Origin of the sequence: Mucilaginibacter angelicae (assembly GCF_042434235.1) — a bacterium.
Taxonomy (GTDB): domain Bacteria; phylum Bacteroidota; class Bacteroidia; order Sphingobacteriales; family Sphingobacteriaceae; genus Mucilaginibacter; species Mucilaginibacter angelicae.
In genome coordinates this window covers 57,672-115,342 of record NZ_JBHLTS010000073.1, presented here as the reverse complement: position 1 = coordinate 115,342, position 57,671 = coordinate 57,672, and the positions used below count along the sequence as shown (strand labels likewise).

Sequence of the window (57,671 nt, the reverse complement as noted above, 5' to 3'; positions counted from 1 at the left end):
TTAATATGAGTTGCAGCTTTATTACTCAGGTTTGCTTTATTTCAAATGGCAAACCTAACTTACCTTACCATTTCGTCCAATTGCCAAATACAATACAGAACCCAGGCAAGGCATCAGTATCACAACAATTGCCCAGATTATTTTATTCGATGGATCTTTAAACGTTGAACGGATTATATCAATAAGGCAATAAATAACTAAAACCGGGTATAACAATACCAGCACCAGTTCGGGCAAACCAATGTTAAGGAAGAGCAGTTTATTCATGATAAAGGTTTTGCACCAAGATATAAAGATTTGATATATCAAGTGTCGTTTTTTTGGATAGATAATAGATTTATTGCCATCTTTAGCCATAAAACGTCCTAAACTTTATGGCATTTAGCTTTACACCTTCTTTCCACAAAGAGATTGATCTTGATGGATTAGATCAAAAACATTATCTTGTTACAGCACTTGAAACTGCCCGGCATCTTCAATGGAATATCATCTACACCGGCAAAAACGGTTTCATAGCTATGACAGGCGGAGGCTTCTTTTCTCAGATGCAGGAATTTCGCATCATTATAAATCAAACAAGTATATTGCTTAGCAGTAAAAACGCAGACGGCAGGCTCGGCGACTGGCTAAAATTAAACGAAGAAAACGTAGATACTTTTATTGAAGCATTCAGCAAAGTCAAAACTTCAATAACAGATGAACAACTGGAAGAAAAGCTGGCTGAACTTGCACCTATACTTGAATCGGCAGAAGATGATCTTTTAAATGCCCCGCTACCATCCACTAAACAAAACCTGTTAAGCTTCATCGGCTTTTTTATTCCTCAAAAAGGATATTTCATAACACCCCTGATCATTTACATCAACTTAGCCATATTCATTATTATGGTGATCTGCGGCGTATCCTTTTTTGAGCCTTCATCAAAGGACCTCTTAATTTGGGGGGCAGATTATGGGCCTTTAACCTTAAACCACGAATGGTGGCGGCTAATCAGCAGTACATTTCTTCATAATGGCATTTTTCACCTTGCCATGAACATGTACGCCTTAATATACATCGGCATTTTGCTTGAACCGGTGCTTGGTAAGCTAAAGTTTGCTGTGGCGTACTTCCTTAGCGGGTTAGTAGCCAGCCTCGCCAGCGTATCATACCACGGCTATACAGTTAGCGTGGGCGCTTCGGGCGCTATATTTGGTATGTACGGGGTATTCCTGTCCCTGCTTACAACCAATGTAATTGATAAATCGGTACGTAAGCAACTTTTAGTAAGTATAGCGCTATTTGTAGGGTTTAACCTATTATCCGGAACCAGTTCGGGCATCGATAATGCAGCACATATAGGCGGTTTAATCAGCGGATTCGTAATCGGTTATCTTTATTACCCAAGCCTTACACAGCCAGATAAAAAGGGAACAGAATTGGTAGCTACCATGCTGATTGCCTTTTTTACATTAGGCGGATGCCTTATTGCTTATCGCATGATCCCTAATACGGTTGGTATTTACGAAGCGAAGATGAAAGATTTCGCTATAAAAGAGTCGATGGCCTTAGAAGTGATGAGCATGCCCAAAGATACCACTAAAGAGATTTTACTTTCTGAGTTTAAAGATCGGGGATTATATTATTGGAACGAGAACATCCGCCTGCTCAATGCTGTCGACTCGCTTCCGCTTCCAGATGTATATAAGGAGCGGGACGCTACTTTAAAACGGTATTGCGAATTGCGGATACAAAGCTATAATCTTTATTATAAGCAGATTGAAGGGAAACAATCCGTTTCACAAAACACTATTGATTCACTTAATAAAGAAATAGCCTCAATTATTGACGGCCTGAATCAGCGTTCAAAGTAAAACACCAAATCAGCTAAAATCTCTAACTTTCAATCACTAAACAACCTATTTCACACTCTTACGCTGTACAATAAAATACCCGGCAACAAATACAACAAAGGCAATCACCAGGCTCACAGATACATCTTTAGTAAAAATATCTATCTGCAACCGATTAGAAGGGTCACTCTGATTATGCTTTATCATGGAACTTATAGCCTCCATGGGGTGAGCATATGGAAACAGGTAACTATACTCCCAGCCTTTTGAGGCAGCCACCACACCTGCTATAGTACATATAAAACCGATCCCCATCGGCTTCAAAAAATCGGCCCAAAATAAGCTGAGCAAAAACTGGATAGAAAGGATGCCTAATGATGATAGAAAGAGTTTAAAATAGATCTGCGCCAGCTCGCTCTCCATGTGGAAATTATCAAACCGCAGTTCGGGCTTTACTATGCTCAGCAAATTGCCAAAACCTATAGTGAACAGCACAAAGAGTGCTAAACATAAAAACACAAGGAATACGGCATAAAAATATTTTGCCGCATAAACCGACCACCGCGGTATAGGCAGGTTAAACAGCGTTTTCCAGGTATCGGCGCGGTGTTCGATACTATTTACCGAGTAAGCAATAAAAATGATATACATCGGCAATATCAGCGAGCCCATAATGGCCAGAATTGCACCTGCAAATTGCAGCCAGAGTACCATTGGCGGCAAGGAAACCAATCGCTCGCTTTTCACATAAAACCCGGTGAACAACAATACACCAATAAGCAAGGGCAATATAATGGAAGCCCAAAAGCCAAGCGTTTTACGGCTTTTGTAAAACTCCGAACGGAATGACAGTATAAATCCTTTCATGGCTTAGGCGCTTTGGGTTATATCTAAAAATAGTTTCTCCAGGTCTTTTTGTTGTTTACTTATGCTGTAAACCGTTTGCCCGTTTTTATTAAGCAGCGCATTGATCTCGCCCATTTGCTGTTTGGAGGTGTAGGGTACCAGTAAATGGTTATCGGTTACATCGGTAACATTAACATGGTTACGGGTTAACAGGTTGGCAGCGTCAACAGTATTTTCGGCTTCAACGCGTACCAGCGGTTTGCTGATGGCCTGCAGATCGGCTATACTACCCTGAAAAAGCATCGCGCCGTTGTTAATAATACCAACGTGTGTTGCCATCCGTTCAATTTCGGCCAGTAAGTGGCTTGATATAAAAACAGTTTTTCCGTGTTTGGAAACCAGTTTTTTCAACAGCTCACGGATCTCGATAATACCGTTGGGGTCGAGACCATTGGTAGGCTCATCTAAAATTAAAAGTTTAGGATCGGCCAGCAGGGCAAGCGCAATGCCAAGGCGTTGTTTCATCCCTAACGAATATTGCCCGGCTTTTTTATTGGCAGCATTGCTTAGCTGCACCAAATCAAGCATGTCTTCAACACGTTGAGCAGGCACCTGTAACAATAAGGCCCTGTTCAGTAAATTTTCCCTTCCGGTTAAATGCTGGTATAAAGCAGGCTGCTCAATAAGCGAGCCTATTTGTGAAAGTATGCTGATGCGGTTTGTTTTGATATCCTGCTCAAAAATGTTGATGTTGCCTGCATCGGGTTTAAGCAGGTTAAGCAGGAGTTTGATGGTAGTGGTTTTCCCGGCGCCGTTTGGGCCGAGAAAACCATATATACTTCCTTCCGGAACTTGCAGCGCCAGCGATTTAACCACCTGCTGCTTACCAAAGGTGAAGGAAAGGCCTTCGGTACTGATTACCATATATTATTTTTTGCTATTGAGCAAACGGTTTTAACCATTACAAAACCTTTGTGAAACAATGAGGTAGCATGTACTGCTGTGCGGCCAATTATTGCTGTTTCCTTTTTTTGCTCGAACTGGTAGCTTACGCCCAGGATAAGGGCAAACATTACCGGGATCAATAACATGATAAAAGGATTTGAATTTTTGATAAGCGTTTTCATTGTGAGTGATTTTATACAACAAAGGAATATCAAAAAAATAACCTGCTAAAATCATTTAGACCAACACACCTTGTTTATAGATGAACGGTTTTCTGAGCCTTTTAAACAGTTCATCGATAATAAAAGCCAGTTCATCGAAAAAACAGGCAGCTACATATAAATAACAGGCCAATATCATTATCAAAATATTAAATTAGGTGCCACACCCGTAAATAAAAAGGGGATTTAAAAACAGCGAATGGAGGCTACATTACCATTACCGAAATCCAGAACCGGCATTAAAACCGCCTGGATAATTTTTTGGCACCTGTTTTTTTGGACGGGTATTATATCCTTTTTTGTTTTTTTGGCAAGGCTAAACGATGCACAGCTCAGTACCAAAGAGTTACTGGTGATCTTTTTGCTTTACCCTACCATTAACATCAGTCTGTTTTACCTTAACTACCTGGTTTATATCCCTAATTTTCTTAACAAAAAACACTACTGGAAATACGCCACAGTTGTGCTGGTAAGCATAATAGTATACGGCATAGGCAAATACGGGGTAGGGCTTATATTTAAGGATATTGTATTAGTGCATCAAAAAGGCCATGTAACCAGCTTCGCCACTTATTTTTACAGCAGCATTTTTACCAGTCTCATATTTGTGTTTTTGAGTACCGCGTTAAAATTCAGTACCGATTGGTTCCTGAACGAACGCATTCAGCGAGACCTGGAAAACCAGCGCCTCATCGCAGAGCTGGCTTTTCTTAAGTCGCAGATCAACCCGCATTTTTTGTTTAACTCGTTAAACAGTATCTATTCGCTGGCTTATCAGCGTTCTGAAACTACGCCCGAAGCCATTTTAAAACTTTCGGAAATTATGCGTTACATGTTGTATGAGTGTAACGATAATAAAGTAGATCTGGATAAAGAGCTCCAGTACCTCCAAAACTATATCGACCTGCAAAAGATCCGCTTCGGCAGCAAGGCCTTTATTGATTTTAAGGTAGATGGTAACATCACCGATCAAAAAATAGAACCATTACTGCTGATTGCTTTTATTGAAAACGCTTTTAAGCATGGTGTTGCCAATGATATCAACTCGCCTATAAAACTGCTTATTAATGTAGCCGATGGTAAGCTGCATTTCTACATTCAAAACAAAAAACATAACAATAACCGTGATTCGGTTGGGGGCATTGGGTTGATCAACGTACAGCGGCGGCTCGACCTGCTTTACCCCAACAGGTATTCTTTAAACATTAGAGACGAAGAATATACCTACACCTGCGAATTATCAATAGATTTATAGTTATAAACCATTATAACCATGACCTATCTGAAAAAATTGCTCCCCGCCCTGTTTTTAGCAGTATTGGCCATTCCGGTATCTGCACAAACTGATCCTAAAGCAACCGAAGTCTGGGACCCCGAACCGGAGTTGGTTTTACCTGGTGCCGGCAACAAGCCCCCGTCTGATGCTATTATTTTGTTTGATGGCAAAAACCTGGATAAATGGACAGATCAAAAAGGCAACAAACCGGGCTGGACAGTAAAAGATGGCATTGTAACCGTTAAGCCTGGCAGCGGCTCCATCATCACCAAACAAAACTTTGCCGATTGCCAGCTGCATATTGAATGGCGTACCCCGGCCATTGTTAAAGGTGAAGGCCAGGAACGCGGCAACAGCGGCGTAATTATGCAAAGCCATTATGAACTGCAGATCCTCGACAGCTATAAAAACCGAACCTACTCAAACGGGCAGGCCGGTTCCATTTACAAACAATATGTGCCGCAGGTGAACGCTTCGCTTAAACCGGGCGAGTGGCAAAAGTATGATATCATTTATACCGCCCCGCGCTTTAATATTGACAGTTCGGTTAAAACACCGGCCTATATAACAGTGTTGCATAACGGCGTGCTGGTGCAAAACCATGTAGCTATAAAAGGTACAGTTGCACATGTTGGTCAGCCTAAATATCAAAAACATGCCTTCGCATTGCCCTTGCTGCTGCAGGAGCATGAGTTTCCGGTATCGTTCCGCAATATCTGGATCAGGGAGCTTGGCGTGCAAAAACTACTGAACGGTAAGGATAAAAAAGGCTGGTACACTTACCTGGATAGTTTGGGCAAGGATAACGATGTGCATAATAACTTCGCCATTGAAAACGGCATGGTGCATGTAATGGGTAAATATTTTGGCTATCTGGCCACCCAAAAATCATACGATAACTATTACCTTAAAGTAGTATTTAAATGGGGCACCAAACAATACCACCCGCGCGAAAAAGGGGCACGCGACGCAGGCATTTTATACCATTTTGGCGAAAGTGATAAGGATATTGTGTGGCCGCGATCAATAGAATGCCAGATCCAGGAGGGCGATTGCGGCGATATCTGGTGCGTACAGCATACCAGCGTTGTTACGCCCAACAAATCGGCCATTGAATGGGACCAGCAGCGTGTTTACCGCACTGCCAATTTTGAAAACCCGCGCGGCGAATGGAACACCATTGAAATTATTTGCAATGGCAACCAGATTGAGCATTATGTTAACGGACATTTGGTAAACTGGGGAGTAGCCTCATTATGGCATGGCCGTATCCTGTTACAATCGGAAGGGGCCGAGATCTGGTATAAATCGGTTGAATTGACACCGTTATAACAAAACAGCACATTAAAAAATTTAAGATAACCATTATTACATTATTTTTACGCTATGATCAGATGTTTGGTAGTTGACGATGAGCCTTTGGCGCTGCACATTTTGGAAGACTATATATCCAAGATGCCTTTTTTGCAATTGGTTAAAGCTACAACCAACCCCATCGAGGCGCTCACCATGGTACAAGCTGCCGAGGCCGACCTGGTATTTTTAGATGTGCAGATGCCCGAGCTTACTGGTATCCAGTTCCTGAAAATTGCCAATGGCAAAGCCAAGGTTATTTTAACTACAGCCTATCCGCAGTATGCGCTTGAAGGCTATGAACTTGATGTGGTCGATTACCTGCTGAAACCTATCGCGTTTGATCGTTTTTTTAAATCGGTACAAAAGGCACAAGGCATTATTCAACCGGTAGTAGCCAAACCGCAGGTAGTGGTACAGGCCGAACCTGTGCAGCAGGATGATTTTTCGACCGATTTTATCTTTGTAAAAACCGAGCATAAAATTCAAAAGGTTTACCTGCATGATATATTATTTATTGAGGGGCTGAAGGACTACATCAGCATTTTCACCTCTGCCGAACGCATCATTACCCTGCAGGGTATGAAAAAAATGGAAGATGCCCTGCCCGAAAAACACTTTGTGCGGGTGCATAAATCATACATTGTTGCCCTCAATAAAATAGACAGCATCGAAAGAAGCCGCATCCAGATAGGCGACAAGATCATCCCCGTAGGCGATACCTATCGCGATGAGTTCTTCAGGATGATTGAGAATAAGAATATTTAGGGGTTAACGTTCATTTGCAAATAATACCAACACCTATAAAAATATGTCATTGCGAGGAGCGTGGCAATCTCGTAGCCTATGCATGTCCGCCCCCGCATAGCTACGAGATTGCCACGTCGCTCCAACGCTTTTGCCACTTCCGCTCCTCGCAATGACATGTTTTATTTATTCTGCAAATAATCCCCCTTTACAACTTACCTATTTCTTGTGGTCGGTGTTATCACCATGGGCTAAATGCCGTTGAAGACTTACGAAGTTTTTGAAACTTCGTAAGTCTGGTGCTACAACTTGTCATGGATAGGCACGAAGCAATAACGGGATGGTATAAAACAAGAAAAGGCGATGTTTTTGACATCGCCCTTTCTTGTTTTGGCATTTTAATCCAACGCGTCAACCGTATCCTTCTCTCCTATCTGCTGACGCCACATGGCGTAGTACAAACCTTTTTGGGCAATCAGATCGGCGTGTTTGCCGGCCTCGATAATGCGGCCTTTCTCCAGCACATAAATGCTATCGGCATGCATGATTGTCGATAGCCTGTGGGCGATGAGGATGGTGATATGATTTTCCTTTTCAGACACATTACGGATGGTTTCGGTAATTTCCTCTTCGGTGATGGAATCAAGCGATGATGTGGCTTCGTCAAATACCAGGATATCGGGCCGACGTAATAAAGCACGGGCTATAGAAAGTCGTTGCTTTTCGCCACCTGATACTTTTACGCCGCCTTCTCCAATTACGGTGCTTAAACCTTTATCGGCACGGGCCAGCAGGGTTTGACAGGCCGCACGCTGCAGCACATCCATACATTCCTCATCAGTGGCACCCGGACGTACAAACTGCAGGTTTTCGCGGATAGTGCCCGAAAACAGTTGCGTATCCTGGGTTACAAAACCTATCTTTTCCCGTAGCTGATCAAGATCGATCTCTTTGCTCAATATATTATTGTATAAAATATCACCCTGCAAAGGCTGATACAAACCAACAAGCAATTTCACTAACGTAGTTTTACCCGAGCCCGACGGCCCAACAAACGCAATCGTCTCGCCCGAATTGGTTTCAAAGCTGATGTGATTAAGCGCGTTACGGTTTGCAGTTAAGTGTTTAAAGGTAACATCATTAAACGTTAAGGTATTCACCTTTTCAAGTAATACCGGCTTTTCGGGCTTTTTATCAATCGGGATGCTCAGGATATTCTTGAAGTTACCAAGGGAAACTTCGGCCTCGCGCCATGAAAGGATCACGTTACCCAGCTCCTGTAAAGGATTAAATAAAAAGAACGAATAGAATAAAAAGCTGAAGTACTGGCCGGGGGAGATAGTCCCTTTAAAGATAAGCATCAGTAATACAACCACCATTACACTCCTTACAAAGTTTACGGTGGTGCCCTGTACAAAGCTCATGCTGCGTACATACTTAACCTTTTTCAGCTCCAGGTCGAGGATCTTATAAGTCGTATTATTTAACCTTTCAATTTCCTGCTTGGCCAAACCCAAACTTTTTACCAGTTCGATATTCCTCAACGACTCCGTAGTTGAACCTGCCAGCGCGGTTGTTTCTGATACTATCTTCTTCTGAATAGTTTTTATTTTCCGGCTCATTGCCATACTCACAAAAGTGATGATTGGTATAGCAGCAAAATAAACCAGGGTAACCTGATAGCTCACACTTACCGAGTAAACGATAACAAATACCATCCCGATAAGTGAAACAAAAAGGATTCCGATAAAGGAAGTGATAAACTTTTCGCAGTCCAGGCGTACCTTTTGCAATATGCCCAAAGTTTCGCCGCTCCGCTGATCTTCAAATACCTGGTAAGGCAACTCAAGCGAGTGCTTTAAACCATCGGCATACATTTCGGCACCTACCTTTTGGGTAATGATGTTGGTAAAATAATCCTGAAAGTTTTTTGCTATCCGCGATACCATGGCAACACCAATGGCCGCACCAACCAGCATCAGTACTTTATTAAGGTACTCATTGTAATGCAGCGTACCGCGTTGTTCAATAACACGGTCAACAATACGGCCGGTTATCCAGGGGTCCAACAGCGAAAAACCTATATTCATTGCCGCCAGGAACAGTGCAAATACTACAATCCAGCGGTGCTTTTTTAAGTAAGAGATTAATACATTCATGTTTCAACAGCAAACATAAAAAAAGGGAATGGCTAAGTAGCTCATTCCCTTTTAATTTGACATAAGGTTAATATTAAACCGTCATGATATCTTTTTCTTTAGCTTCAGAAAGCTGATCGACTTTAACGATGTAGGCATCGGTAAGTTTTTGCACTTCAGCTTCGCCTACTTTTATTTCATCTTCAGAAACACCTTCTGATTTTAATTTTTTGATCTTTTCGTTGGCATCTTTACGGATGTTACGGATAGCTATTTTACCGGTTTCGGCTTCGCCTTTGGCTTTTTTAACCAGGTCGCGACGGCGTTCTTCGGTAAGTGGCGGTACATTGATACGGATAATGATACCGTCGTTTTGTGGGTTAAGACCTAAATTTGCTTCCTTGATGGCTTTTTCAATAGCGCCCAGTAATGATTTTTCCCATGGCTGAACAACGATAGTACGGGCATCAGGAGTGTTTACACTACCAATCTGGCTAAGTGGTGTAGGTGTACCGTAGTAATCAACCTTAACATCATCCAATAATGATGGACTTGCTTTGCCTGCACGTATTTTATTTAATTCGCTGTCAGCATGCTCAATGGCTTTATCCATATTAGCCTTTGCATCGTTTACTTGTTTTTTAATGAGTTCGCTCATCGGTTTTTAAATTTTCAACAAAAGTAATAAAATCTATCATTTTACAGCTTGGGTATTTAGGTACAATTCAAAAGCGTTTAACAATAAATAACATTATTTAACATTTATATATTATTAAAGGATGGGTATATTAGTATTAAATATCATCGCCATGAAAAAAACCTTATTTTTTGCTATGCTGATAGCCTGCGCCGGTCAGCTTAAAGCGCAAAGCCTCAATAAAGCCCCGGGCAATAATAATACTGTCGATAAACTTTTCAACCTTAAGCCATTAAAGGCTGATACCAATCTTTCAAAGTTAACTCCTGTACTTCCGCAAAATGGATTTTTAAACAATAACAACACGTTGCTAAATACCAGCCAGCTTTATGCGGGCGAAACGGTTTACGGCCGCATGCCTGTTGTGAAAACCTACTCCAACGATAATATGCCTGTTGTGAAAACAGATGAACCAGGGATGAAATATCACATGCTGATTAAAAGGATAGATGTTGTTAATCCGGATGTTGTTGAGGTTAAGAAAGATAAGGTTACTCCGTAGCCAGTTCATCAGGCAATAGGGTTTCGGCTCCTTTTGCTTTTATCCTTTTCTCAACTACCTGCTCAAAACTTTTTTCGTAATCGGGATGGTTTGTGCCCATCAGCCTGTCCCAGATGTTAAAATACAAGCCATAATTACATTTTACCAGGCGGTGGTGCATATTATGATGGGTTGAGGTGTTATGCCATTTAAACAATTGGTGCCTGGCAAACCCTTTTGGAAAAAGTTCATAACCCAAATGCCCGGTCACGTTTAACAGTAGCGAATACAGCGAAAATATAGTTAATGCCGTACCATGATACGGAATGGTAAAAGCGATAAGCGGTACAATACCAATCTCCACCACAGCCTCCAGTGGGTGAAAGGCATAAGCAGCAAATGGCGTTGGATTGGTGGATAAATGATGCGTTTTATGCATCAGCTTAAACAAGGTTTTCCAATGCATGGCACGATGCGTCCAGTAAAAGTAAGTATCGTGCATCAGGATCATCAGCCCAATACTGAAAAAGTAATAAGCATACCCTTTATCACTGATGTTTGGATAAATCCTTGTCAGGCCTTTTTTACTGGCGTAGATAACCAGCATGATCACAGCGCCAAATATCAGTATGGTGATGAACGAATAAACAATTTCGCGAATGATGTGCTTGTTTTCGGGATAGCGTTGCTGAATTTTCGCTTGCCAGTAAGCCCTTTTTCGCCATACATAAAAAAAGAAGTAAAATGCGCCGGCAAATACCAGGTAACGCCCGGCTATCGAAAGTAAAACCCGGGAGGTTTCTATTATTTTATCGATGGGGATTTGAAGTGGCATTGGTTATCTAACGCTAATTATCGATTTACTAATATAGCAATCCTTTTTTGCGTAGAAGGCCTTTTTTAGCGCAAGTCTTGTGTCAAGGAATAAGCGTGGCTGACTTGTACTTTCTTAAAGCGTCACAAGTCAGCTACCCATCAGGCAGCCACACAAGACTTGCGCCAGTTGGAGGTAAACCATTCGTGAGGGCTTAGCATGTGGGTTCCCGAAATAAATTCGGGATGACGGCGGTTCTTTTAAAAATCCTTATTCAAAACTTTTTCCAGCTCCGCAAAGCTGATGTTCATTTTAACCCTGCCTTGTTTGGCATAAGAGATCTCGCCGGTTTCTTCGGATACAATAATGGCGGTAGCCTCGTTAGCCTCTGTTACACCAATACCCGCCCTGTGACGCAAGCCGAACTGTGCCGGCAGGTCTGTTTTTTCGGTAAGCGGTAAAATACAGCTGGCCGATTTAATTTTATTCTCCGAAATCACCACCGCACCATCATGCAGCGGACTGGTTTTTTGAAAAATACTTTCCAATAAACGTTTTGAAATTTTAGCCTCTACCACTTCGCAACTGTTTTGGTAAAACTGCTCATCGTAATATTTAGCAAAAACAATAAGCGCACCGGTACGCGTTTGCTTCAGGCTTTTGCAGGCATCAATTATAGGCTTAATGCGGGCATAATTATTTTTCTCAACTTCTGATTTCCCGAAGAAATACTGCCACCAGGCTTTATTGCGTTGTAACGATGCGTTTTTACCAACCAGTAATAAAAACCGCCTTACCTCCTGCTGAAAAACCACAATAATAGCAATGATCCCCACATCAACAAACTTGCCCAGTATAATAGTAAGCAGCTTCATATCCAAAGCCTTCACCACAAAATTGAGGGCAAAGATCACTGCGAAACCGATAAAGATATTAGCTGCAATGGTGCCCCTGATGAGGTTATACAGCTGGTAAATGATCAATGCCACCAGCAATACATCAAGGATAGAGAAGAAACCTATTTTGGGGAAAAGAGATTGTAAGGACTGCATTTACGAAGTTAATAAGTTTACCCGAACATAAACGCCGGAAGGGTGGTAAATATGATAGGCCTGCCCGATCCAACGGTCATTTTACATACCTGTGTTTATATTTCAGGGAATGTATGGCCCGCCCGGTACACCCCAGCCCCATTGCGGCATAGGCGTATCCGGAGTTTCTGTTGTACTATCGGTTTGAGAATTTAACACCGCTATGCGTGTGCCCCATTCCAGGTAAGCCATAAAAGCCGAACGGAATTCAGGGTCATCGGGCAGTGACAGCTCATCGGCTGTTTGCAGCAGCAATTCAATCCAGCGCTTGCGGTGTGCTTCGGTTAAATGTTTTTGCAAATGCTTATTGATCATCGCATAATGGCTGCCTTCAGTTTCGCTATAGGTTTTGGGGCCGCCAAAAACTTCGCTCACAAAATGAGCCACGTGCATCCGGTGTTGGGGCGACATATGTTTAAATACAGGCTCCAGCAGTTCATCGGCCAAAACCTTATCATAAAATTTATTGAAAAGCTGTTCAAAAGCAGGTGTGCCGCCCGCCCATTCAAACAGTGTTGGGATTGTTGCTGTCATAATTGTAAAAACCGGTTATGATAAAGATAGGCAGCTTATCTTTAAAAAGCCAGTGATTTAAATACAGCAATAAAATGGAATTATTTGTTCCGCTCGGTAGTGAACCTCACTAATTGCTCCAGGCCGCGGTGCGAATCGCTATCCGGGAAAGTATTCAGGATCTCAAAAGCCTCATCCTGGTACTTTTTCATTTGGGTTTCGGCATATTGCAAACCACCGGTTTCCTGCACAAAACGAATGATCTCGGCAATTTTCTTCGGATCTTCATTATGGTTTTTCACCAGGTTGATCACCCGCTTTTTTTCTGCACTACTGCAATTGGCCAGCGCGTAAATAAGCGGCAGGGTAACTTTTTTCTCTTTGATATCGATACCCAGCGGTTTGCCCACATCATCGGTACCGAAATCAAACATATCATCCTTAATCTGAAACGCAATGCCGATCTTTTCGCCAAAGAGGCGCATTTTTTCAACCACCTCATCGCTGGCCCCTGCCGATGCTGCCCCGCAGGCACAGCATGATGCTATAAGCGAAGCTGTTTTCTGCCTGATCACATCGTAATAAACAGGTTCGCCAATATCCATGCGGCGCACTTTTTCAATCTGCATCAGTTCGCCCTCACTCATTTGCTTAACGGCGTCAGATACGATGCGCAGCAACTGGAAATCGTTATTATCGATAGAAAGCAGCAAGCCTTTTGAAAGCAGGTAATCGCCCACCAAAACGGCTATCTTGTTTTTCCACAAAGCGTTGATAGAGAAAAAACCCCGACGCTGATAAGAGTTATCAACCACATCATCATGTACAAGCGATGCCGTATGCAACAGCTCAACCAGTGCCGCCCCGCGGTGCGTAGCTTCATTGATGCCCCCGCAAATGCTGGCCGAAAAGAACACGAACATAGGGCGGATCTGCTTGCCTTTACGCTTTACAATATAATGCGTGATACGGTCAAGCAGCGGAACAGAACTTTTCATCGAAGTTCTGAATTTCTCCTCAAACGCATCAATATCGGCAGCAATAGGTTTTTTAATGTCGTTGATGCTCAGCATTGCAACCAAAACAGTATTTTATGTTAACCACCGCCATGTGACAGTGCGGAGCAAACATAAGCTAAAATTATGTATCTGCATTATAGCCCAATATTTTTTACTTAAATTAAACCAAAGGGTACAATAACCGTCATACTTATGTGAGTGCAATTTTTATAAGTAGAGTTAAGTTTTTGTGAAAGCGGAGCCTGTTGAAACAGGCTTCGCTTTTTTATTGATAGTAAGGGCAAATATTTTACCTTTGCACTCCACATTTACACGGAGAGGTGTCTGAGTGGTCGAAAGAGCACGCCTGGAAAGTGTGTATACTCCAAAAGGGTATCGAGGGTTCGAATCCCTCCCTCTCCGCGGAAAAAAACCGAACCTAAAGTTCGGTTTTTTTATGCTTTTTATATTTATTTAAATAATTGATTTTCAAATATTTAAATAAATACATTAGGGTTCGGGGGTTCGAATCCATCATATCTCAATAGAGGACAAAAGGACACTGTAAAAACCCATTAATAGCCTTTAAATTAGGCATTTGCACTGTTTAATTATAAATAGAACTCTCAAATCTTTCAAAACCACTCAAAATTTTTGTGGCAGAATCGTGGCACTTTTTGAGTTGAAAAAAAGTGCCACAAAACAAAAACTATTGATGAATGGAGATAATCATTTGACTGCTATAAGAAAATATCATAAAGCGACTTAGGCATTAGGCTGGTGTTCATGCCAACCTGATAGGTAGGAACTCATTCTTCCTTAAGTTTTTTCTCCATATAGGCTGTTCCCTCTACCGGACTTTTGAAGTAAGGCTGTATTTCGTAAAAACCCAGGGAATAGTACAGTTCCTTTGCTTTAAGCAACGTAGGTATTACATCTAATCTGATTTTTTCATACCCAAGAATTCGGGCTTTTTCTGATGCCTTTTGAACTAAGGTTACCCCAATCTTATAGCCTCTATATGAATCCTTAACATAAAGTCTTTTCAATTCGGCAATTTCCGACCCTGATTTCCTTAAACCGACGCAGCCTACAGCCTTGTCTTCTTCATTCAGCGCAAGGATAAATGCTCCTTCAGGTTCAACATATTTTTGTTCCATAGTTGAAAATTCTGAAGGCAAATTCATATAAGCAAGATCAATGTGTAAGGTTTCAAGATACTCCACAATAAGATCCTTGCTTATTTTAAAATCATCCCTACTCTCTGCTATTCGATATGTAATCAATTTTTCCATTTTCTGCAAACATGCATCCTGTTGAATGTTTGTATGTCAACTTTCGAGATTGTTTAGCAGTTTAGCTGCCTGGCATATTTATACCCCTGCCAAATTCATAGGTAAGAAAGGATTTACCATTTGGCAATATATTTTCTTCCGAACCAATCAATTCAAACCCAAACATTGATGCCGAGATTTGTAAATTATCTTTGTCCACGATTTTAAAAATCTCCTTAACAGATTTAATTGATTCAACTCCTGTTTGACTAACAGATTGGTTTCCATTGTTAGATTGTATTGTTATGATCAACCTCGTGAATTCATCGGTGTTATTAGCAATGAATTCAAGCCCTCTTTGAATATCAATATATTCGAAGATTAAAGCAGCCCAAACAAAGTCCGCTTTTAGAAAGGATTCCTTTGCACCCGAAATATCTGCATTTGCCAGCACCAGCTGCTTGATTCTTTCTCCAAACCTTTTTTTAGTTTCATCGAGATAGGATTGGTTCACGTCTATACCATAAACAATTTTCGTCTTGTTTACATCAATATGCTCCAATCCGTTCCCACCACTTATACCCAAAAACAATGGACTTTCAGGATTATGTTTTAGTAGATATTTTTTGGTTAGATCATTCAATAACTGTGCTTGGGCTACATTTTCATGTTGCATATGCTGTTCATAATCTTCTAATGGAATTCTGTTCCAGGCATTTGCTTTATTCATAATTATAGATTTTCTAATTTTGTCAACATGTTGTACTATACGTAATCCTGTCTGATTGGGCTGAATACATCAACAACTTCGCCTGCTTCTATGATTTCAATAGAATGCTCTACATCGGCAAGAATGGAATAAGTATCACCTTCTGACAACAAATATTCTTCTCCGCCAAATTTCAATTTGTATTTGCCCGAAATAACATATCCACTTTGTTCGTTCGGATGTTTATGGAACGGAACAAAATCGGTTGCTTTATACAGCATTTTTGCCACCATTGTATCCTTACCAGTAGAAAGCACTACGAAATCAACTCCTAAAAATTGCCTTGAAACTGCGTTTTCTTTTTTAACTACGTTTTTCATATTCATTATTATCTAAGTACAAAATTAGTTATCAAAGCAGAATGGATACAGGTACAGAGAATACAATATTTTAGGATACAGATTTTATAAGTAACCCTGCCTGATTGGGCTGAATACATCAGCAATGTCGCCTATCTGATACAGATTTGTTTTCTGTAAATTTGCAGGACACAGAAAGTTATTTTAAAATGGCAAAGGAAGTCTTATATCTGAAAATTGCAAAAATAATGGAAGAACAGATTTTATCCAAAACTTTAAGAATCGGAGATAAGCTACCATCAATCCGTTCAATACAGAAGATTTACAATGTAAGTTTGAATACTGCAAAGCAGGCTTTCTTGAAATTAGAAAGTAAATCCCTGATAGAATCACGTCCCCGAACAGGTTATTACGTTAGTAACACTTCCCAAAGAAAGCTTGCCCTTCCATCCATCAGTAAACCCAGATTATCAGAAAAGGAAAACACTCCCGAGGATTTGACCCATAAAGTATTTGATGCATTGCGTAATAAAGACATCAGGCAGTTTTCTTTAGGTGTTCCCGATGGAAGCCTGTTACCAATTGCCAAACTAAATAAGGGTATTATAAAAGCAATGCAACACCTCGATGGAAGCGGTACAGCATTCGAGCCTGCGCAGGGCAGCATCAACCTTAGAAGAAATATTGCCAAGTGGTCTTTGGAATTAGAAGGCAAATTAACAGAAGATGATATTGTAACCACCTTGGGTACCATGAATGCTATTTATTACTGCCTAAATGCTGCAACAAAGCCTGGAGATACCATAGCAACCGAAAGCCCCGTGTATTTTGGGATATTACAGTTGGCAAAATCTATGAGGCTAAATGTAATTGAACTGCCAACACATCCAGTTACAGGAGTAGATATAGATGCTTTAAAAAAGAATATACACAAAATAAATGCTGTTTGCCTCATCACTAACTTTAGCAATCCTTTGGGAAGCCTGATGCCGGATGAAAGTAAAAAGCTATTGATAGAAATGCTGACTTTCTATAACATCCCATTGATTGAAGATGATTTGTTTGGTAACCTGTTTTTAGTGAAACCAGCCCCAAACCCTGCAAGGTATTTGACGAAGCCGGAATAGTAATGTGGTGTGGTGGAGTCTCTAAAACATTAGCACCAGGCTACAGAGTTGGCTGGATTGCTCCCGGAAAATTCAAGGATAAAATTGTTTGGCAAAAATTGGTGCAAACGGTATCTATGCCTCCCATGTTTCAGGAGGTTATAGCCGACTTTATGGAACATGGCAGATACGACCACCATTTAAGGGGATTGCGACACATATTACATACGAATTGCCTAAAATATCAACGTGCTATCGAGGATTATTTCCCGGAAAACACAAAGATATCGCAACCACAAGGTGGTTTTTTCCTATGGCTGGAATTGGATGAAAGGATTGATACAACTGAATTATATGATATTGCTATTAAACAAAAAATAAGCTTTGCTCCAGGAAGATTGTTTACCCAGCACAACCAGTTCAATAATTGTATGCGATTAAATTTCGCATTGCAATGGGATGATAAATTGGAGGCTGATTTAAAGCGATTAGGCCGAATTGTTAAGCAAGTTTTGTAAATCTGTACCCATAAAAATCTCACAACAGTATCTCTTCTCTACTTAACCTTTGTAAGAAAGTTTGAACTATTACAAGTAAGCAAATGAGTATAATTCAATGCTAATTTTAGAATGGGTAATAATAAAGTTTTATTATTATTGTATAATTAATCATTCGGATTATTGTGTTCTTTAACATCAAGAAGCTTCGTGCAGGAGCTTTTTTTAAGATATTGTGACTGAAGAATGTCGTCTTTATGTGTCGTGGCAAAATCGTGGCACTACTTAAAAAATGCCTCGAAAACCGCGTTTCCACGGCTTAAACGAACATCGTTCGATTCCCTCCCTCTCCGCCGAATGCCCTGACGAAAGTCGGGGCATTTTCTTTTTTAAGCGCAGACGCTCAAAAACGCTGTGCGGACAAGTGAAAGATGCGTTGTCCGCGCAACGGGCCTCCTCCTCTCAAAACGGATTAATTAAATGCAAAACAAAATATTAATTTAGTGGCCGTTGTAGAATAATTATGGAATATTACGAACAAAATCTTCAGAACTGGATCAGTATTCAACAATCTATATTTCCTTTAGGTATACCGGCGCACTGCGAGTGGGTCGATTTAAATGAGATGATACGAGTTTTAAATAAAATCGGGTCGATCAACAACATCAATCATATGTTCTACCCCACTGGTGGCGGTTTGGATTTAGAATCTGCGAAGCTATCCGAAGAAAAAGGATGTATAGAATTATATACCGGCACTGCGGATATTTTAAAGCCCGCGGTGCTATCTTTTGAAGGTTTTAAGGATCCAATTTGGAATTATTTCAGAATTGATACAGCTGAATTAAAATCAAGTGGCGTATATGGTGAATCAAGTGATTATTCAAATGAAGAGCTTACTGAGATTAGCCCATTAAAATATGTTTCCCGTAGCTATTGGGATGAGAGTGAATATGAAGGAAAGAACCTTCCCAAATCAGCCAGACTTGTTACCCGGCACTTAAAAGGTTCATTTGTGATATTTTCTAAAGGATCCTTTTACAACCGAAAGTCCAGCACCTATGATGCCAGGCATAATAAGATGACAGCAAAAGAATTCAGGAATTATATCGAGAAGGTAAGCAATCATGGCTGGTAAGATCGGAAGAAATATACCCTCCTATATTTATAGGTCATTATTAGCAAGGTCAGGTAATAAGTGCGCATTTCCGGGTTGCACACACGCGGTCGTAAATGCGGATAACAAATTCCAGGTACAATTATGTCATATTGAATCCGTAGCTCATGAGGAACAGCGTTATAATCCCAATCTCACAGAGGACCAGGTTAATTCCTATGATAATCTAATGTACATGTGCCTGAAACATCACATCGAGACGAATGATGAAACCATATTCACAGTTGCAAAGATGAGGGCAATGAAATATGATCACGAGGCAAATTATGTGGAGAATCCATATAATATTAATATGTCACACTTGGTCAGGTTACAACATGATTCTGAACAGTACTGGTCGAAAATAGAGGAGATCGCAAACGACCCGAAGTCAACAATAGCCAAGGTTAAAGTAAATACTTCTGCTGATTATGAGGAACTAAGTAACGACATTGGTGATACTGTCGAGCATTTACAAGAATTATTAAACCTTGTAGGTGAGGAATGTAAAAAACAAAATTGGAAGCTTTTCAATGTAGATCTCCCGGAAAATATCAGTAAGATCAGCGTTCTGACAAAATACATGCAGATCAAATATTTGGAAGCTTATGTTTTGGCCACGCCGCAGGACATGGCGGCCAAATCCAAACTTGATAAGATGAGGGAAACGTTATTAAAGTTGGATAGAAATTGATTTAGAAACTCCACAAAGATTTTGCTATTAGCAATCTCCCCTTCAAACTTCCTATATTCCGTCAGAAGACCTAATGTTCATACAAGTCAACAAGCCTTATAAAGTGAAATAATCAACCTTTCTGGAATTTTTTAAAAATAGCATAAATGAATATTGCTCTATGTCATTTAATTTTAAGATTTCTTTAATAACATCCAAAATTCCTTCTAAGGTTCTAATACATTCCCTTTCACCCCCGCAAGACGAAATTTCATCAGAATTATTATAAGGCTGCCGAAATTGAGCAGCCTTAATTATTTTAATTCCAACAGGTTATGTTCAAACTCCGGATATATCCAAGGTGTTCTGATCTTTTGGTTCGTGGTTTGAGCTAAGGTGGGCATACATCGTCAAAAAATCGCTTTTTTCTATCGTAGAGCAAGTTTTTCGTCTTACAAAGCCGGATTAGATTCTATGCCGGCCCCGGTTACACCATAGCTGAAAAGTAATCTACATTACATAAATATTGCCTTCTGTTAAATGTGATGTAGGTCACACAGCTACCTGAATTTTCCTGCCGTACTTTGTTGTATAATTTTTAACCAAATAAAAACAAACAACATGAAACGTACAGCAAATGCTCATTGGAATGGTAACCTTAAAGATGGTAATGGAGAAATATCTTCGCAAAGCACCACTCTTAATCAAACACCCTATTCGTTTAAAACACGATTCGATTCTGGAATCGGGACCAATCCCGAAGAATTGATAGCCGCGGCACATGCAGGCTGTTTTACCATGTCAGTAAGTGCAGCACTTCAGCGTTTAGGTTTTATAGCCAACGACCTGTACACCGAAGCCATTCTCGATGTAAGTATGACTGATCTTAAGATCACCAGCATTCATTTGGATTTGAAAGCATCATTGATCGCCGGTGTATCTGCCGGGGCTTTTCAGGAAATTGCAGAAGAATCTAAAGCCAATTGTATTGTATCCAAAGCGTTGAATGTGCCTATTACTTTAAATGTTTCCTATCAATAATGGTGGGTGTTAATACCTCCCGGTCATTTTTATTGCGGGCGATAGTATCACGCATGAATAGGAGTTGTTTGGGAGGGATAGTATACGCACAAGAAATAATTTACCAGTCGGTTGCAATTGCTGCTGACTGGTAAAAAATGACGGGGCAGAAATGAGATAGCGTGTTAAATTAAAACGCTATAAAAACATTAATTCTTAAATATGAAAACAGAACCGGCCATGACACTTAGAAATGCTGCTGATGGAGAACTGGGGTTCGGGATAATGCATTTTGAAGATGATAAACATTTTAACGAGGTGCAACGAGTACCCTATTTTTCTGTTATCCTGATAGCGGAAGGAGAAGGTCAATTAAAAGCAGACTTCACCGCTTATCAAATTTCTAAAGGGGCAATATTGTTCTTTTCCCCATTTCAGCCGTTTATTATCGATGGCACAACGTTAAAGGGAGTGCTGATTAATTTTCATCCCGATTTCTTCTGCATTTTCAGGCACCGAAATGAGGTTGCGTGCGATGGTATACTTTTTAACAATCCTAATGATCCTCCTTTTTTTAATATACCTGAAAATGAAAGTTCTTCGATTTACAGCATCATAGAGCATATAACAGCTGAAATATCATTTGGTGGTCTTGCTCAACATGACCTTCTGATCGCATATCTTAAAATATTATTGATCAGATCTATTAGAATAAAGTTTCTAAAATACACAACATCCCTTCCGCTTGATCAGCATCCAACCGAAGCCGTCCTTTTGCGTCAACTTAACAGAATGATAGAGTTACATTTCAAGACCATACATAGTGTAGGTGAATATGCAGACCTATTGAATATTCCAATAAAAACACTTGGCAGAATTGTTAAAAATCACTTCCAAAGAACCCTGACCGAAATAATAGCTGAAAGGATCATTATGGAAGCCAAAAGAGAGCTTAACTTCACTTCTAAGACTTTAAAAGAAATTGCTTATGACCTGGGTTTTAACGATGAATATCATTTCAGCCGATACTTCAAAAATAAGATAAAGATTTCTCCCCAATCATTCAGGAATTCGTTAAGGAATAGGCATGATGGCTCACCGGCATCAGGCGCGGTACAAAATGCCTGAATAGCAACTAATCCCTCATTTTTTTTCTACTAATTTTTATCGGCGGCATGTAACAACTGTATCCTTTTATTAGGGCGCTATCCCAGGAAAATCATCCATCATTTTGGGAAGTTTAGCCATTATAGCGGCCCTTTTTTAAGAATACTTTCGTTTATTATTAATTTATAGTGAAATAAAAAAATGAAAATCGTATCTATTAAAAACAGCTCGTTAAATAAGTATTTAATCGCAGCATTCATCATTTTCAGCAGTTTGTTTATACGCGTTAATCCGGTAATGGCGCAAACTCATCCAATAAAAAACATTGTGATTGTACATGGCGCATTTGGGGATGGCTCCGGATGGAAAGGTGTTTACACTATTCTTAAAAACAAAGGGTATCATGTTACCATTGTTCAAAATCCACTGACCTCATTAGATGATGATGTTGAAGCAACCAAACGGATACTTGATCAACAGGATGGACCGGTAGTACTGGTTGGTCATTCATGGGCGGGTGTAGTAATTACCCAGGCAGGGGTAGATCCTAAAGTTGCTTCATTAGTTTATGTAGCTGCTTTTGAGCCAGACAAAGGTGAAACCGCAAATCAATGGTCAGTTACTCAACCAAAAGCACCTTCAATGCGTGTTACAGCAGATCCAAAAGGAGTCGTTTTCTTTGACAGGGAAACCTTTCATGCGGGGTATTGCGCCGATCTTCCTAAAGCTTTAGCAGATTTTATGAACGCTTCACAGCAACCTATCGTTGGAGCATGTTTTGGTACCCCTGTAACTGAAGCAGCCTGGAAAGATAAACCAAGCTATGGGATAGTGGCTACAGAAGATAATGCTATCAATCCTAACATAGAGCGCAATATGTACAAACGTGCGCATACCAAAATCACGGAGATCAAAGGCAGCCATGCGGTTTTTATTTCCAAGCCTGAGGCAGTGGCCGAGGTGATCATTAAAGCGGCTCAAAAAAGGTAAGAAAATTAATGCCCCTAATCAAAAGCCCGATCCCCCTTTCAACGGGTTTCGGGCATCGATTGTATCAGGCAATTAATGATAAAGCTACAATAGCGGTATTGACTGTTCACAATATTTATCTGGTTTTATCCTCCCTGCCAAATCACTACCTACTTCAGGATAATCTCAAATAAACAACAGCAAACATTTATTTGGTTTTTAACTAACAGGATTTTATGAAACGATTTTTTTTAACTGTTTTCGGAGCTTTATTATTTGCTGCTGCTGCCAATGGGCAATCAGTTGGTGGTGGTCATGATTTTGCCCCATTGCCAAAACCCAAAGCAGGTGAAGCCGTGGCTACTTTTGGGGGTGGCTGTTTTTGGAGTATGAGCGAGGCTATGGTTGAGCTAAAGGGTGTAAATAAGGTAATATCGGGTTATGCGGGCGGAACAACTAAGAATCCAACGTATGACCAGGTGGCTACGCTTACTACCGGGCACGCTGAGTGTTCACAAATTTATTATGATCCAAAAGTAATCAGTTTTAATACTTTGGCCAATGCATTCTTTTTTGCTCATGACCCCACCGAGCTTAACCGTCAGGGGCCTGATGTAGGTACCGATTATCGTTCGATTGCTTTTTACCGAACCCCGGAAGAGAAAAATATTTTATTGGGTTTAATAAAAAAGATTAATCAATCAAAGCACTATCCGGCAGCAATAGTCACTCAGGTTGTTCCATTTACTGCATTTTATCCTGCTGAAAATTATCATCAGGGCTATTACAGGCTCAATGGCGATAAGCGTTACATCGTGCAGGTTTCAAAGCCCAAAGTGATGAAATTTAGAAAAGTAATGAACTCGGAATTAAAACCGGAATTTAAAAAACAATAAAATGCCTGCCGTAAAATGGCGGTCGCTCAATAGAGCTCATTTAAAATCACTAATAATGAAAACAACAAATAGAATACTTAAAATTGTGGTAATACTTATTGCATTTACCTTCAACTCTTACACTTCATTTTCAAGAAATGTTACTGGTCACGCTGCGGTAAATAAAGCTGCGGAGCCGGCATTGCCACCCAATGGCTTTTCCAACCAATATGCAATTGTAAACGGTGTAAAATTACATTACGTGATCGGCGGACATGGAACACCACTTATGCTGGTACACGGATTTCCTCAAAATTGGTATATGTGGAATAGGTTACTTCCGGAACTGTCTAAACATTTCACTGTAATTGCTCCGGATTTACGGGGTGTTGGAGAGTCTGGTAAACCAAAAGGCTGTTATGATAAAAAAACTATGGCTGTCGACCTGCATGAACTTGCAAAAAAGCTTGGCTATAAGAAAATTGATATAGCCGGACATGATATAGGTATGATGGTTGCTTATGCATACGCGGCCCAATTTCCAAATGAAGTAAATAAACTCGCTTTACTGGATGCGCTGATACCCGGTTTGGAGCCTGTTTGGAGCCAGGTTAAAGCTCAGGCCTGGTGGTTCGGATTTTTTACTCAGCCACATTCAGCAGAAGTTGCAGAGGGAAGAATGAATTTAATTTTGGAGGATTTTTTTCCGGCAGTAAGTTTTGTAAAGAACTCATTTACGCCTCAGGAAAAAGCTGAATTTACCCGGGCGTATTCGGTAAAAGGCGCAGCGACAGCTTCGTTTCTTTGGTTTGTATTTGAGCAAGACATTAAAGACAATCAGGAATTTCGTAAAAATAAGTTGGCGATGCCTGTATTGGCAATGGGATCAGACCATTTTGCGCCCTTTTTGGGGGCACATGTCCGTTTGGTTGCTTCCAATGTAAAAGACTGTATAATTAAAGGTTCAGGGCATTGGATTCTTCAGGAACAAACTGCGCAGGTGCAAAAAAACCTGTTGGATTTTTTCATGGGAAAGTAGTCAAAAGATAATTATAATTGCTGAGGCGCAGACTCCGTTTATGCTTTAGCTTAAGCCTCAAATCTTTCGACTTGAGGCTTTTTACTTGCTTTAGTAGCCTCCGGAGGAATCTAACCCTTATTAAATGGTTTAAAAGCTTAATTGTACTATTAAGTAGCTCGAATTCTGTGCAGTCAGGAGGGCAAAATATTACCCATCATTTCTCCTTATAAATTTCTCCAATAATCCTTAAAATTTCCTGTAGGTGTTCTAATGGAGTCCCTTAATCCCCCGCCAGAAGAGCAAAAAATGCCCAGTCTTTCGGCTGGCATTTTTTTCATTAGCTCCTTCTAAGCTTCCTAAGAAATGTATCCCAGGATTCTAATTTAATTGGCAGAGAAAGGCTCGATTCAAGATCAAATCGTTCCTACTCTCTTTCAAATCATCTATTGTTCACCCTCTAATAATTATGTTATGAATATTAACATCTTTATTTTTATCAACGCGATTTGTTGTATCCGGGCCAATAAAAGAGTTATATAGAAACTCTCCTGAAATAGCCCGTTCTTTTACAGAATGGATATTTTTTCTAAATTCATCCATATTTCTATGGATATATCCAAATCTATCTCTTATCTGTCCGATTCATATTCTTTTTCATGAATGCTTTATCAATGATATGGTTCGAGTTCTATTGGGATCCAATGATGGAATCTCTGACAAAACATTTACTACAGGACAATCGCCTTATTAAATATTAAAACTTATCTTCAACCAAAATATAAACAATCATATGTTAAAAAAAATACTCCTTTCAGCAATTTTAATAACCGGCACGTACGTTGTATGGGCCCAGAAAGTAGATTATAAATCAGGAACCATTACCGTAGATGGCAAAGATGTGGCCAAAGTAATACGAATAAAAGACAAAGGTAATTTCGGGCTGACCGCCTCTTATGAGCTGGATAACCTGGCCGGTACCAAGCTTGTAATAGCCACTATCGCTACCGATTTTGTGCCGTCACGCAATGATGGTGATGGTTTTTATTACCGCTTTACTTTTCTGCCAACAGGTCAGGTAGCCATATTTGGCTTAAGTAAATTGGGACCGGAAAAGAATTTTGCCAAACTGCTGGGCGAAGGTGGTGTAGTTGTAAACGACCAGCTTGATGTCGCTAAAGTCAATGAACTGATCGCGCTAAAAAGTAAAAATCCAAGAGCACAGATAGAGTATAAATTGGTAAACCGTAATTACTCGATGCCTGTAATGATCAAGGAAAACCAGATAGCACAGGGTCTTGACCAGATTGGCGTATTCAAAGATGTAACGCCTAATGGTGCAGATCAGGATGCCTACGAGTTTAGCCTGCCAAGTGGACTGCTAATAGCTAAAACCACTTTTAAAGGCGGTAAAGACGGTGTTAAGAACTGCATCATAACCACCAATAAAGATGGGCTCACCCGTATGGTCGATATTTCTGAAGGTGGCACTTATGGGGAATCAATTGTACGTTCCGAAGGTGTTGACCGCCACCAGGAAACTATTAAGAAGATTGCCAAATGGTTGGTAAAGAATGAATATTTATAAAAAGAGATAGTAATAACTATCATTGATTGGCGTGCCTGTTTAGCTTTTATTAGATATCTGCCACCAAAGCTCTTGATTTTTAAGCCGGCAAAACAATCAAAAAAGTAAAGGCTGATTACGCTCATTAACTCCGTTAAGGAGATGTTCGGTCACAAGCACCTCCTTAAAAGACCGATAATTATCGGTCTTTTTGCTTTTATTCAATCTGCTTTGGGCCATTCTTAAAGTTAATGAAGCCCCTCCACCTCCCCACATTCATCAACACCACCGCAAACAAAATAAGCACAACCCCCACCCATTGCAACAACCCTACAGATTCCTTCAGCAGTGCGCTTGCCATAATTATCGAAACCGGTATTTCTATGGATGCAATAATGGCCCCCAGCCCCATACCTGTCAGGGGCATACCTCTTGTAAAAAGCAAAGGCGGGATTATTGTTCCGAACAAGGAAAGCAGGAGGCCCCAGCGCAAAAATATTCCGTATGAAAATTTCACATTCAGTGATGAATGAAAAACAAGAACAATAATAAGCAAGCCCCCCATGATCATATATAAACTTCTTTTTAGCGGGGGAAAATCAAGCTCAATATTGTTTGATGAATACATACTTGCGGTGTATGAAAGGGCTGCCATCATTCCCCAGCCAAACCCCGTCCAGTTTATATTGCCCGATTGCTTAAGCATATCCGTAGCCAGTACTGTTCCGCCCAGGATGATAAAGACAGATATAATCTTACGCAGGCCCGGTAGCTTTTTATGTAGCACCATCTCCAGGATCACGCTGATCCACACCGTCTGCATTAACAATACAATGCCAACACTTACCGGGATATACTGAACTGCCTGGTAAAAGAAAATACTGGTTAAGCCCAAAGAAATACCCGCAATTATCAGCCTCAATATACCTTTAATCCCAGATGGTTTTATTGCCGGTGCCGGCTCCCGTTTACGGAACAGGGTTAAAATAAATAACCCGATAAAGCCCAAACCGAATTGCGAAATTGTTACTTCTGCCAAACTGAAGCCTTCATGATAGGCCATTTTTACAAAAGTTGCCAGCATGCCATAACTGCAGGCCCCCAGCGCTATAAAAACGCTTCCTTTCAATACGCTGTTTTTCATGTTACACCAGTTCCCGGTCTATCAGGTCTTTCAGTTCCTGGTGCGATGTTGCTACAGTTGCTTTCAATTGCTCAGGCGCGTAGGATACCCCATTTACGGTAACCACATGAATATTGCTCACCCCTATAATATTAAATACCGTTTTTAAATAGGTGCTCTGGAAGTTAAGATGTTCGTTATGATCTCCCTTTTCATATCCCTGTGCCCCCCGCGAAAGCAAAAGGAATACTGTTTTATTTTTAAGCAGCCCTATATACGGATTGTTCATATCATCCTTATTAAACTCAAATGTTTTATTAACCCTTACAACCTGATCAATATAGGCTTTGAGCGCACTGGGGATAGACCAGTTGTACATTGGCGAAGCAAGTACAATAACATCGGCTTCCAGTAATTCTGAAATATAAACGTCACTTATTTTTAAAGCTTCCGTTTCTGCTTCCGATCTTGCTGCTTCAGGTTTAAAAGCGGCAGCTATCCAGTTTTCATTAACATGTGGCACGTCCTCGCCTCCTAATTCACGATACCTGATCACCGGGTTGGCCTGGATACTTTTCCAGTGATCAACAAATACTTCGGCAAGTTTTCTGCTGTGAGATCTAACTCCCCTTGCGCTTGAATTAATAACCAATACTTTTTTCATTCTATTAATTTTATTCAAAAGTACCGCGACACTGGATTATATTTGTATACCAGTTTACATAAAAACTACAGCCCAGATGTTGCCTTACAAATCATTGATCCAGGTTGATCGGAACGCCTCCGTATCCTTACATATCCAGGTGTGCAATATGTTTATATCATTAATCACCAATGGTACGCTACAGCCTGCTGATATATTGCCCGGCTCCCGGGTACTTGCACAATTGATCGGCATTAACAGGAATACGGTAAAACTGGCTTATGAAGAATTGGTTAGCCAGGGCTGGGCCGAGTCAATTGAGCGTAAAGGTGTTTTTGTGCTTGCTAAATTACCTGTACTTACCAGGCCTGTTGTTCCTGAAATGGGTAAAAGCAAGAGCCAACAGGAAGCCTTCACCTGGACCAATAAATTTGAAAATGCATGGATCACCAAAGAGCCCGAAAAAATGATGCTCGCTATTGATGGAGGTTTTCCGGATGTCCGCCTCGCTCCGATAGACCTGCTGATGCGGGAATACCGGAGCCTTTCCAGGAGGTTACACGGCAAAACCTTTCTCAAATACGGAAGTTCCAAAGGATCAGAAAACCTGCGTGCCGCTATTTGCAGCTATCTTTCCCATACCAGGGGATTAACTGTTCCTGTCGAAAATATTATCATTACAAAGGGCAGCCAGATGGGGATCTATTTAGCGGCCCAGCTACTGCTCAATCCCGCGGATAACATAGCCGTAGGGCTTTCAAATTATGTTTTGGCAGATGATACTTTCAGATATGCCGGTGCTAACTTGGTACGGATCCCCGTTGATGGCAATGGAATGGACGTTGACCAGCTCGAAGCAGTTTTACAGCATACCAACATCAAAGCCGTATACATCATCCCGCATCATCACTACCCCACAACGGTAACCATGAGCACGGAGAGGAGGTTAAAACTGCTAAAACTTGCAAAGGAACATCGTTTTGCCATTATAGAAGATGATTACGACTTTGATTTTCATTACAATAACAAGCCCTATCTGCCACTGGCCAGTATCGACCATAATCAAAACGTAATTTATATAGGCTCCGTTACCAAAACATTTGCCCCTGCACTACGCATTGGTTTTATGACAGGGCCAACAGCATTTGTTGATGCCGCTGCTGCGTTAAGGGAACTGATAGATAAACAGGGTGATACCGTACTGGAAGAGGCTTTTGCCGTACTGTTTAACACTGGTGAAATGGACAGGTATTTTCGGAAGTCGTTAAAAATTTACAGGCAGCGCAGAAACCTGCTTTGCCAGATCTTGCAATCGAATTTTAGTGAGCATGTAACATTCAACATCCCTGAAGGTGGACTTGCCGTGTGGACAAATTTTGATGAACGCATTAATTTAATCAAAATGACCGAAGATGCCGCGAAAAAGCGGCTTCAAATTGATGACGGCAGCTTTTATAAAAACGAATCTTTTGCTGTCAACGGAATCAGACTGGGCTTTGCCTCACTTGATGAAAGTGAGATGGTTGAGGCGCTCAGCATCCTTAAAAAGGTATTGCATTAGTATCCCTGGGCTACCCTTTATTTGAAAGCTGGTATAATTAACACCAGTACCATAGCCCTAATTTTGTGTCAAATAATTAAGAAAATGGAAACACGAATTAAAATTGACAAGGTATCTCCTGCCGGATACAAAGCTATTCTTGGCCTGGAAGCATTTATTGAAAGTACATCCCTCACAAAAAAACATAAAGACCTGATCAAGATCAGGGCCTCACAAATAAACGGATGCGCTTTTTGCATTGATATGCACACAAAAGATGCCCGCAAAGCAGGCGAAACTGAGCAGCGCATTTACGCTCTTAACGCATGGCGCGATACACCGTTTTTTTCGGAAGAAGAACGGGCGATACTGACGCTGACCGAAGAAGTTACCTTGATCAGCAATCATGTAAAGGATGAGACCTATCAACAGGCTGCTAAAGTACTGGAAGAGACCTACCTGGCACAGGTGATCTTAGCAATTATCACCATCAATGCATGGAACAGGATCGGTATTACAACCAATCTGATACCGGCATAATGTTGATATAGTAAATTGATTAAAAAAGAGATTGCCTCAAAAAGGTGGTCTCTTTTTATTGAGTTGAGTATTATTTATGCTCGTCAACGGATATTACCTTTTAACTTTTTCTATCTGAAATTTTATTTGCAGGCCCATCACAAATTCAACAGCAGGCTCAATAACCGAGGGGTTAATTATTTTATCAAAACCAGAATAATTGATCTTATCGTAATAATATGTTGTACTGTTTTTCAGGTCTTTTTTTATAAGCCGGTCGTATTCTGAATAGATTTTACTACTGTTTTGAGCGGTATAGCTTTTGTAAAGTTGATTTGGATAGTAACTATAAAAATCTTCGCCATAAATTTGTGAGCCGTATAATAACCGGGCGTTAGTCGCGGCAATGTATAAACCTTTTTTTTCATTTATTACATCTGTTGCCAGCTTAAATAATTGATTTTGAACTTTATTCACGTCGTCTACGATATAATCTACTTTTACAAGATCATAGATCTGATACTCCGACGCAGTTATTAATAAATTATCAAGGTCTTTAATATCTTTGATCCTGATAATAACATTTTTTCCTATTTCAAACCCTTTCAGGTATTGATCTGCTGCATTGCCTTTAACATGATAGTCGAAAAGTTTATTTTGCGTGGTCATATCCACATAGATATCTTTTTGTGCAATATTTAGTTTTGACAAAGCATTTGTAAAACCATCTATCCGTTTATTAATCCTTTTATTGCTTTCCTGTATGGTTGCAGCCGAATCCGTTACCCCCAAATTTACTACATAACTATCAGCAGTTACATTCATTAATACATTGGCTTCAATAATAAAAGTTGAATCGGTGAGATAGTTTTTTTGTATTGATGAACGCATCCTGGTGGGCAAATTATCCCCGAAAACCATGTTACCGCTATGTTGCGCCATAAGGACGGTAGTACAGATGAGAAGCAAAATGCTTAATAAAAACTTTTTCATGTGACTTGATTTAGATTTCCGGATTAGCGCTGGTATACTAATTGTGCATCTTGGACAAAATGCCTTTGCAATAGTTTAAATGCGCAATCATCATTTTGTTATTTCAGCTATAACATCCCAAGGATCGTAGATTTCTTTTCGAGTGACTATTCGTGCTTTATGAGCTACCAGCTTTTTACCTGCATATTTCTTATATGTAATTCTATACGTGTGCTTTTTCTCATTTAAAAAAATACTATTAACTCGTTTTTCATAAAGCTGGATACCATGATCAATAAATTTGATCTCCTGATACTCAAACTGGCCATCGCCCGCTCCCTTTGTGTAGCATTGAACCGTTCTGCTTTTTTCGTCAAGCTCAACATTTATTCCCATTACAGATTGCCACCGTACAAATTTTTTATTATCGCGATTAAAAAGGTAAATTTCTTCCACATTACCTAATGAACCGCTGCAAAGTTTACATTCTTCCCTTATATCTTTATATCCATCAAAATTCACATCGTCGAAATCTATATGGCTATATTTTACTTTGTTGATATCAGACAGATTGATTGTCGGATTTAAATCTTCTTGTTCAATAGGGAAATCTAAAACTACCACATTCCGTTTTAAATCAACAAGTTTCTTATCCAGTACCAATACCATTTCTTTTGGATTCGCTGAATTAATATCTTCTTTAACTGTATATTGATACTGAAGACGCAGACCATTAAGATCAAATGGCAGGCTCTGTACTTTAAATGTTTTTCCCTGAGATTGAGCAACAGACGTTGAGAGTCCGGCATTCAAAGCATTATTAAGAGACTGAAAATGAGAGCTTAAAATAATACAAACAATTGCGATGAGGTTCATATCTTCTAAAAATACTAATAAATAGTATTAAAAGATAACACTATGATGATAAGCTCAGCAAGCACGATCTTAACTCAGATTATTTATAATTATAAAGCTTAATCCGCTGTATCCCATATTCACCCACAGGGATCCGCAAATGTCTCCCCTGGTGGTCTTCATCGCCGTTTAAACGGCGTCCGGCCTGCCATTTTCCATTAACAAATACTCCTTCGTCTACCTGTAAAATACCTGCGCGTGCTCCATCTTTAACAGGTTTAAAGCTAATCACCAAACCTGTTCCACCTACATAAAACTCATCTTTAGTCAGGGCGATGATAATACAACCGGTTAGCGGCCAGTTTGCATCCTTAGCTTTTGGCGACCAGCCCAATGTTAAATCGTGCGAAACTGTCAGGATATAATCCCCCATTTGCAAGCGTACCGTATCTGCATCCTTACTTAACAATACGCCCTCCATAGTTCCCTTACGTTTTGCCTTACTGATCTCCCCTGATAACTGCTGAATAATATTATACGATTGGGCAAGTGGTTCACCAGCCGTTTGGTTAGCTGTCTCGATAGAAAAAGGTGAAAAGCCGAGGGCTTTGTAATGACCGATGGCATAAAAAGCTTTAGCATCTACGCCATCCTCAAAACGGTGCTCCGGAATAAACAGTGCATTATCAGGCCGGGTGTAACGATCATTCCAGTACTTAAAGTTAGGGTTATAAAAATCGGGCGACAGCAGATCAATATCCGGCGCGGCGGCTTTCCAGATGTCAATTAAATGTGGCAACGGCCCCGCGGAAGGATATTGCCCCGGCTTTTTCCCCGGAGCGTTAAGGGCCGCATTCACATACATCGGGAGTGGGTAAACAGCCTTACCTGCTTTAGCCACAGCGTTGGCATATCCGGCAAAATACCAGGCCATAAACAACTCGTCGGCAGCCAAACTTTTACCAAAAACAGCTTCCCAGTTACCTGAAGTTTTATTCCCTCCCTCCTGCCATATTTTTTGCATCTCAGGTACAAGCCTGTCTTTGTGCAAATTTAAATAAGAAATCAGCCTTGCAGGGACTGGTTGATTGAAAGCCTCATCTGCCAGTGTCGAATGATCGCGGGCATCCGGCAACATACCAATCTCGTTTTCAACCTGTACCATTACCACGGTGTGCAGTTTGCTATCTGTTTCCTTAACATGTCGCATTAAAGAGCTGAATGCTTTAATGTCGGCCAATAAAGCATCCTTGGAGAACGGCGTAATGATCTCTTCAGGCCCACCCGCATTATTCGCCACGCGCGGAAAACGTTTCTGATTAGTTTTAACCCAGCCCGGAGCATAACAGCTCATGCTGTTTTTCCAGGTGCCAAACCAAAGCAACACCAGTTTCATGTGATATTGCCGGGCACTTTTTACCAGGTCATCAATTAGTGTAAAATTAAACCTGCCCTCCTGTGGTTCAAGTAACTCCCAATAAACCGGCGCTATCACCGTGTTCAGATGCATTTTTTGCAATTTGGGCCAAATCGGGTTCATGTATGCCCTGCTTGAGGCACTTGAATTTCCGAGTTCGCCACCTGTCATTAAATACGGTGCTCCATCTACCAACAGTTCGGCATTGCTGCCGTAATATTGTATATGAGGTATTGCTTGTAATGCACTTTGTGCCTTAAGCTTAAAAGTCATCAAACAGCAAAAAACAAATATCAATATGCACGGCTTCATTTTATTTTGATTACGCTGATATAAGAAGAAACCTCATCCGTTACTTATGCGCATATGCCCATGCCAAAGCTTTAAGCATAGTAACCGGCTTGCCCGATAAATGGGTAACATCGTCAATAATGATATGCTTAAAAACAAAGTTTTCATAATGCCGGTTGTCCAATAACGCTGCCAGTTGTTTGTTAGGTTCAACCTGGCCCGGTGTTTCCAATCCGCCCACTTCCATAAAAACATTTACAGGCAGGTTTTTATGTTTGGCAGCATATTGCTTTTCAGTTTCAAATACCGCTCCGTTACCATAGCCTAATGCCGGGCTGCCTATCAGGATATTTTTAAACAGTGTTGGCTTTTCAAACAAGGTGTAAGTTGCAAACAAGCCACCCATCGAATATCCATACAGCGTACGGTTTGCGGGATCGGCTTTTAAACCTGCATCTATTGATGGGATCAATTCCTTTTCAATAAAATCAAGGAATACCGGCGCACCACCGCTTTCGGCCGTATTTGGGACTGCAACCGGTGTAAAATCCCGGTTGCGTTTGTTACCGGGTGTACCAATGAGGCCACCATCGCCAATAGCCACCAATATGGGTTCGGGGATATGATATTCGGCCATTAAGAGTCCTAAATATTCAAGCGATGGTGAAAAGTCGTTATCGCCATCAACCACGTATAATACCGGGAACTTCCGTTTGGCAGTATCATAACCAGCCGGGTAATGAATATAAATATCATAATCATTACCCGCCAGTTTAGAATGCATTTGCCGGTGCTCGGAGTTGGGGATAGTAACCGGCTTAGTCTGCTGGGCAAAACCACGCACACCCGGCAAATTAAGCAACAGCACTACAAGGGTTAAAACTTTAAGGATTTTCATATCGGTGAGATTTACAAAAACGGATCGATCAGTTTTATAGAACCATCGGCATTATGCTGCAATTCGGTCACCTTCACATTGCGCAGGTGCGTTTTGCCCGATAGCTGGGTATCATGGTAAAATATGTACCATTTGCCTTTTATCTCAATGATGGAGTGGTGGGTTGTCCAGCCCTGTACAGGTTTCATAAACACGCCTTTATAAGTGAATGGCCCCAGCGGGCTGTTGCCTATCGCATAGCAAAGCAAATGGGTATCACCTGTTGAATAGGTGAAGTAATATTTACCGTTGTACTTATGCATCCATGAACCCTCAAAAAAGCGACGATCATGATCTTTCGTCAATAGGGGTTTGCCCAGGCTGTCCAAAATAACAGCATCTTTTACCGCACCATCAAAAGTTTTCATATCCGGTTTTAACAGGGCTACCTTACAGCTTATAGCCGGGGCATCTTCCTGTTTTGAGTCTGTTTTTGAACCATCAGCCTCATATTTTCCGGTGATCCAACGCTGAAGCTGACCGCCCCAGATCCCGCCGAAATACATATAGGTTTTGCCATCGGTATCTGTAAATACTGCAGGGTCGATACTATAGCTTCCTGCAATTGGCTCAGGACCGGCTTTGAACGGGCCTGCCGGACTGGCAGAAGTTGCTACGCCGATATGGAACACATCTTTTTTATCCTTTACCGGGAAGTACAGGTAATAAGTGCCATTTTTATAAGCCGCATCGGGCGCCCAAAGCTGCCGGCCTGCCCATGGAATGTCTTTAATATCGAGCGCCACGCCGTTATCCGTAACCTTACCGCCAATGCTATCCATCGACAGGATGTGATAATCTTTCATGGCAAAATGGTCGCCGTTATCATTTTCGGGGATGCCTGCATTGATATCATGCGAGGGATAGATATAAATTTTCCCGTTAAATACATGGGCCGACGGATCAGCCGTGTAAATGGAACTGATGAGCGGTTGGGAAAGGAATTTTACTTTTTTGCCGGTATCAGTTTTTGTGCCGTCGGCTGCATCAGCTGTTTTTTTAGTTGATGTGTTGCATGCACTCAAAATGCAGAACGGTACAAAAAGCGTGAGGACTAATTTTGCTGTGGTAAATGGCTTGCTCATTGGCGTTTGGTTTATGTTGATGATTAATTGGTCATATTTTATTGCCCCATGCCCTGCTTATAGTAAAAGTCCATGTTTTATAATAACTGAGCGGGTACTGAAGGCTTTTGATACGCAGTCCCAATAGGCATTTTGAAAACGGCTGAAAGCACTATTAAGCCATTGCAATCGATTGCAATATATAAACTTTTGTTATATTTAACAAAAGGAGGTAATCATTCAATTATTATTTGAGGCCAGGAAAGAGCAACCGCAATCAGAATTTATTTACCGGCTCTTCTACAGTCACTTATCAAACAGGGCCCGCTTAATACCCATCTCCAATCCGCGCAACTCGGCCAGGCCTTTAAGCCTGCCGGTTACAGAATAACCGGGATAGGTATCATAATTAAAATCGTCAAGTAGTTTATGTCCATGATCGGGCCTCATGGGGATAGCAATATCGCTCCTGCCTGCATTTTTGCGGGCTGACTGTTCATTGATAATTGCTTTCATTACCTCATACATATCAACACTGCCGGTTAAATGATCGGCTTCGTAAAAGCTGCCATCCTGTTGCCTTGCGACATTGCGCAGGTGCAAAAAATGGATCTTATTGCCCAGCTTTGTTATCATTTGAGGGATATCATTTTTACCCGATGCCCCTAATGACCCCGTACAAAGCGTTATGCCATTGGCTATGGAAGGGTAGCTATTAATAAGATCCTCAAGATCCTGCAAGGTTGATGCAGCACGGGGCAGCCCCAGGATCGGAAACGGAGGATCATCCGGGTGGATACACATTTTTATGCCTAATTTTTCGGCATAGGGAATTATCGCACTCAAAAAATAAAAGAGGTTTTGCTTTAAAGTATCCTTGTCTATTGCGTTGTATTTATGAAGATGTTCCTTGAATTCGGCAATGGTAAAAACCTCGTCCGTGCCAGGCAGGCCGGCCAATATGGTGTTGGTTAACAGCTTTTTGCCATCCTCATTCAGTCCGTCATAATACTGTTTGGCTGCAGTTTGCTGTTCTGCGGTGAATTCGGTAAAGGCATTTTCCCGCTCTAAAATATAAAGATCAAAAGCTGCCAAAGCCGGTGCACTATACAATAATGCCGAAGCGCCGTTAGCCAGGCGATAATCGAGGTGCGTACGGGTCCAATCCAGCACGGGCATAAAATTATAGCACACGGTAAAGATCCCCTCCTGTGCCAAGTTTTGCAGGGTTTGGATATAGTTATCAATATAACGGTCGCGCTCGCCGCTGCCTGTTTTAATACTTTCATGAATATTTACACTCTCCACAACCGCCCAGTTAAAGCCGGCATTTTCAATCATTGCCTTCCGCTGCCTGATCTCCTGCAGGCTCCAGATATCACCACAGGAAATGTGATGAAGCGCGGTAACTATCCCATTTGCCCCCGTTTGTTTTATCGCACTTAAAGTTACCGGATCACCCGGCCCAAACCACCTGAAAGTTTGTTCTAAATCTGCTACCATATACTATTTATATCAAACAAAATAAATTTATGCAATCGATTACACAAAACTAATTTAATATGTAATAATTTTCTACTTTTATCCATTAAATAATTCTGCGGCATATTCATACTGGAGTTAATGCACCTGAATTATCTTCCAGGAAGTAACGATTTTAAAAGATCCATGAATTCAAAAACCAAACTGGCCATTATCACCGGGGGCGCCTCCGGCCTCGGACTTGCCACCACCAAAAAATTTATCGAACAAGGCATCAAAACCATTATCATTGGCCGGGACGAGGCAAAGCTGATTGCAGCAGCACAGCAATTTGGTAAACTTTGCAGTTATAAACAATTCGATCTGAGCGACACAACCGGTATCCCCCAATTGATAACTGAAATTGAAGCTAAATTTGGAATACCTGATATTTTGGTTAATAACGCCGGCATCAACCATAAAAAAGCTTTTACCGAAGTAACCGACGAAGAATTTTCGAGAGTGATCCAAACCAACCTCAATGCGGTATTTGCAATAAGCCGTGAGGTGGTAAAAAGCATGTTAAAAGCAGGCAGCGGAAGCATCGTTAACATCAGCTCCATGGCTGCACAATATGGCATCCCCTATGTTATTGCCTATAGCGCATCCAAAACTGCTATTGAAGGTATGACCAGGGCAATGGCTACCGAACTTTCCCCACAGGGCATCAGGGTTAATTGCATTGCACCGGGATTTATAGCGACGGATATGTCGGCAAAGGCGCTGGATAATGATCCTGGCCGCAAGCAAAAGGTTATGGGCCGCACCCCAATGGGCAAATTAGGTGAGCCCGCCGATGTAGCCGAAGCTGCTTATTACTTAGCTACCGACAGTGCTAAATATGTAACAGGGATTGTTTTGCAGGTTGATGGAGGGAATTCGATAGGGTTTTGATACCATCACGATCATGCCAAGTTTTAGAATCCGGTGAACTCTGAAGGGAAAATGACATTTGCCCCTTTGTCATGCTGAGGTACGAAGCATCTTCTTCGCCCTGTATAGCGGCCATGTTTGTTGAAGAAGATCCTTCGTGCCTCAGGATGACAGGTTTTTTTTAAATTAAACGAAGCATCTTCTTCTCTCTGTATAGCGGCCTTGCCTATCGAAGAAGATCCTTCGCTACCGCTCAGGATGACAAAGACTTATAGGATCGATATCATTGCACCTCCAGAGCCCTCCGGATTTTCAAACTCAGGATAACGTTTGGGTAAATCATTTACTTTTTCTCACAAACTATTTCCCATAATGCATCAGCTTATTCGCCCATGCAATAAAGTATTTTACATTTGGGGCATCGGTATGGCCACCATCGTGCTGGCGCCAGGCCAGTTCGCCATTAAGTAAACCTGTGTTAACCGGCGGCATTTTTTCGGTTTTATAATCGTTTGAAACACCTATATCTTTCACACCAAGCAGTTTAAATACTGAACCCGCAGCCACAGTTGCCATATAGCTCCCCTGCTGATCGAGCCATTTGGCATCGCCCTGCTCCGGGACTCCATAGCTTATAAAAGTAAACCGCGGGGCACATAAGGCAATCAGCTCGTGTGCATCTACCGGCAGGTCTTTCGCGGTTTTAGAGCCGAATGTAGCTTCCGAAGCACCATATTTCATAAAATTACCGGCCATCCAGTAATATTCACCACCGGTAAGGCTTTCAACCGCCTCACCAAAATTGCGGCGGTGCAGCTTAGCTCCTCCCTCGCCCGATGAGCCAATCAGCCCCATCGCAAAGCGTTGTTCAAAGGCCAGTGTTACCAGTGCAGCTTTCCCATACCGGGATACGCCCTCAATGCCTACATGTTTGGCATCAACGGCGGGTTCGGTTTCCAGGTAATCCAATGCGCGTGCCGCTCCCCAAGACCAGGCGCGTAAAGCACCCCAGTCCTCCGGCTTGCGTGGCTGGCCTTTATTTACCAAACCAATAATCCCTTTTGTTAAACCTTCTCCATTGTCGGCCTGGATTGATGAGGGGTCAATCAGCACATAACCCCAGCCGCCGGCGATCAGCTGCATGGCCGTTGGCGGATCGCCTTTAATCACCGGGAAACCGCCTGGCCCAAAAGGAGATTGCTCAGGTATGGGGTTATAGGCGGGATATTGCTCAAAAATGGTTTTCAGTTCGGGATGCTCTTTTACAAGCAATTCCTTTATCGCACTGTTGATCTTTTCTACATCGGCAGGCGAGGGCTGGGCCGGTGCAGGCAATGCACTCCGGCCAAACATCATCAGTACAGGTACCGGGCCTTTAGCATTTGCAGGGAGCACCAATGTCATTTCAATATTTACATTGATAAGCGGACAGGCCGAGTTATCAACATGACCAATGAGCTGTTTAGCAATCACCGGATAAAAGCCAACGCGCTCTTTATCGGTTACTTTAACCGCCCAGGTTACTTTGGGCACATTAGCCGGGATGCGCCCATAAACCTCACGCTCCATATCCTCCACAATTTCCGGGCGGCGTTGTTTCCACCACATTTCGGCCGTAGTTACCTTTTTGCCGTTCTTTAATGTAAGCGCATCCGGCAGATCCGGGTAAGGGTTAGCCAGCGCTTCATCATAATTGGCATGGTTAGGGGCCGATTCGTCACCACTGGGGCCATTACGCAATGTTTTAATCCCTAACTGCTTCATCATATTCTGATGATCCTGATCGGCAGTGAAATTTACCGGGACCGGATTTTGTGCTTTTGCCGCTACAGCGCATGCGAGTAAAAAAAAGAAGGCAGTACTTTTCATTTCTCTGATTTTAAATTGATTTATGGTTTATCGGTCCGGAAAGGCGATGCGGGCAGGCCTTCCTTATTATACAGGTTTGCCCCATCGGGATTATCGGCCCAGGCATATCTTACATAAAGCGGGGCAGGTATTTTATCATTCCAAACCACCACTTTATCGCCTTTAATAACAGCTTTGGCCCAAATAAACTTTTTATCTGCACCGGCTATTGCAAATTGCGACAACTCATCTCCATCCTCAGCAATAAGGCCTGCTCCTGTATATTTAAAAGTGATCTCAATTTTATCCCCGTCAATTTTAGCTGATTGATAAATTGGGCCGGATGCCACTACACTCCCTTCGCCATAAGCCACATTTTCAGCGGCACGGGCAAGCCGCTCTCCTACCGTTTTTTTATTGAGTGGATGAATATCGTTCCATTCACCCGCACCAATAGTAACTGACATACCTGTATTAGGTAACTCCAGGGCGCTAAGCTGCCCTTCGCGTAATTGGGCCCAGTCGCTTTCAACTGGTGAATATTGCGCTTCGTTAAAGTTGGGGAGCTGGGCACAAATGAATGGGATGTTACCCTGTTGCCAGCTGTTGCGCCAGTCGGCAATAAGGGCTTTTAACAGCATACCATATTCGGCTGCCCGGGAAGCATTGCTTTCGCCCTGGTACCAAACCAGGCCTTTAATGGTGTAGTTGATAACGGGTGCTACCATGGTATTGTAAAGTCCGGTTGGTTCATTCTGTGGCGTAAACTCCGGCTTTATCTTAGCCGGTTCAAACACTTGCCCTACCTTATATTGCCAGTCGCCGCGCAGGTCGATGGTATCTCCAGCCATTGTTAAATAATACCGTTTGTCGGGCACAAAACCACCTTTGCCCGCTGTGTTGATCACCCGCACCATGATAATATTTTTACCCGGCTTCAATAAACCTGCAGGTACTGTGTAACGCCTTGGCGGGTACTGATAAGTAATGCCCCCTACCAATTTACCGTTAACATAAGTTTGATCTGCATCTACTATCCTTCCAAAAAAAAGTTTGGCTGCTTTACCCAGAACCGATGCAGGCAGGTTTATTTCCTTCCTGAACCAGACTACCCCGTTCAGGCCTTTTATACCCTGATCGGCCCAGTAGCCGGGCAGCCAGAAATGATGCCAGTTATGGGGCATATAAGTGGGATCATACCATGGCTTGGCCTCACTTAAACCTTTATCTACCCCGTAAACCGACGTATTTAGCGGATCTGTAGGTTGCGAACGCGTTTTCATCACACTATCCATAAAAGCAGGATTACCAAATTGGATTACCCGGTTGTGATAGGATTTGATGTTTTTTAAACCATCATTGCTGATCCAGGCCTCTATCGGTGTACCGCCCACACTTGAGTTGATGATACCTATGGGCACATGATATTTTTGATAAAGCTGTTTAGCGAAAAACCAGGATGCGGCACCAAAACTTAAAACACCTGCAGAATCGGCTTTAACCCATTTACCGGGTAACAGGTCGGGATGTTGTTTGGTTACATCAGCCTCTGTTTTCACAAAAAAATTTCTGATCTGCGGGTAATTGGCATTGGCTATTTCATCAGGGTATTTTTCCTTTACCCGCTCCATGGGCAAAACCATGTTCGACTGGCCCGAGCAAAACCATACATCCCCAATTAAAATATCCCGGATAACAATATGGTTGTTACCGGTAAGTTCCATGATATATGGGCCACCGGCTTTCATAGGCTGAAGGATTATTTTCCAGGAACCGCTTTGCTCAGTAACTGTGTGGTATGTTTTATGCTGAAAATTAACGGTGATCTTTTCACCGGAATCGGCCCATCCCCAGATCTTCACTTTCGCGTCGCGCTGTAATACCATCCCATCTGCAACCAATTGCGGCAACCTCAGCGTGGCGTAACCGGGCAATATAAAACAGGCACAAAGCACAACAAGTAATAGCTTCACTGACCTCATAGTTCTGAAAATTTTTATTGGTGGTTTATAGTACTAAGGAACAAATAAAAAAAGATTAATGCAATCGATTGCGCAAATCTTTTTTATATAATTATATATTCGGCTAAATCTTCTTGATCACGAAAATTGTTTTCAAATTAAATGGCCCATATTTATAGGGGGCTCCGCTGAAGTAATTCTTTAAGGTATGTTTCCTGCTACAAACATGTTACTCCTACGGAGTTTAAGAAAACCTGTAACCACAACCCCGTAGGAGTAACATGTTTGTAGATAAATTTAACAACAAAGCTGGCTCTGTAGGTGCCTCCTGTATTAAAAGTGATTCCTACCACTTTCTGTTTGATAGTGTCAATACAGACAAAGCATTATTCTCTTTCGCCATAATTTCTTTTCAGTCAGTAAATGATCATAAATGAGCTAAGAACCTGCACTCCAATATTAATCAGCATTTTTTTGTTTAAAATCGCATTTATCAAAACCGGCAGATGGCTAAAACAAGAAATATCAAATTGGAGCAAAAGATCTCGTTCAGAGAGCGCCTGTCTGCATTAAGCAACCTCCCGGAGTTTTTCGGGCTGGTATGGCAAAGCAGCCCGGGGAAAACGACAATGAGCTTTCTGTTACGTATTGTCCGCTCGGCAATGCCGGTTGCTTTGTTGTACGTAGGCAAGCTGATCATTGACCAGGTGGTATTGCTTAACCGCCACGGAGGGAGCCAACACGAATTATGGAAGCTGGTTATCATCGAATTTTTACTGGCTGTAGCTACCGATGGCTTAAACCGGATGATCAGCCTGATGGATAGCCTGCTGGGTGATCTTTTTTCAAACTATACATCGATGCGTATCATGCGCCATGCAGCTACGCTTGACCTGGAGCAGTTTGAAGATTCGGTATTTTATGATAAACTGGAACGGGCAAGACAGCAAACTGTCGGGCGTACAGTACTTTTATCGCAGGTAATGAGCCAGATACAGGACTTTATCTCCATGGCATTTCTGCTTACCGGCTTGCTAACTTTAAACCCATGGTTAATCCTGCTGCTGCTCATCGCCATCATCCCCTCATTTATGGGTGAAAGCTATTTCAACAGCCAGAATTATGCGCTAACCAGGAGCCAAACGCCCGAAAGAAGAGAACTGGATTATGTACGCTACCTCGGCGCGAGTGATGAAACAGCCAAAGAGGTCAAAATTTTTGGCCTGTCGGATTTTATCATTAACCGTTTTAAAACGCTATCAGATAAATTTTATGCCGATAACAGCAAGCTTGCTGTGCGGCGCTCGGCCTGGGGCACCTTCTTTTCCATTTTAGGCAGTGCTGGTTATTATGCCGCTTATGGTTTTATCATTTATCAAACGGTTACAGGCAAATCTTCGGTGGGTACGCTTACCTTTATTGCCGGTTCGTTCCGGCAGCTTAGCAGTTTGATGGAAAATTCGCTGAACCGTTTTACGTCGGTATCCCAGGGAGCCATTTATCTAAATGATTTCCATGAGTTTTTTGAGATCAAGCCAAAGATCACCGTTGCCAAATCTCCTTTACCATTTCCTAAACCTATAAAGCAGGGCTTCAAATTTGAGGATGTGGGCTTTAAATATCACAATGCCGAATCATGGGCCAACAGGCACCTGAACTTTACCCTGCACCCCGGCGAAAAGATTGCGCTGGTTGGCGAGAACGGTGCAGGCAAAACTACGCTTGTAAAATTGCTGGCCCGTTTATACGACCCTACAGAAGGGCGCATCCTGCTTGACGGTGCCGATTTGAGGGATTATGACATTGCCGACCTCCGGTTAAACCTGGGCATTATTTTCCAGGATTATATCCGTTACCAGATGAGCTTTTCGCAAAACATTGCGGTTGGCAATATTGATGAACTGGGTAATATTGAACTGATCCGTAAGGCGGCCCATGAAAGCCTGGCAGATACACTGGCTGCTAAGCTTCCGCTTGGCTATGAGCAATGGCTGGGCAGGCGGTTTAACGAAGGTGTAGAGCTATCAGGCGGGGAATGGCAAAAAGTAGCGCTGGCAAGGGCTTATATGAAGGAGGCGCAGGTGCTTATCCTTGACGAGCCAACAGCAGCACTTGATGCCCGTGCCGAATACGAGGTGTTCCAGCGTTTTTCGTCGTTAACCGAGGGAAAATCGGCTGTGCTTATTTCTCACCGCTTTTCAACTGCAAGACTTGCAAACCGGATCATTGTGTTGGAAAAAGGCACTATCCTGGAGTCGGGCACACATGAGCAACTCATGGCCAACAACGGGCGCTATGCCGAATTGTTCAGTTTACAGGCAGCCGGATACCTGTAAGCGATTAATACCTCTGCTGATTATAGGCAGTGACATTCGCAATAAAAAAGGGGAGCTGATGATATCTGCTCCCCATATCTATAAAATCATTGCCATTGACTTTAGTCAACGGAGTAATGAATAAAAAACAAAGGGCTTTAGCCAAAATACGCTTGTATAATTGGGCTAAAGCCCGCAATACTACCCTCTCTTACCGTTGACTAAAGTCAACGGTAATGAATAAATAATCTTCATTTTAAACAGCTTCTGTATTGTTATTTAATCACCACTTCCTGTTTTGCAGTTTTCAAAGCATCCCCCGAAGCAGAAAGAGAGATTTTACCGGGTTTCGTGCCTGCTTTTATCAAAAAAGCTGCGATCCCGGCTTCCGCTTTTACTTCTTTATCACCAACTAATACCCCTCCACCGCTTACATTTAGTTTGATCAAATTGGTTGCAGTAGGAATCACAGTACCATTCTCGTCGGTTACCGAGGCGTAAACAAACACCACATCATTTTTGCCCGCAACAAGCGGCTTACCACTGTAATCAACCGTTAATTTAATCTGTGAGGGTTTTTCGGGTGTTTTAGATTCAGTAGTAATTGCCAATTTTTCATTGATGTAACCTTTAGCAGTTAATGTACCTGGCTCATAAGCTATATTAAAGGTAAATGGTGCATGCTTAAGATTGTTATTCATGCTGCCTGTATCTGGTTTCTGTTTGCCTATCAGTTTGCCGTTCAGAAACAGTTCCACCTCATCGCAATTGCTGTAGAGCTTTAGATTTTTAACTGCCGGGTTATTCCAGTAATTGGCGATAAACAATACCGGTTTAATTTCGGCAGCGTCCCTTTGGCTTTGGTAAAAATAATAGGCAAACTTGGGCAGCCTGAAAATATCCATAATCCCCGATGATTCAATATCAGGCGCATAACCACGTTTATAATCGAACATAAGCCAGTTGGCATCGCCGGTAATGTTCCCGTTAAGGTTATCGTTATGTGATTCCTGGAAGTTTACGGCCTGTTGCAGCATCCGCTTTTCGCCATCTCCGCGCAGCTGGCGCGATGTTTTTTCCTCGTCGGTAAGGTCTTTATACTGTGTTTGGTTAAAGCCTGCGTTTTGGGCGTAATATTCCCAGTCGCCATATTCGGCAATCAGGATAGGTTTCTGGTTAAATTTTTTCCAGTAATCGGGCGCTTTGGCATGCTGGCGGGCGGGGATAAACACATCATAAACTGCGTTCATCCAGCCGCAGGTGTAGGTATCGGCATAAGGCAGTTCCTGATGAACTATGGCATGCGCCTTTTCCATATAATCCTGCTTCATGTCTGTTTCATTAAGCGAGGCCTCCCACAAAATGATGGACGGATGGTTCCTGTCGCGGTGCAGCATATCAGTAATAGCTTGCAGACTGTTCTTTTGAAAAGTTTCATCGCCAAAAAACTGCCAGCCGGGTGTTGAATCCATCACAAAAATACCCAGTTCATCGCAGGCATTTAAAAACGCAGGCGACGGCGGATAATGCGAACAGCGCACAAAATCAAAACCAGCCTGTTTTATTTTATAAGCATCGCGGTATTGGGCATTATCGCTCATGGCATAACCTATATAAGGATATTCCTGGTGGCGGTTAGTACCGCGCAATACATATTTGCTGCCATTAAGGTAAAAGCCATCAGCCTTAAAGCTGATTTGCCTGATGCCCGTTTTTACCGATACCGAATCGAGCAGAACACCATTGCTTTCAACCCCGATAACTACTTTATATAGCTTCGGATGCGCAGGCGACCAGAGTGCTGGTTTTACTATATTGATGCTTTGCTCAAAGGTATTACTGCTGTTTGGCTTGATAACAGTTACAGGCAAACTAAGCGCTCCGACAGATTTCCCGGAAGCATCATAAAGTGTAGCTCTTACTTTAACAGCCTGCTTTAAGGCATGATCATTTTGTACCTGCACCTTAATGCTTAAACAGGCATTTTCTGTTGAAATATTATCATAGTGTAGCATTACCCCGCCACCATTCACCTGCCCGGCATTAACGGCATCGGTTATATAAACCTTATTTTTTTTAATAAGCCAGGCATTACGGTAAATGCCACTGTAAAAGTTAAAATCCAGATCTTTAATAGGCTTTCCCGGCGGAATCACCGGGTTGTCCTGGTTATTCAGCCTGATGAGCAGGCAGTTTTCTTTACCATACAACGCCTTATTGCTGATATCGATATAAACAGGCAAATAACCACCGGTATGTGTTTGCAGATGTTTTCCATTCAAATAAACATCGGCCAGGTTCATAGCTGCATCTATACGGATGGCGATATATTTACCTTCATCTTTTTTATCCAGCGTAAAAAACTTACGGTAAAAACAAATGCCCTGCCATTGCTGGGCGGTTTTAATAACCGGCTCAATATTGGCAGTATGCGGCAGGCTCACCTGCTGCCATGATGAAGCGCCTGCGTGGCTAAAAAATTGATCATTGATACTGGTATCTGCATTTTTTACAAACTGCCAGTTATTATTGAAAAGTGTAACAGCTATTTTTTTATCGCCTTTGCTTTGCGCTTTTACGGCTGCAACCGTGCAGGCAGCGGCAAGGGCCAACAGAATAATTTTCTTCATTTAGTGGAGCTTACTGGCTAATGTGGTATTGTTTCTTGATGCTATCATAGGTAGCCATGTGCGCATTGGTATTGCCCTGTTTATCAACAAAGGTTTCGCCCCAGCTAAAGGGCTCCCAAATAAAAGTGCCTTTAACTTTGTTACCGGGTAATGAAAAGGCTATATCATTTACCTCGCGTTTGTGTTGTGAATATTCGGCAACCATCACATCCTGTTTGTAGCGGGCAGTGAGGCTGGTGACGTTATTTTTTAAACTATCGGGAGTTCCATGCCATTCGGGATAGTATGATTCGCCAATGATGTCGAAATTCACCCCGCGTTTAAGCATATTATCAACAAAATAAATGGATTCGGCATTTTGTCCGCCGCAGGCAATGTGCAGCATTATCCTGATGTTACCGCTCACCCCTCTTACACCGCTAATACCTGCTTTCAAAAAACCGGCCAGGGTATCCAGGTTTTTAACCCTTCCATCGGGCCATAAAATGCCGTGGTTAATTTCGTTACCTACCTGCACCATATCGGGCAGGGTGCCCTGCTTTTTAAGGGCCAGCAGCGTAAGCCGCGTAAATGCTTTGATAGAATCCTGCAATTGCTGGTTGTTAAGCTTTTTCCAGGCAGCAGGTTTATATTGCTTACCGGGATCGGCCCAGGTATCGCTGTAATGAAAATCAAGCAGAAGGCCCATACCGGCTTCCTTAATCCGTAAAGCCATCTTTTTGGTATCCTCTAAACCGCAATAACCTTTTGCCGAATAACCGCTATCGGCCTTAGGATTATTGAAGATGCGGAGCCTTACATAGTTAAAGCCATGATCCTTCAAAATAGTGAAAGGATCTTTGCTTACGCCGTTATCATAAAACTTGCGTCCCTCGGCTTCCAGCTGGGGGATAAAGGAAATATCGGCCCCCATGATCTGCTTAAACTTAACCGGAACATTTTTGGCCGGCGAATATTTATAAGCCGATAATGCCCCCATACTTACCAGGCCCATTGCTATTAATACCAGTTTGCGTGTACTGATCTTCGTTTTCATATAATTTGTGTTAATAATCAAAATTACATAGTATAGTTGGTTGGGTGTATTGAAGCTTTTTCAATGCTTTCCTGGCTAATTCAAAAAGGGCGGGCTTGTGCGATTCCCCTCTTGAGAGGGGCGGAGGGGTGTGTTTCTGCTTTGATAAGCTTGTCGCATAAACACACCCCTGCCATCACTCTTTCCCTTCGCGCCCCCTCTCAAGAGGGGATTTAAAAACGCTTCATTCCCACTACACCCAACCAATTAAATTTTAATGCACAAATGCATCCATGGCAACGGTTGGTTTCCCGCTGCTATCGAATGCGCCCATGGTGTAGCCCTGCCAGCTGGCATAAGCTTCCGGCTCCCAGTAAAATACACCAAGACCGCCCGATACCGATTTTGTTTTGGCTATCAGATCGGTTAAAAAGGCTTTACTGGTTGTTGCTGCCGATACATCCATACCGGCCTCGCAGATCATTACCTGCTTGCCATAACGGGTTACCATATCCTGCATGTTGGCCAATACCTGAGTGTTAGTTGTCGACCAGCTGCTGGTTGACGGATATACCGAAAACCCGCAAACATCCCAGCTGGCACCATTGGCTTTAAGGCCGTCAAAGATCCAGCGGGTGGTGGTATTATTAAAACCATTAGCCACATGCACAATAACTTTTGCCGATGGATAGATTGCCTTAGTAGCATTGTATCCACAGTTTACCAACCAGGCAAAGTTTTTAAAGTTTGTTGCCGACACCGAGGCGCGGCCATCCTGCCATAACATACCATCGCTGGTTTCATTACCAACTTGTACCCATGTTGGGGTTATCCCGTTTGATTTGAGGGTATTTAAGGTATTGTAAGTGTAATTGTACATGGTGGTCATGAGTGTGTTGAAATCAAGACTGGCCCATGCAACAGGTTTCGTTTGGTTTCCCGGATCGGCCCAGGTATCGCTGTAATGAAAGTCGATAAGGATGCTCATACCTGCGGCTGCAGCCCTTTTGGCTTTAGCTACTACGTCGGCAGTGGAATTATAGGTTGATGAAGGATTTACCCATACCCTTAAACGAATGGCATTGATACCTTTACCTCCTAAAACGGTAAACAAGTCCTGCTGAGTACCGCTGCTGTTGTAAAACTTTTTGCCCGATGCTTCCATTTGCGTTACCCAGCTCACATCAGAGCCATAGGCAAATGTAGAAGTGGCTTCGGTTTTTAACTTGCCGGTAGCCGTGCTTTGTGCAGCGACTTGCTTGTTGGCAACTTCTTTGGTGCAGCTCATGCTTAGGCAAAGCATGACAGCTGATGACAGCGTGATGATTTTTCTCATAATTTGATTGATTTATTGGTATTTGTAAAAAATTGGTTTCGTGCTGAATGGCATGAACTATTTAAATGCATCAAGCGCCACGGTTGGCTTGCCCGATGTGTCAAACGCCCCAAGGCCATAACTTTGCCAGTTATAGGCCTCCGGTTCCCAATAAAAAACTCCCAAACCCTGCCCGCCATTCACCGTGCCAACCTTGCTTAACAGATCTGTTAAAAAGGCTTTGCAGGTTGTTGTTTCGGCGGCAGGCATTCCCACTTCAACTATCATTACCGGGGAACCATACCGGGCAAACATATCATTCATGTTAGCCAGGCATTGTGCATTATAAGTTTGCCAGTTAGTAGTAGACGGATATAAGGACATGCCAATAATATCCCATTTTGCCCCATTAACCTTTAAGCCATCAAACAGCCAGCGGAACAGGCTGTTGTCATAACCATTGGCCAGGTGTACAATAACTTTTGTAGTGCTGCTTACCGATTTTACCGCGTCATAACCGGTGCTTACCAGAGCCGCGAAATTGGCCATGTTCTTTGAGGCCCGGCCATCTTCCCAAAGCATGCCATCGTTGGTTTCATTGCCAACCTGTGCCCAGTCGGGCGTAATGCCTTTTGCTTTCAGGGCGTTCATTACGCTTATGGTATAGGTGCTTAGCGCCGCTTTCAAATCGGTAAAACTGAGGCTTTGCCATGCAGCAGGCTTAGGCTGCTTACCCGGGTCGGCCCAGCTATCACTGTAATGAAAATCGATCATGATCTTCATGCCCAGTTTTTGCGCGCGCAGGGCTTTAGCAACCACATCGTCGGTATTGCACCAGCCATCGGTTGGGTTAACCCAGGCACGGAGCCTGATGGCATTCATACCTTTATCCTTTAGTATCTGGATTAAATCCTGCTGAGTACCATCGCCATTATAAAATTTATAGCCCGATGCTTCCATTTGGGTAAGCCAGCTCACATCGGCCCCCTTAATCAGGGCCGATGTGGTGGTTTTAGTAGTATCGCCCGTATCAGGCTTTTTTGTGCCGGTTGAGCCGCCATCCTTTTTACATCCTGCCACTGCCGTTAGCAGTATCATTCCCAGCAATACAATATTCCTGATATTCATAGCAATCAATTAATAACCGGGTGTTTGGGTTAATTTGCCTTTACTGGCCGTAATTTCATAGGTTGGTACCGGGAACAGGTATGGCCCCGCAGTTTTACCTACCGATGTTAAGGCGCTTTGCCACTGGCCGTGCCTTACCAGGTCCATCTTGCGTTCGCCCTCAAAATAAGTTTCCCAGCCTTCTTCTTTTAACAGCCAGGTATCAAAAGCCTGTTTGGTGGCTGTGGCCGATGAAGGCACATTGCCCAAAGCAGCACCGCCATGTGCCAAACGCACCTGGTTAACCAAAGATACCGCTTCGGCAGTAGGGCCGCTGTTTTGGTTAATGGCTTCGGCAAGCTGTAACATTACATCGCCCAAACGTGCTTTAGGGATATCATTACCCTGGTAAGCATTCAGCGAAGCGCCGCCCAAATCCGGGTATTTAGCTATTACCGGACCCGATAAGCCGTTAGCCTCGTTACGCACCACCCCGCTTTTGTTGGTATAACTGGCAACAAGCAAATCCCTGCGTTTATCGGCTGCATCAAATGAATGATAAAAAGCCCATGTTGTTGAAACAGGTGCGTCGCCACCGGCAAATGAATCTTTTACACGGTTACCCGGATAATCTTTTGGATAGGTATAAAACACCCAGGGATTAAAGCTGGCGTGGTTTTCGTTACCATCCTGATCGGGCAGGCATGATATGGCCCACATGGTTTCGTTATTCCTTTCGGTAGCTTCCATAAACAGGCTGGCATAATCGGTTACCAATGAGTAGCCGAGCGTCATGATCTGCCTGCCTGTTTTCTCGGCATTAACAAAATCCTTTTCGTTCATATAGGTACGCATCAGCACGGTAAGCGCTATAGCCTGGTTAAACCTGCCGTAATCTGAAGGAGCTTTAGGCAGATTTGCCGCCGCGTAAGTAAGGTCGCCCACTATTGATGCTAAAAATGCTTCGCGGGTTGGGCGGGTTAAATCGGTTTCGGCTGCGGTGTTGATCTTTGATGCATCCAGGATCACCGGTACCGGGCCGTACAATTGCAGCAGGTAATACATATTCCATCCGCGCGACATGCGGGCTTCAGCAGTCAGTTCCTTTTTAGCCGCATCGTTGATGCTTGATTTATTGATATCGTCAATGATCTGGGTGATGCGGGTCACAAACCTGATCTTTTCAAAATGGTTATTACCTGTACCCTGGTTAGCCAGGAAAGTAAAGCTTGCGGTGCTGAACTGGGTAAAAATACCGCCCCATCCTGTCCAGATGTTCAACTGATCGGTGGGGTAATCAAACATCATGATATCGCCGTACTCCGGGCTAAACCAATCGTTCTGATAACCTGCCGGATCATTATATCCCCATTTTGACTGGAAAGGCTTATAAACCTCGGTAACGTAATTCACAAAATCGGCCTCGGTTTTAGGGAAGTTGGTGGTTGATAACGAACCGTAAATTTGCGGCTCCAACCCTTTTTTACAACTGCTTACCGTTACAGCAGCAGCCATTAAGCATATGGTTATAATTTTTTTCATGTTGATTGCTGTTTTAAGATTAAAAACCGGCCCTTAAGCCAAATGAGAATGTCCTGAACATTGGGTACGGAGCGTAGCCGCCTTTAACACTGGCATAGCTCACTTCCGGGTCAACGCCTTTATATTTGGTGATGATGAACAGGTTTTGAGCATCGGCAAACACCCTTACCGATTTGGTGAACTTGTTTAGCCATGGCGAGCTAAAGGTATATCCCAGCGTAAGGTTACGGCAGCGCACAAAATTGGTACTTACCAGGTTTATGTCCGAACCCTGCGGCAGGCCTGTAGCGCTTTCAATGTAGTTTACCCCAGGCCTTGTACCGCTTTGGTTAACCGATGTCCAAACATTAAGCGCCTGTATGGTTCCGCTTTGTGTGCTTGACACAATACTGTTAGGATCGCCCCAGGCATTGTTATAGTTGGTTCCTTTACCGCCAAACTGGCCGTAAAAGAAAATACTCAAATCGAATTGTTTGTAATGGAAATCATTACCAAAACCAATACTGATCTTCGGGTCTGGGTTTAGTTTGTAGATATCGGCACCGGTTAATTTGCCGTCGCCATTGGCATCAACATAAATTGGCGAGCCAGGCAGATTAGCGCCGCCCGCAGTTGGCTGTGATGCCGGTACGGTTTGACCAGGCTGTAAGAGGCCTTTTGTTTTAAAGTAGTAGATCTCATTTACCGGATCATTAATAGCCTGGTAAGTTACGCCCTGGTAGGCAAGCAGGTTATCATACACAAAACGGCTTTTCCATTTGTAGGTATAGTGTGATACGTTGATGGCCGAGTTCCAGGTGAAATCATGTAATCTTAAATTTTGTGTATTTAACGAAATATCATAACCCTGCCTGTACTGGTGCCCGCCGTTAACCGGTTGGGTCGACAGATAGGAAAGCGGCGCAGTTGGCCCGGTTGTGCGCAGCAGGTTGGTGATATCATCTTTAAACACATCAACCGAACCGGTTACACGGTCTTTAAATAAACCGAAATCCAAACCGATATTCTTGTTCTCGGTTTTTTGCCAGGTTAATTCGGGGTGATCAATGGCATAACGGGCTATAGTAGCATAGTTTACGGCGCCATTGGTAAAGAAGATGGTATTGCCATCAGGAGCGTAACCGCCGTAACCTGCCGCACCAATGGTGCTGCCTGTAGTACCTGCACTTGCACGAAGTTTAAGCAGGCTTACAAAGTTTATATTCTTCATGAAATCCTCGTTGCTGATTTTCCAGCCAACAGAAGCCGAAGGGAACGAAGCGTATTTGGTATTAGGGAAAAACAGGCTATAACCATCATAACGGTATGACAGGGTAAGCAGGTATTTATCTAAAAAATTGAACGAGCTCCGCGCAAAATATGAGCGTGTTTTACTGGCCGTTTTTACCGAAGTGATACCGATATTGGCTGTTTCGGCAGATAGGTTGGTTGCACCGATTACATCGGCACCGCCTGCACCCTGGCTGCCGAAGGCGTTGTAAGTATTTTTATATTGACCTGCGCCCGCAACCGCGTCTATATTTAAAAATTTAGCGATATCTTTTTTGAAAGTTACAGTAGCCTCTAAAGTCTGATTTTCGCGGTTGTTGTAGTTCATGGATGCCCGCGACAGGTTTTGCGAAAAGTAGAAAACCGTGCTCGGCACAAAAAAGGTACGGTTGGCCGCCTCATAATTATCGCCAAACAACAGGTGGCTGGCCAATACGCCCGGAATCACTTTCAGGTCGGCAGATAAATTTGCGTTCAATGAATGGTAGCTGGTATTATCCTGCACATCCAGTAATGATACCGGGTTGGCTATAACGCCATAACGGGTATAATTGCCGCTTGCATCACGTACCGCTACGTTTGCCGGGTAACCCAAAGCAGCCTGGATGATCCCAAAACCCTGTGTACCTGAACCACCTGTTTGCCCGCCCGATGACGAGTTTAAATAGCTGTTGGTATTGCCTGTGAAGTTTGCATTCAGGGTCAAAAACTTAGCCGGGGTAAATGACAGGTTAGCGCGGCCTGTATATTTATTGAGCCCAGCTCCTTTTAAAGTACCATCTTCATTATAATATCCACCCGAAAAATAGTAAGTAGCTTTTTCACCGCCGCCGTTGATGTTTACCTGGTGGTTGTTAATTGCACCTGTGCGGAAGATCTGGCCAAGCCAGTCGGTACCATTACCTGCTGCTGCAATATCGGCGGCACTGTATTTTGGTGTTGGCAAGCCCGATTGCGGGTTGGGGCCGTACGGCTGCTGTTGTTTGCCTGCCAGGTATTGATCAACAATAAGCTGGTTGTATAACGTTTCGTACTGGTTAGCTTTTAAGGGCTGCAGGTAAGGATAGTTTTTTTCGAACGAATAGCTGCCGCTGTAGGTAATGTTCAGCCTGCCTGCTTTACCTTTTTTGGTGGTGATGAGGATAACACCATTCGCGGCATTTACACCGTAAATGGCGGCGCTGGCATCTTTCAGTACCTCTATAGATTCCACATCATCCGGATTTAAACCGGCAAGGCCGCCACGGCTTACGCCATTGGTTTCGCCTGCAATGGTACCGTTGCCCGGCTCAAGTCCATCGCCCGGAAATATTACCCCATCAACCACATACAGCGGGTTACCGCGGCCACGGATAGACAGGTTAATATTACCTCCCGGCTGTGAACTTCCCTGCGATACCTGTAAGCCTGAAGCCCGGCCGAACAGCAATTGAGGGATAGAGTTATTGGCCGCCTGCGGGATCTTTTTAGGATCGACCTTGGTTACAGCCGTAGTAATATTTTGGCGGGTAGTTGTACCATAGCCGATAACCACCACCTCATTAAGGCCGTTCTGTTTAGTATCTAAGGTTACATTTAAAGTACTGCCGCTTACGGTTACTTCCTTGGCGTCATAACCCAAACCACGGAATAACAGTACTGTACCACTGGCTGCTTTAATACTGAATTTTCCGGCAGCGTCGGTAGCCGTTCCCAGTGATGTTCCTTTGATACCAACAGAGATACCGGGCAATGTTGTGCCGTCTTCCTTTGAGGTAACCGTACCGGTTACCGTTTGCTGGGCATAAACACCGGAGACTGACAGCATAGCCAGCGCAAACACCAGCAGGCATAATCTTCTCCAAAATTGAAAAGTAGAGTTTTGCATATTTGATTTTTTAATTGGTTTAAAACAGGCTTTTTCCACATTGTAAGGATGCATGCGGCGGCGTTATCAGGCGTGCAGATTTAATTGCTGCATAAAATCCCGGCAGCTGCACACATCAGTTCACGAAAGGAAAAAGCAATTGGTTTACTGTACAAATGACAGGTTTAAACAGGAAAAGCTTTTGTGCAGATGTTTATTTTTTTGGTTCAAACTGTTATTTTTTGTAGCAAAAACAGCAGGAACAGTAATTTTAGCTGTATTTTTAACATTTATTGTTAATATTGTTCAATACCAATTGAAACCCAATAGTTGCTTTTGTTTTTTAGTTAGAATTACCCGTGCCACGTAATAAGATGTTTAAGCTAAGCAGTTGGCTGTGCAGTATAGAGATGCTTGCCTGCGGATTGGCGGTTGCTTTATTTTGTTTTGCACAACCAACATCAGCGCAGGCACCTAAACTGAAGTTCAGCCACATCAACAGTTTTCAGGGATTATCAAACAGCACGGTTGAAACCATTTATCAGGACCACCGGGGTTTTATATGGTTTGGCACAAGGGATGGCCTGAACCGTTATGATGGTTACCAGATGACGGTTTTTAAAAATAATCCGGCAAATACATCGAGTATCAGCGATGATTATATCCGTTGCTTGTATGAAGATAGCCATCATCAATTGTGGATAGGTACCAGCAATGGCCTTAACAGGTTCAACCAGTTTAAAAATACTTTCACCCGTTATAAATACTCAGCCGCCAACAGGCAATCCATATCGGGCAATATCATCAACTGCATTTATAATGACAGAAAGGAAAACCTTTGGATAGGTACGGTAGACGGAGGGCTTAACCTGTACTTGCCGGGCAGCAATTCCTTTCAGCATTTTGCCGATGTGCCCGGCAATACCGTCAATTATATTTTTGAGGATAGTGCAAACACGCTATGGATAGGGACAGAAAAAGGATTAAAAAGCTTTGACAGGCAAAAGCACACCTTTAATAATCAAATTAATTTTGAAGGATACAGTACCATTAGCCTGCCGGTAAACACCATACAGGAAGACCGCCAGCATAACCTTTGGCTCGGGATAGAAAACGGCGGATTGATGGTGCTCGATTTTAAAACCAAAACCGCTAAACGTTACCAGCATCAGCGCGATGGCGACGGAAGCCTTGCTAACAATCAGGTAAAATGCCTGCTGGCCGATCGTAAAGGCAATATCTGGGCCGGGGGCATCAATGGCGGCTTAAGCCTGTTTAACCCGCAAAGCGGCACATTCAGCAATTATCAAAACGTATCTGAAAACTCAAGCAGTCTATCGCAACGCACGGTATCGGCCATCTTTGAGGATGATCAGAGTAACCTTTGGGTTGGTACGCACCGGGCAGGCGTTAATCTGTACACGCCCAAGGCTAATAAATTCAAACTGCTGCAAAACGAGCCCGACAATAACAGCCTAAGCTATAATGATGTAAGGGCTTTTTGTGAGGATGAAAACCATAACATCTGGATAGGTACCGATGGCGGCGGCATCAATATTTATGATCCCGTAAAAAACACTTTTAAATACCATCGTTACAACCCCAACAACAGCCAAAGCCTTGCTGCCGATGCAGTACTGGATATCTACAAAGCAAATGAAAAAAAGGTGTGGATAAGTACCTGGGGCGGCGGACTCAATTGTTTTGACAAGGCCACCGGCAATTTCAGGCATTTTACCAGCAACCCGGCCGATGCAACCTCCATCAGCTCCAACTTTGTACAACAAGCTTTTAAGGATAGCGATGGAAATTTCTGGATTGCTACCTATTACGGCGGCCTTAACCTGCTCAACGAGCAAAGCCTGCAATTTAAACGCTTTAACGAAGCCCCCGATAAAAAAACAAGGCTAACAGGCAACAACATTGTTTCCGTAAATGAAGACCGGAACAAAAACCTGTGGATAGGTACAGATGATGGCGGCTTAAACTGCTATAACCTGCGCAGCAAACACATCAGTCATTATTTTGACAAGCAGGAAAAACTACCCGATCTGCGGATAATTTTTGTGGATAGCCGGGGGAGGGTATGGATAGGGCAAAACGGTCTTTATTTATTTAATACCGCCAAAAACAGGTTTGATATTTATACTGATAAAGCCGGTTTAGGTACCGATGTGATTAAAGGAATTGAGGAAGATAATATTGGCAACTTCTGGATTTCGGGAGCAAACGGCATTACTAAATTTAACCCGCAAAGCTTTCAGTTTACCAAATACAACATAGCCGATGGCTTGCAGGGCCAGGAGTTTGAGGTGAACTCATGTTTAAAGGCGCAAAACGGCAACCTGTATTTTGGCGGTGTAAACGGGTTTAATGTATTTAATCCGGCCACTATCAAAGCCAACCCATATGTGCCGCCGGTTTACATAACCGGTTTGCAGGTATTTGATAAAACAGTTTATCCTGATGTTTCAGGCTCACCTTTAAAAACGGATATCAGCGTAACCAACACAGTACAGCTAAATTATAAACAATCAAGCATCACCCTAAATTTTGCTGCGCTGAACTATACCGCTGCCGAAAACAACAAATACCAATACCGGCTTGAGGGATTTGATCCTAACTGGCACCTCTCGGCCGAGCGTAAAGCCTCCTATACCAACTTATCTCCCGGCAGTTATACTTTTATGATAAAAGCCGCCAATAATGACGGTTTGTGGAACCCTAAAGTTACATCGCTGCTCATCATCATTACGCCTCCTTTTTGGGCAACCTGGTGGTTCAGG

The 57,671-nt window shown here is 42.5% G+C and carries 49 protein-coding genes and 1 tRNA gene (1 of these 50 only partly in view); 21 read left to right on the top strand and 29 right to left on the bottom strand.

Annotated elements, in window-relative coordinates:
• Positions 1-54 precede the first annotated feature (54 nt).
• Positions 55-267, bottom strand: a complete 213-nt coding sequence (locus tag ACFFGT_RS24330) for a PLD nuclease N-terminal domain-containing protein (RefSeq protein ID WP_377025115.1) — start codon at positions 265-267, stop codon at positions 55-57.
• Between the two features lie 107 nt (positions 268-374).
• Here ACFFGT_RS24330 and ACFFGT_RS24325 point away from each other — a divergent pair, with 107 nt between their 5' ends.
• Positions 375-1,853 carry a rhomboid family intramembrane serine protease gene (locus ACFFGT_RS24325; RefSeq protein ID WP_377025114.1) on the top strand — a complete coding sequence of 493 codons (1,479 nt, stop codon included), beginning with the start codon at positions 375-377 and terminating at the stop codon, positions 1,851-1,853.
• A gap of 45 nt (positions 1,854-1,898) precedes the next feature.
• Here the strand turns inward: ACFFGT_RS24325 and ACFFGT_RS24320 are convergent, their stop codons facing one another.
• The 3 genes from ACFFGT_RS24320 to ACFFGT_RS24310 are packed head-to-tail and all read right to left on the bottom strand — an operon-like array spanning position 1,899 to position 3,805.
• Positions 1,899-2,699: an ABC transporter permease gene (locus ACFFGT_RS24320; protein WP_377025113.1), complete on the bottom strand. Its 801-nt coding sequence runs from the start codon at positions 2,697-2,699 to the stop codon at positions 1,899-1,901.
• A gap of 3 nt (positions 2,700-2,702) precedes the next feature.
• Positions 2,703-3,602, bottom strand: coding sequence for an ABC transporter ATP-binding protein (locus ACFFGT_RS24315; protein WP_377025112.1), 900 nt, complete (start codon positions 3,600-3,602; stop codon positions 2,703-2,705).
• On the bottom strand, positions 3,596-3,805 hold the full coding sequence (locus ACFFGT_RS24310) for a hypothetical protein (protein ID WP_110586698.1): 210 nt from the start codon (positions 3,803-3,805) through the stop codon (positions 3,596-3,598). The genes ACFFGT_RS24315 and ACFFGT_RS24310 overlap by 7 nt, the downstream gene beginning before the upstream one ends.
• Positions 3,806-4,043: 238 nt before the next feature.
• On the opposite strand from ACFFGT_RS24310, the gene ACFFGT_RS24305 reads away from it, so the two are divergent.
• The 3 genes from ACFFGT_RS24305 to ACFFGT_RS24295 are packed head-to-tail and all read left to right on the top strand — an operon-like array spanning position 4,044 to position 7,241.
• Entirely contained in the window at positions 4,044-5,099 is a 1,056-nt protein-coding gene (locus ACFFGT_RS24305; RefSeq protein WP_377025111.1) for a sensor histidine kinase, read from the top strand.
• An 18-nt stretch (positions 5,100-5,117) separates the two neighbouring features.
• Positions 5,118-6,452: a 3-keto-disaccharide hydrolase gene (locus ACFFGT_RS24300; protein ID WP_377025110.1), complete on the top strand. Its 1,335-nt coding sequence runs from the start codon at positions 5,118-5,120 to the stop codon at positions 6,450-6,452.
• A 54-nt stretch (positions 6,453-6,506) separates the two neighbouring features.
• Positions 6,507-7,241, top strand: coding sequence for a LytR/AlgR family response regulator transcription factor (locus tag ACFFGT_RS24295; RefSeq protein ID WP_377025109.1), 735 nt, complete (start codon positions 6,507-6,509; stop codon positions 7,239-7,241).
• A 377-nt stretch (positions 7,242-7,618) separates the two neighbouring features.
• Here the strand turns inward: ACFFGT_RS24295 and ACFFGT_RS24290 are convergent, their stop codons facing one another.
• Positions 7,619-9,379 carry an ABC transporter ATP-binding protein gene (locus ACFFGT_RS24290; RefSeq protein ID WP_377025108.1) on the bottom strand — a complete coding sequence of 587 codons (1,761 nt, stop codon included), beginning with the start codon at positions 9,377-9,379 and terminating at the stop codon, positions 7,619-7,621.
• Between the two features lie 73 nt (positions 9,380-9,452).
• Positions 9,453-10,016, bottom strand: a complete 564-nt coding sequence (gene frr / locus ACFFGT_RS24285; protein ID WP_377025107.1) for a ribosome recycling factor — start codon at positions 10,014-10,016, stop codon at positions 9,453-9,455.
• Positions 10,017-10,167: 151 nt separating this feature from the next.
• On the opposite strand from frr, the gene ACFFGT_RS24280 reads away from it, so the two are divergent.
• Complete coding sequence (locus ACFFGT_RS24280) at positions 10,168-10,557, top strand: hypothetical protein (protein WP_377025106.1); 390 nt, start codon at positions 10,168-10,170, stop codon at positions 10,555-10,557.
• On the opposite strand, the gene ACFFGT_RS24275 is transcribed toward ACFFGT_RS24280, so the two are convergent.
• The 4 genes from ACFFGT_RS24275 to ACFFGT_RS24260 form a co-directional block, all read right to left on the bottom strand.
• Positions 10,547-11,371: a sterol desaturase family protein gene (locus tag ACFFGT_RS24275; RefSeq protein WP_377025105.1), complete on the bottom strand. Its 825-nt coding sequence runs from the start codon at positions 11,369-11,371 to the stop codon at positions 10,547-10,549. The two genes, ACFFGT_RS24280 and ACFFGT_RS24275, sit on opposite strands and share 11 nt — an antisense overlap.
• 239 nt (positions 11,372-11,610) lie before the next feature.
• A complete protein-coding gene (cdaA, locus tag ACFFGT_RS24270; RefSeq protein ID WP_112575059.1) occupies positions 11,611-12,402 on the bottom strand; it encodes a diadenylate cyclase CdaA in 792 nt (263 codons plus the stop codon).
• Positions 12,403-12,504: 102 nt separating this feature from the next.
• The gene (locus tag ACFFGT_RS24265) at positions 12,505-12,975 is read right to left on the bottom strand and encodes a group II truncated hemoglobin (RefSeq protein ID WP_377025104.1); all 471 of its coding nucleotides are present in this window, start codon (positions 12,973-12,975) and stop codon (positions 12,505-12,507) included.
• 80 nt (positions 12,976-13,055) lie between these two features.
• Positions 13,056-14,027: a polyprenyl synthetase family protein gene (locus ACFFGT_RS24260; protein WP_377025103.1), complete on the bottom strand. Its 972-nt coding sequence runs from the start codon at positions 14,025-14,027 to the stop codon at positions 13,056-13,058.
• A 260-nt stretch (positions 14,028-14,287) separates the two neighbouring features.
• Here ACFFGT_RS24260 and ACFFGT_RS24255 point away from each other — a divergent pair.
• A tRNA-Ser gene (locus ACFFGT_RS24255) sits at positions 14,288-14,375 on the top strand.
• Between the two features lie 386 nt (positions 14,376-14,761).
• Here ACFFGT_RS24255 and ACFFGT_RS24250 read toward each other — a convergent pair.
• From ACFFGT_RS24250 to ACFFGT_RS24240, 3 genes are all read right to left on the bottom strand, one after another.
• Positions 14,762-15,247, bottom strand: a complete 486-nt coding sequence (locus tag ACFFGT_RS24250; protein ID WP_377025102.1) for a GNAT family N-acetyltransferase — start codon at positions 15,245-15,247, stop codon at positions 14,762-14,764.
• Positions 15,248-15,308: 61 nt separating this feature from the next.
• Positions 15,309-15,956 (bottom strand): class I SAM-dependent methyltransferase, encoded by a 648-nt coding sequence (locus ACFFGT_RS24245; protein WP_377025101.1) that lies wholly within the window; start codon positions 15,954-15,956, stop codon positions 15,309-15,311.
• Between the two features lie 35 nt (positions 15,957-15,991).
• Positions 15,992-16,315: a cupin domain-containing protein gene (locus ACFFGT_RS24240; RefSeq protein ID WP_377025100.1), complete on the bottom strand. Its 324-nt coding sequence runs from the start codon at positions 16,313-16,315 to the stop codon at positions 15,992-15,994.
• Between the two features lie 188 nt (positions 16,316-16,503).
• On the opposite strand from ACFFGT_RS24240, the gene ACFFGT_RS24235 reads away from it, so the two are divergent.
• The 10 genes from ACFFGT_RS24235 (at position 16,504) to ACFFGT_RS24190 (ending at position 26,303) form a co-directional block, all read left to right on the top strand.
• On the top strand, positions 16,504-17,421 hold the full coding sequence (locus ACFFGT_RS24235; RefSeq protein WP_377025099.1) for an aminotransferase-like domain-containing protein: 918 nt from the start codon (positions 16,504-16,506) through the stop codon (positions 17,419-17,421).
• A gap of 2 nt (positions 17,422-17,423) precedes the next feature.
• On the top strand, positions 17,424-17,918 hold the full coding sequence (locus tag ACFFGT_RS24230) for an aminotransferase-like domain-containing protein (RefSeq protein ID WP_377025098.1): 495 nt from the start codon (positions 17,424-17,426) through the stop codon (positions 17,916-17,918).
• 502 nt (positions 17,919-18,420) lie between these two features.
• Entirely contained in the window at positions 18,421-19,035 is a 615-nt protein-coding gene (locus tag ACFFGT_RS24225; protein WP_377025097.1) for a hypothetical protein, read from the top strand.
• Entirely contained in the window at positions 19,025-19,747 is a 723-nt protein-coding gene (locus tag ACFFGT_RS24220) for a hypothetical protein (RefSeq protein WP_377025096.1), read from the top strand. Before ACFFGT_RS24225 ends, ACFFGT_RS24220 begins: the two co-directional genes overlap by 11 nt.
• A gap of 600 nt (positions 19,748-20,347) precedes the next feature.
• Positions 20,348-20,767, top strand: a complete 420-nt coding sequence (locus ACFFGT_RS24215; RefSeq protein WP_377025095.1) for an OsmC family protein — start codon at positions 20,348-20,350, stop codon at positions 20,765-20,767.
• Between the two features lie 201 nt (positions 20,768-20,968).
• Positions 20,969-21,874: a helix-turn-helix domain-containing protein gene (locus tag ACFFGT_RS24210; RefSeq protein WP_377025094.1), complete on the top strand. Its 906-nt coding sequence runs from the start codon at positions 20,969-20,971 to the stop codon at positions 21,872-21,874.
• Positions 21,875-22,054: 180 nt separating this feature from the next.
• Positions 22,055-22,843: an alpha/beta hydrolase gene (locus tag ACFFGT_RS24205; protein ID WP_377025093.1), complete on the top strand. Its 789-nt coding sequence runs from the start codon at positions 22,055-22,057 to the stop codon at positions 22,841-22,843.
• Between the two features lie 215 nt (positions 22,844-23,058).
• Positions 23,059-23,718 carry a peptide-methionine (S)-S-oxide reductase MsrA gene (msrA, locus tag ACFFGT_RS24200; protein ID WP_377025092.1) on the top strand — a complete coding sequence of 220 codons (660 nt, stop codon included), beginning with the start codon at positions 23,059-23,061 and terminating at the stop codon, positions 23,716-23,718.
• A gap of 55 nt (positions 23,719-23,773) precedes the next feature.
• On the top strand, positions 23,774-24,736 hold the full coding sequence (locus tag ACFFGT_RS24195; protein WP_377025091.1) for an alpha/beta fold hydrolase: 963 nt from the start codon (positions 23,774-23,776) through the stop codon (positions 24,734-24,736).
• A 772-nt stretch (positions 24,737-25,508) separates the two neighbouring features.
• Entirely contained in the window at positions 25,509-26,303 is a 795-nt protein-coding gene (locus ACFFGT_RS24190; protein WP_377025090.1) for a hypothetical protein, read from the top strand.
• A gap of 196 nt (positions 26,304-26,499) precedes the next feature.
• On the opposite strand, the gene ACFFGT_RS24185 is transcribed toward ACFFGT_RS24190, so the two are convergent.
• Positions 26,500-27,426, bottom strand: coding sequence for an EamA family transporter (locus tag ACFFGT_RS24185; protein ID WP_377025089.1), 927 nt, complete (start codon positions 27,424-27,426; stop codon positions 26,500-26,502).
• Position 27,427: 1 nt separating this feature from the next.
• The gene (locus ACFFGT_RS24180) at positions 27,428-28,069 is read right to left on the bottom strand and encodes an FMN-dependent NADH-azoreductase (RefSeq protein ID WP_377025088.1); all 642 of its coding nucleotides are present in this window, start codon (positions 28,067-28,069) and stop codon (positions 27,428-27,430) included.
• A 76-nt stretch (positions 28,070-28,145) separates the two neighbouring features.
• Here ACFFGT_RS24180 and pdxR point away from each other — a divergent pair, with 76 nt between their 5' ends.
• Positions 28,146-29,609 (top strand): MocR-like pyridoxine biosynthesis transcription factor PdxR, encoded by a 1,464-nt coding sequence (pdxR, locus tag ACFFGT_RS24175; protein ID WP_446686302.1) that lies wholly within the window; start codon positions 28,146-28,148, stop codon positions 29,607-29,609.
• A gap of 84 nt (positions 29,610-29,693) precedes the next feature.
• Positions 29,694-30,128 carry a carboxymuconolactone decarboxylase family protein gene (locus ACFFGT_RS24170; RefSeq protein WP_377025086.1) on the top strand — a complete coding sequence of 145 codons (435 nt, stop codon included), beginning with the start codon at positions 29,694-29,696 and terminating at the stop codon, positions 30,126-30,128.
• A gap of 93 nt (positions 30,129-30,221) precedes the next feature.
• On the opposite strand, the gene ACFFGT_RS24165 is transcribed toward ACFFGT_RS24170, so the two are convergent.
• The 6 genes from ACFFGT_RS24165 to uxuA all read right to left on the bottom strand — a co-directional run bounded on the left by ACFFGT_RS24165 (position 30,222) and on the right by uxuA (position 37,146).
• Positions 30,222-31,100: an SIMPL domain-containing protein gene (locus ACFFGT_RS24165; protein WP_377025085.1), complete on the bottom strand. Its 879-nt coding sequence runs from the start codon at positions 31,098-31,100 to the stop codon at positions 30,222-30,224.
• Positions 31,101-31,190: 90 nt separating this feature from the next.
• Positions 31,191-31,955 (bottom strand): XAC2610-related protein, encoded by a 765-nt coding sequence (locus ACFFGT_RS24160; RefSeq protein ID WP_377025084.1) that lies wholly within the window; start codon positions 31,953-31,955, stop codon positions 31,191-31,193.
• A 79-nt stretch (positions 31,956-32,034) separates the two neighbouring features.
• On the bottom strand, positions 32,035-33,663 hold the full coding sequence (locus ACFFGT_RS24155) for a GH35 family beta-galactosidase (RefSeq protein WP_377025083.1): 1,629 nt from the start codon (positions 33,661-33,663) through the stop codon (positions 32,035-32,037).
• 40 nt (positions 33,664-33,703) lie between these two features.
• Complete coding sequence (locus tag ACFFGT_RS24150) at positions 33,704-34,540, bottom strand: alpha/beta hydrolase (RefSeq protein WP_377025082.1); 837 nt, start codon at positions 34,538-34,540, stop codon at positions 33,704-33,706.
• An 11-nt stretch (positions 34,541-34,551) separates the two neighbouring features.
• Positions 34,552-35,664 carry a glycoside hydrolase family 43 protein gene (locus ACFFGT_RS24145; protein ID WP_377025081.1) on the bottom strand — a complete coding sequence of 371 codons (1,113 nt, stop codon included), beginning with the start codon at positions 35,662-35,664 and terminating at the stop codon, positions 34,552-34,554.
• Between the two features lie 285 nt (positions 35,665-35,949).
• On the bottom strand, positions 35,950-37,146 hold the full coding sequence (gene uxuA / locus ACFFGT_RS24140) for a mannonate dehydratase (protein WP_377025080.1): 1,197 nt from the start codon (positions 37,144-37,146) through the stop codon (positions 35,950-35,952).
• Positions 37,147-37,311: 165 nt separating this feature from the next.
• Here uxuA and ACFFGT_RS24135 point away from each other — a divergent pair, with 165 nt between their 5' ends.
• Positions 37,312-38,058: an SDR family NAD(P)-dependent oxidoreductase gene (locus tag ACFFGT_RS24135; protein ID WP_377025079.1), complete on the top strand. Its 747-nt coding sequence runs from the start codon at positions 37,312-37,314 to the stop codon at positions 38,056-38,058.
• 339 nt (positions 38,059-38,397) lie between these two features.
• Here the strand turns inward: ACFFGT_RS24135 and ACFFGT_RS24130 are convergent, their stop codons facing one another.
• Both ACFFGT_RS24130 and ACFFGT_RS24125 read right to left on the bottom strand, forming a co-directional pair.
• Entirely contained in the window at positions 38,398-39,906 is a 1,509-nt protein-coding gene (locus ACFFGT_RS24130; RefSeq protein WP_377025078.1) for a glucuronyl esterase domain-containing protein, read from the bottom strand.
• Positions 39,907-39,926: 20 nt separating this feature from the next.
• A complete protein-coding gene (locus ACFFGT_RS24125) occupies positions 39,927-41,867 on the bottom strand; it encodes a sialate O-acetylesterase (protein WP_377025077.1) in 1,941 nt (646 codons plus the stop codon).
• Between the two features lie 485 nt (positions 41,868-42,352).
• Between ACFFGT_RS24125 and ACFFGT_RS24120 the strand changes: the two genes are divergently transcribed.
• A complete protein-coding gene (locus tag ACFFGT_RS24120) occupies positions 42,353-44,182 on the top strand; it encodes an ABC transporter ATP-binding protein (RefSeq protein ID WP_377025076.1) in 1,830 nt (609 codons plus the stop codon).
• Between the two features lie 254 nt (positions 44,183-44,436).
• On the opposite strand, the gene ACFFGT_RS24115 is transcribed toward ACFFGT_RS24120, so the two are convergent.
• The 6 genes from ACFFGT_RS24115 to ACFFGT_RS24090 form a co-directional block, all read right to left on the bottom strand.
• A complete protein-coding gene (locus ACFFGT_RS24115) occupies positions 44,437-46,791 on the bottom strand; it encodes a glycoside hydrolase family 2 protein (protein ID WP_377025075.1) in 2,355 nt (784 codons plus the stop codon).
• A 10-nt stretch (positions 46,792-46,801) separates the two neighbouring features.
• Positions 46,802-47,827: a glycoside hydrolase family 53 protein gene (locus ACFFGT_RS24110; RefSeq protein WP_377025074.1), complete on the bottom strand. Its 1,026-nt coding sequence runs from the start codon at positions 47,825-47,827 to the stop codon at positions 46,802-46,804.
• Between the two features lie 253 nt (positions 47,828-48,080).
• Positions 48,081-49,142, bottom strand: coding sequence for a glycoside hydrolase family 53 protein (locus ACFFGT_RS24105; protein WP_377025073.1), 1,062 nt, complete (start codon positions 49,140-49,142; stop codon positions 48,081-48,083).
• Positions 49,143-49,199: 57 nt separating this feature from the next.
• The gene (locus tag ACFFGT_RS24100) at positions 49,200-50,249 is read right to left on the bottom strand and encodes a glycoside hydrolase family 53 protein (protein WP_377025072.1); all 1,050 of its coding nucleotides are present in this window, start codon (positions 50,247-50,249) and stop codon (positions 49,200-49,202) included.
• Between the two features lie 9 nt (positions 50,250-50,258).
• Entirely contained in the window at positions 50,259-51,770 is a 1,512-nt protein-coding gene (locus tag ACFFGT_RS24095; protein ID WP_377025071.1) for a RagB/SusD family nutrient uptake outer membrane protein, read from the bottom strand.
• A 19-nt stretch (positions 51,771-51,789) separates the two neighbouring features.
• Complete coding sequence (locus ACFFGT_RS24090) at positions 51,790-54,906, bottom strand: SusC/RagA family TonB-linked outer membrane protein (RefSeq protein ID WP_377025070.1); 3,117 nt, start codon at positions 54,904-54,906, stop codon at positions 51,790-51,792.
• 338 nt (positions 54,907-55,244) lie between these two features.
• Between ACFFGT_RS24090 and ACFFGT_RS24085 the strand changes: the two genes are divergently transcribed.
• On the top strand, positions 55,245-57,671 hold the 5' portion of the coding sequence (locus ACFFGT_RS24085; RefSeq protein WP_377025069.1) for a hybrid sensor histidine kinase/response regulator transcription factor. It continues 1,716 nt past the right edge of the window; 2,427 of the gene's 4,143 nt are visible here — the first part of the coding sequence; its start codon is at positions 55,245-55,247; its stop codon lies beyond the right edge, outside the window.

Coding starts and splice junctions, on each gene's coding strand:
- ACFFGT_RS24330 (WP_377025115.1), bottom strand. CDS start 267: ATGAATAAACTGCTCTTCCTTAACATTGGTTTGCCCGAACTGGTGCTG.
- ACFFGT_RS24325 (WP_377025114.1), top strand. CDS start 375: ATGGCATTTAGCTTTACACCTTCTTTCCACAAAGAGATTGATCTTGAT.
- ACFFGT_RS24320 (WP_377025113.1), bottom strand. CDS start 2,699: ATGAAAGGATTTATACTGTCATTCCGTTCGGAGTTTTACAAAAGCCGT.
- ACFFGT_RS24315 (WP_377025112.1), bottom strand. CDS start 3,602: ATGGTAATCAGTACCGAAGGCCTTTCCTTCACCTTTGGTAAGCAGCAG.
- ACFFGT_RS24310 (WP_110586698.1), bottom strand. CDS start 3,805: ATGAAAACGCTTATCAAAAATTCAAATCCTTTTATCATGTTATTGATC.
- ACFFGT_RS24305 (WP_377025111.1), top strand. CDS start 4,044: ATGGAGGCTACATTACCATTACCGAAATCCAGAACCGGCATTAAAACC.
- ACFFGT_RS24300 (WP_377025110.1), top strand. CDS start 5,118: ATGACCTATCTGAAAAAATTGCTCCCCGCCCTGTTTTTAGCAGTATTG.
- ACFFGT_RS24295 (WP_377025109.1), top strand. CDS start 6,507: ATGATCAGATGTTTGGTAGTTGACGATGAGCCTTTGGCGCTGCACATT.
- ACFFGT_RS24290 (WP_377025108.1), bottom strand. CDS start 9,379: ATGAATGTATTAATCTCTTACTTAAAAAAGCACCGCTGGATTGTAGTA.
- frr (WP_377025107.1), bottom strand. CDS start 10,016: ATGAGCGAACTCATTAAAAAACAAGTAAACGATGCAAAGGCTAATATG.
- ACFFGT_RS24280 (WP_377025106.1), top strand. CDS start 10,168: ATGAAAAAAACCTTATTTTTTGCTATGCTGATAGCCTGCGCCGGTCAG.
- ACFFGT_RS24275 (WP_377025105.1), bottom strand. CDS start 11,371: ATGCCACTTCAAATCCCCATCGATAAAATAATAGAAACCTCCCGGGTT.
- cdaA (WP_112575059.1), bottom strand. CDS start 12,402: ATGCAGTCCTTACAATCTCTTTTCCCCAAAATAGGTTTCTTCTCTATC.
- ACFFGT_RS24265 (WP_377025104.1), bottom strand. CDS start 12,975: ATGACAGCAACAATCCCAACACTGTTTGAATGGGCGGGCGGCACACCT.
- ACFFGT_RS24260 (WP_377025103.1), bottom strand. CDS start 14,027: ATGCTGAGCATCAACGACATTAAAAAACCTATTGCTGCCGATATTGAT.
- ACFFGT_RS24250 (WP_377025102.1), bottom strand. CDS start 15,247: ATGGAAAAATTGATTACATATCGAATAGCAGAGAGTAGGGATGATTTT.
- ACFFGT_RS24245 (WP_377025101.1), bottom strand. CDS start 15,956: ATGAATAAAGCAAATGCCTGGAACAGAATTCCATTAGAAGATTATGAA.
- ACFFGT_RS24240 (WP_377025100.1), bottom strand. CDS start 16,315: ATGAAAAACGTAGTTAAAAAAGAAAACGCAGTTTCAAGGCAATTTTTA.
- ACFFGT_RS24235 (WP_377025099.1), top strand. CDS start 16,504: ATGGCAAAGGAAGTCTTATATCTGAAAATTGCAAAAATAATGGAAGAA.
- ACFFGT_RS24230 (WP_377025098.1), top strand. CDS start 17,424: ATGTGGTGTGGTGGAGTCTCTAAAACATTAGCACCAGGCTACAGAGTT.
- ACFFGT_RS24225 (WP_377025097.1), top strand. CDS start 18,421: ATGGAATATTACGAACAAAATCTTCAGAACTGGATCAGTATTCAACAA.
- ACFFGT_RS24220 (WP_377025096.1), top strand. CDS start 19,025: ATGGCTGGTAAGATCGGAAGAAATATACCCTCCTATATTTATAGGTCA.
- ACFFGT_RS24215 (WP_377025095.1), top strand. CDS start 20,348: ATGAAACGTACAGCAAATGCTCATTGGAATGGTAACCTTAAAGATGGT.
- ACFFGT_RS24210 (WP_377025094.1), top strand. CDS start 20,969: ATGAAAACAGAACCGGCCATGACACTTAGAAATGCTGCTGATGGAGAA.
- ACFFGT_RS24205 (WP_377025093.1), top strand. CDS start 22,055: ATGAAAATCGTATCTATTAAAAACAGCTCGTTAAATAAGTATTTAATC.
- msrA (WP_377025092.1), top strand. CDS start 23,059: ATGAAACGATTTTTTTTAACTGTTTTCGGAGCTTTATTATTTGCTGCT.
- ACFFGT_RS24195 (WP_377025091.1), top strand. CDS start 23,774: ATGAAAACAACAAATAGAATACTTAAAATTGTGGTAATACTTATTGCA.
- ACFFGT_RS24190 (WP_377025090.1), top strand. CDS start 25,509: ATGTTAAAAAAAATACTCCTTTCAGCAATTTTAATAACCGGCACGTAC.
- ACFFGT_RS24185 (WP_377025089.1), bottom strand. CDS start 27,426: ATGAAAAACAGCGTATTGAAAGGAAGCGTTTTTATAGCGCTGGGGGCC.
- ACFFGT_RS24180 (WP_377025088.1), bottom strand. CDS start 28,069: ATGAAAAAAGTATTGGTTATTAATTCAAGCGCAAGGGGAGTTAGATCT.
- pdxR (WP_446686302.1), top strand. CDS start 28,146: ATGTTGCCTTACAAATCATTGATCCAGGTTGATCGGAACGCCTCCGTA.
- ACFFGT_RS24170 (WP_377025086.1), top strand. CDS start 29,694: ATGGAAACACGAATTAAAATTGACAAGGTATCTCCTGCCGGATACAAA.
- ACFFGT_RS24165 (WP_377025085.1), bottom strand. CDS start 31,100: ATGAAAAAGTTTTTATTAAGCATTTTGCTTCTCATCTGTACTACCGTC.
- ACFFGT_RS24160 (WP_377025084.1), bottom strand. CDS start 31,955: ATGAACCTCATCGCAATTGTTTGTATTATTTTAAGCTCTCATTTTCAG.
- ACFFGT_RS24155 (WP_377025083.1), bottom strand. CDS start 33,663: ATGAAGCCGTGCATATTGATATTTGTTTTTTGCTGTTTGATGACTTTT.
- ACFFGT_RS24150 (WP_377025082.1), bottom strand. CDS start 34,540: ATGAAAATCCTTAAAGTTTTAACCCTTGTAGTGCTGTTGCTTAATTTG.
- ACFFGT_RS24145 (WP_377025081.1), bottom strand. CDS start 35,664: ATGAGCAAGCCATTTACCACAGCAAAATTAGTCCTCACGCTTTTTGTA.
- uxuA (WP_377025080.1), bottom strand. CDS start 37,146: ATGGTAGCAGATTTAGAACAAACTTTCAGGTGGTTTGGGCCGGGTGAT.
- ACFFGT_RS24135 (WP_377025079.1), top strand. CDS start 37,312: ATGAATTCAAAAACCAAACTGGCCATTATCACCGGGGGCGCCTCCGGC.
- ACFFGT_RS24130 (WP_377025078.1), bottom strand. CDS start 39,906: ATGAAAAGTACTGCCTTCTTTTTTTTACTCGCATGCGCTGTAGCGGCA.
- ACFFGT_RS24125 (WP_377025077.1), bottom strand. CDS start 41,867: ATGAGGTCAGTGAAGCTATTACTTGTTGTGCTTTGTGCCTGTTTTATA.
- ACFFGT_RS24120 (WP_377025076.1), top strand. CDS start 42,353: ATGGCTAAAACAAGAAATATCAAATTGGAGCAAAAGATCTCGTTCAGA.
- ACFFGT_RS24115 (WP_377025075.1), bottom strand. CDS start 46,791: ATGAAGAAAATTATTCTGTTGGCCCTTGCCGCTGCCTGCACGGTTGCA.
- ACFFGT_RS24110 (WP_377025074.1), bottom strand. CDS start 47,827: ATGAAAACGAAGATCAGTACACGCAAACTGGTATTAATAGCAATGGGC.
- ACFFGT_RS24105 (WP_377025073.1), bottom strand. CDS start 49,142: ATGAGAAAAATCATCACGCTGTCATCAGCTGTCATGCTTTGCCTAAGC.
- ACFFGT_RS24100 (WP_377025072.1), bottom strand. CDS start 50,249: ATGAATATCAGGAATATTGTATTGCTGGGAATGATACTGCTAACGGCA.
- ACFFGT_RS24095 (WP_377025071.1), bottom strand. CDS start 51,770: ATGAAAAAAATTATAACCATATGCTTAATGGCTGCTGCTGTAACGGTA.
- ACFFGT_RS24090 (WP_377025070.1), bottom strand. CDS start 54,906: ATGCAAAACTCTACTTTTCAATTTTGGAGAAGATTATGCCTGCTGGTG.